At 59.9% G+C, this 56,521-nt stretch carries 55 protein-coding genes and 1 pseudogene (2 of these 56 cut by a window edge); 22 read left to right on the forward strand and 34 right to left on the reverse strand.

What is annotated here, in order from left to right:
- The 15 genes from ybgF to BLV67_RS22495 form a co-directional block, all read right to left on the reverse strand.
- On the reverse strand, positions 1–381 hold the 5' end (the start) of the coding sequence (ybgF, locus tag BLV67_RS22425; protein ID WP_065930444.1) for a tol-pal system protein YbgF. It extends 453 nt beyond the left edge of the window; 381 of the gene's 834 nt are visible here — the first part of the coding sequence; it begins with the start codon at positions 379–381; its stop codon lies off the left edge, out of view.
- Between the two features lie 6 nt (positions 382–387).
- Complete coding sequence (pal, locus tag BLV67_RS22430) at positions 388–888, reverse strand: peptidoglycan-associated lipoprotein Pal (RefSeq protein WP_003209827.1); 501 nt, start codon at positions 886–888, stop codon at positions 388–390.
- Between the two features lie 55 nt (positions 889–943).
- Positions 944–2,224: a Tol-Pal system beta propeller repeat protein TolB gene (gene tolB / locus BLV67_RS22435; RefSeq protein WP_032865998.1), complete on the reverse strand. Its 1,281-nt coding sequence runs from the start codon at positions 2,222–2,224 to the stop codon at positions 944–946.
- A gap of 17 nt (positions 2,225–2,241) precedes the next feature.
- A complete protein-coding gene (gene tolA, locus BLV67_RS22440) occupies positions 2,242–3,315 on the reverse strand; it encodes a cell envelope integrity protein TolA (RefSeq protein WP_056858573.1) in 1,074 nt (357 codons plus the stop codon).
- Positions 3,315–3,767, reverse strand: coding sequence for a protein TolR (tolR, locus tag BLV67_RS22445; protein ID WP_161630238.1), 453 nt, complete (start codon positions 3,765–3,767; stop codon positions 3,315–3,317). The genes tolA and tolR overlap by 1 nt, the downstream gene beginning before the upstream one ends.
- Before the next feature lie 23 nt (positions 3,768–3,790).
- Positions 3,791–4,486, reverse strand: coding sequence for a protein TolQ (gene tolQ / locus BLV67_RS22450; protein WP_003209819.1), 696 nt, complete (start codon positions 4,484–4,486; stop codon positions 3,791–3,793).
- 1 nt (position 4,487) lies between these two features.
- A complete protein-coding gene (gene ybgC, locus BLV67_RS22455) occupies positions 4,488–4,943 on the reverse strand; it encodes a tol-pal system-associated acyl-CoA thioesterase (protein WP_065930443.1) in 456 nt (151 codons plus the stop codon).
- A 139-nt stretch (positions 4,944–5,082) separates the two neighbouring features.
- Positions 5,083–6,141: a Holliday junction branch migration DNA helicase RuvB gene (ruvB, locus tag BLV67_RS22460; protein WP_017139814.1), complete on the reverse strand. Its 1,059-nt coding sequence runs from the start codon at positions 6,139–6,141 to the stop codon at positions 5,083–5,085.
- A complete protein-coding gene (gene ruvA / locus BLV67_RS22465) occupies positions 6,142–6,753 on the reverse strand; it encodes a Holliday junction branch migration protein RuvA (RefSeq protein WP_056858571.1) in 612 nt (203 codons plus the stop codon). It abuts the gene before it with no gap.
- 67 nt (positions 6,754–6,820) lie between these two features.
- A complete protein-coding gene (gene ruvC, locus BLV67_RS22470; protein WP_024077147.1) occupies positions 6,821–7,345 on the reverse strand; it encodes a crossover junction endodeoxyribonuclease RuvC in 525 nt (174 codons plus the stop codon).
- Between the two features lie 158 nt (positions 7,346–7,503).
- Positions 7,504–8,250, reverse strand: a complete 747-nt coding sequence (locus BLV67_RS22475) for a YebC/PmpR family DNA-binding transcriptional regulator (protein WP_069788151.1) — start codon at positions 8,248–8,250, stop codon at positions 7,504–7,506.
- Between the two features lie 137 nt (positions 8,251–8,387).
- Positions 8,388–10,163, reverse strand: coding sequence for an aspartate--tRNA ligase (gene aspS, locus BLV67_RS22480; protein ID WP_056858570.1), 1,776 nt, complete (start codon positions 10,161–10,163; stop codon positions 8,388–8,390).
- A 107-nt stretch (positions 10,164–10,270) separates the two neighbouring features.
- A complete protein-coding gene (locus tag BLV67_RS22485; RefSeq protein ID WP_017139808.1) occupies positions 10,271–10,492 on the reverse strand; it encodes an FmdB family zinc ribbon protein in 222 nt (73 codons plus the stop codon).
- 167 nt (positions 10,493–10,659) lie between these two features.
- A complete protein-coding gene (locus tag BLV67_RS22490) occupies positions 10,660–11,001 on the reverse strand; it encodes a ribbon-helix-helix domain-containing protein (protein WP_058422738.1) in 342 nt (113 codons plus the stop codon).
- Between the two features lie 181 nt (positions 11,002–11,182).
- Positions 11,183–11,656: a Dps family protein gene (locus tag BLV67_RS22495; protein WP_003193874.1), complete on the reverse strand. Its 474-nt coding sequence runs from the start codon at positions 11,654–11,656 to the stop codon at positions 11,183–11,185.
- Between the two features lie 412 nt (positions 11,657–12,068).
- On the opposite strand from BLV67_RS22495, the gene BLV67_RS33510 reads away from it, so the two are divergent.
- The gene (locus BLV67_RS33510; protein WP_003193875.1) at positions 12,069–12,671 is read left to right on the forward strand and encodes a cold-shock protein; all 603 of its coding nucleotides are present in this window, start codon (positions 12,069–12,071) and stop codon (positions 12,669–12,671) included.
- Positions 12,672–12,755: 84 nt separating this feature from the next.
- On the opposite strand, the gene BLV67_RS22505 is transcribed toward BLV67_RS33510, so the two are convergent.
- Positions 12,756–12,962 (reverse strand): SlyX family protein, encoded by a 207-nt coding sequence (locus BLV67_RS22505; RefSeq protein ID WP_017139805.1) that lies wholly within the window; start codon positions 12,960–12,962, stop codon positions 12,756–12,758.
- Positions 12,963–12,965: 3 nt separating this feature from the next.
- On the reverse strand, positions 12,966–13,391 hold the full coding sequence (locus BLV67_RS22510; RefSeq protein ID WP_065930441.1) for an HIT domain-containing protein: 426 nt from the start codon (positions 13,389–13,391) through the stop codon (positions 12,966–12,968).
- A 741-nt stretch (positions 13,392–14,132) separates the two neighbouring features.
- Between BLV67_RS22510 and BLV67_RS22515 the strand changes: the two genes are divergently transcribed.
- Positions 14,133–15,404, forward strand: coding sequence for an OprD family porin (locus BLV67_RS22515; protein ID WP_069788152.1), 1,272 nt, complete (start codon positions 14,133–14,135; stop codon positions 15,402–15,404).
- A gap of 191 nt (positions 15,405–15,595) precedes the next feature.
- Here BLV67_RS22515 and BLV67_RS22520 read toward each other — a convergent pair whose 3' ends face one another.
- Together BLV67_RS22520 and BLV67_RS22525 are read right to left on the reverse strand one after the other, a co-directional pair.
- Entirely contained in the window at positions 15,596–16,438 is an 843-nt protein-coding gene (locus BLV67_RS22520) for a mechanosensitive ion channel family protein (RefSeq protein WP_056858566.1), read from the reverse strand.
- Positions 16,439–16,574: 136 nt separating this feature from the next.
- Positions 16,575–17,060, reverse strand: a complete 486-nt coding sequence (locus BLV67_RS22525; RefSeq protein ID WP_003209785.1) for a YajQ family cyclic di-GMP-binding protein — start codon at positions 17,058–17,060, stop codon at positions 16,575–16,577.
- Between the two features lie 123 nt (positions 17,061–17,183).
- On the opposite strand from BLV67_RS22525, the gene BLV67_RS22530 reads away from it, so the two are divergent.
- The 3 genes from BLV67_RS22530 to BLV67_RS22540 are packed head-to-tail and all read left to right on the forward strand — an operon-like array spanning position 17,184 to position 20,765.
- Positions 17,184–18,101, forward strand: coding sequence for a putative 2-dehydropantoate 2-reductase (locus tag BLV67_RS22530; RefSeq protein WP_065930440.1), 918 nt, complete (start codon positions 17,184–17,186; stop codon positions 18,099–18,101).
- A gap of 46 nt (positions 18,102–18,147) precedes the next feature.
- Positions 18,148–20,184, forward strand: coding sequence for a sensor histidine kinase (locus BLV67_RS22535; RefSeq protein WP_065930439.1), 2,037 nt, complete (start codon positions 18,148–18,150; stop codon positions 20,182–20,184).
- Positions 20,185–20,186: 2 nt separating this feature from the next.
- Positions 20,187–20,765, forward strand: a complete 579-nt coding sequence (locus BLV67_RS22540) for a cob(I)yrinic acid a,c-diamide adenosyltransferase (protein ID WP_069788153.1) — start codon at positions 20,187–20,189, stop codon at positions 20,763–20,765.
- Positions 20,766–20,873: 108 nt separating this feature from the next.
- On the opposite strand, the gene BLV67_RS22550 is transcribed toward BLV67_RS22540, so the two are convergent.
- The 3 genes from BLV67_RS22550 to secA all read right to left on the reverse strand — a co-directional run bounded on the left by BLV67_RS22550 (position 20,874) and on the right by secA (position 25,915).
- The gene (locus BLV67_RS22550) at positions 20,874–21,818 is read right to left on the reverse strand and encodes a Nudix family hydrolase (protein WP_069788192.1); all 945 of its coding nucleotides are present in this window, start codon (positions 21,816–21,818) and stop codon (positions 20,874–20,876) included.
- A 19-nt stretch (positions 21,819–21,837) separates the two neighbouring features.
- On the reverse strand, positions 21,838–23,055 hold the full coding sequence (argJ, locus tag BLV67_RS22555) for a bifunctional glutamate N-acetyltransferase/amino-acid acetyltransferase ArgJ (RefSeq protein WP_017139797.1): 1,218 nt from the start codon (positions 23,053–23,055) through the stop codon (positions 21,838–21,840).
- Between the two features lie 124 nt (positions 23,056–23,179).
- Positions 23,180–25,915, reverse strand: coding sequence for a preprotein translocase subunit SecA (gene secA / locus BLV67_RS22560; RefSeq protein WP_017139796.1), 2,736 nt, complete (start codon positions 25,913–25,915; stop codon positions 23,180–23,182).
- 305 nt (positions 25,916–26,220) lie between these two features.
- On the opposite strand from secA, the gene BLV67_RS22565 reads away from it, so the two are divergent.
- Positions 26,221–26,676: a DUF721 domain-containing protein gene (locus tag BLV67_RS22565; RefSeq protein ID WP_056858560.1), complete on the forward strand. Its 456-nt coding sequence runs from the start codon at positions 26,221–26,223 to the stop codon at positions 26,674–26,676.
- A gap of 4 nt (positions 26,677–26,680) precedes the next feature.
- On the opposite strand, the gene BLV67_RS22570 is transcribed toward BLV67_RS22565, so the two are convergent.
- Entirely contained in the window at positions 26,681–28,159 is a 1,479-nt protein-coding gene (locus tag BLV67_RS22570) for a helicase HerA-like domain-containing protein (protein ID WP_069788154.1), read from the reverse strand.
- A gap of 204 nt (positions 28,160–28,363) precedes the next feature.
- Here BLV67_RS22570 and BLV67_RS33735 point away from each other — a divergent pair.
- A pseudogene (locus tag BLV67_RS33735) lies at positions 28,364–29,395 on the forward strand (HAMP domain-containing protein); the annotation flags it as partial.
- Between the two features lie 93 nt (positions 29,396–29,488).
- A complete protein-coding gene (locus BLV67_RS33740; RefSeq protein WP_370589484.1) occupies positions 29,489–30,253 on the forward strand; it encodes a methyl-accepting chemotaxis protein in 765 nt (254 codons plus the stop codon).
- Positions 30,254–30,289: 36 nt separating this feature from the next.
- On the opposite strand, the gene BLV67_RS33015 is transcribed toward BLV67_RS33740, so the two are convergent.
- Together BLV67_RS33015 and purU are read right to left on the reverse strand one after the other, a co-directional pair.
- Positions 30,290–30,460 (reverse strand): hypothetical protein, encoded by a 171-nt coding sequence (locus BLV67_RS33015; RefSeq protein WP_163005457.1) that lies wholly within the window; start codon positions 30,458–30,460, stop codon positions 30,290–30,292.
- Between the two features lie 86 nt (positions 30,461–30,546).
- Positions 30,547–31,395: a formyltetrahydrofolate deformylase gene (gene purU / locus BLV67_RS22580; protein ID WP_017139791.1), complete on the reverse strand. Its 849-nt coding sequence runs from the start codon at positions 31,393–31,395 to the stop codon at positions 30,547–30,549.
- A 347-nt stretch (positions 31,396–31,742) separates the two neighbouring features.
- Between purU and mvaT the strand changes: the two genes are divergently transcribed.
- On the forward strand, positions 31,743–32,117 hold the full coding sequence (mvaT, locus tag BLV67_RS22585; protein ID WP_005790963.1) for a histone-like nucleoid-structuring protein MvaT: 375 nt from the start codon (positions 31,743–31,745) through the stop codon (positions 32,115–32,117).
- Between the two features lie 90 nt (positions 32,118–32,207).
- Here the strand turns inward: mvaT and sbcB are convergent, their stop codons facing one another.
- On the reverse strand, positions 32,208–33,635 hold the full coding sequence (gene sbcB, locus BLV67_RS22590) for an exodeoxyribonuclease I (RefSeq protein WP_065930434.1): 1,428 nt from the start codon (positions 33,633–33,635) through the stop codon (positions 32,208–32,210).
- A gap of 165 nt (positions 33,636–33,800) precedes the next feature.
- On the opposite strand from sbcB, the gene BLV67_RS22595 reads away from it, so the two are divergent.
- The 6 genes from BLV67_RS22595 to BLV67_RS22620 are packed head-to-tail and all read left to right on the forward strand — an operon-like array spanning position 33,801 to position 40,468.
- Positions 33,801–34,493 (forward strand): RDD family protein, encoded by a 693-nt coding sequence (locus BLV67_RS22595; protein ID WP_065930433.1) that lies wholly within the window; start codon positions 33,801–33,803, stop codon positions 34,491–34,493.
- Positions 34,490–35,470 (forward strand): stage II sporulation protein M, encoded by a 981-nt coding sequence (locus tag BLV67_RS22600; protein WP_069788156.1) that lies wholly within the window; start codon positions 34,490–34,492, stop codon positions 35,468–35,470. The genes BLV67_RS22595 and BLV67_RS22600 overlap by 4 nt, the downstream gene beginning before the upstream one ends.
- The gene (locus BLV67_RS22605) at positions 35,457–36,983 is read left to right on the forward strand and encodes a DUF4129 domain-containing protein (RefSeq protein ID WP_069788193.1); all 1,527 of its coding nucleotides are present in this window, start codon (positions 35,457–35,459) and stop codon (positions 36,981–36,983) included. The genes BLV67_RS22600 and BLV67_RS22605 overlap by 14 nt, the downstream gene beginning before the upstream one ends.
- Positions 36,980–38,137 (forward strand): DUF4350 domain-containing protein, encoded by a 1,158-nt coding sequence (locus BLV67_RS22610; RefSeq protein ID WP_069788157.1) that lies wholly within the window; start codon positions 36,980–36,982, stop codon positions 38,135–38,137. The genes BLV67_RS22605 and BLV67_RS22610 overlap by 4 nt, the downstream gene beginning before the upstream one ends.
- Entirely contained in the window at positions 38,134–39,129 is a 996-nt protein-coding gene (locus BLV67_RS22615; protein ID WP_069788158.1) for an AAA family ATPase, read from the forward strand. The genes BLV67_RS22610 and BLV67_RS22615 overlap by 4 nt, the downstream gene beginning before the upstream one ends.
- Positions 39,130–39,136: 7 nt before the next feature.
- Positions 39,137–40,468, forward strand: coding sequence for a DUF58 domain-containing protein (locus BLV67_RS22620; protein WP_069788159.1), 1,332 nt, complete (start codon positions 39,137–39,139; stop codon positions 40,466–40,468).
- Positions 40,469–40,530: 62 nt separating this feature from the next.
- On the opposite strand, the gene BLV67_RS22625 is transcribed toward BLV67_RS22620, so the two are convergent.
- Entirely contained in the window at positions 40,531–40,890 is a 360-nt protein-coding gene (locus tag BLV67_RS22625) for a PilZ domain-containing protein (RefSeq protein WP_065930487.1), read from the reverse strand.
- A 225-nt stretch (positions 40,891–41,115) separates the two neighbouring features.
- Positions 41,116–41,490, reverse strand: coding sequence for a tetratricopeptide repeat protein (locus tag BLV67_RS22630; RefSeq protein WP_056858550.1), 375 nt, complete (start codon positions 41,488–41,490; stop codon positions 41,116–41,118).
- A 175-nt stretch (positions 41,491–41,665) separates the two neighbouring features.
- Here BLV67_RS22630 and pyk point away from each other — a divergent pair, with 175 nt between their 5' ends.
- A complete protein-coding gene (gene pyk / locus BLV67_RS22635; RefSeq protein WP_065930427.1) occupies positions 41,666–43,117 on the forward strand; it encodes a pyruvate kinase in 1,452 nt (483 codons plus the stop codon).
- Between the two features lie 161 nt (positions 43,118–43,278).
- Here pyk and BLV67_RS22640 read toward each other — a convergent pair whose 3' ends face one another.
- Both BLV67_RS22640 and BLV67_RS22645 read right to left on the reverse strand, forming a co-directional pair.
- Entirely contained in the window at positions 43,279–44,028 is a 750-nt protein-coding gene (locus BLV67_RS22640; protein ID WP_065930426.1) for an enoyl-CoA hydratase-related protein, read from the reverse strand.
- 30 nt (positions 44,029–44,058) lie between these two features.
- Complete coding sequence (locus BLV67_RS22645; RefSeq protein WP_065930425.1) at positions 44,059–44,991, reverse strand: iron-sulfur-binding ferredoxin reductase; 933 nt, start codon at positions 44,989–44,991, stop codon at positions 44,059–44,061.
- A gap of 217 nt (positions 44,992–45,208) precedes the next feature.
- On the opposite strand from BLV67_RS22645, the gene BLV67_RS22650 reads away from it, so the two are divergent.
- The 4 genes from BLV67_RS22650 (at position 45,209) to BLV67_RS22665 (ending at position 51,574) form a co-directional block, all read left to right on the forward strand.
- A complete protein-coding gene (locus tag BLV67_RS22650) occupies positions 45,209–46,732 on the forward strand; it encodes a fumarate hydratase (RefSeq protein WP_010208051.1) in 1,524 nt (507 codons plus the stop codon).
- A 236-nt stretch (positions 46,733–46,968) separates the two neighbouring features.
- Positions 46,969–48,735: an ATP-binding protein gene (locus tag BLV67_RS22655; protein WP_069788160.1), complete on the forward strand. Its 1,767-nt coding sequence runs from the start codon at positions 46,969–46,971 to the stop codon at positions 48,733–48,735.
- On the forward strand, positions 48,729–50,054 hold the full coding sequence (locus BLV67_RS22660; protein WP_069788161.1) for a sigma-54-dependent transcriptional regulator: 1,326 nt from the start codon (positions 48,729–48,731) through the stop codon (positions 50,052–50,054). Before BLV67_RS22655 ends, BLV67_RS22660 begins: the two co-directional genes overlap by 7 nt.
- A 200-nt stretch (positions 50,055–50,254) precedes the next feature.
- Complete coding sequence (locus tag BLV67_RS22665; protein WP_069788162.1) at positions 50,255–51,574, forward strand: MFS transporter; 1,320 nt, start codon at positions 50,255–50,257, stop codon at positions 51,572–51,574.
- Between the two features lie 116 nt (positions 51,575–51,690).
- Here the strand turns inward: BLV67_RS22665 and BLV67_RS22670 are convergent, their stop codons facing one another.
- Positions 51,691–52,446 (reverse strand): COG4705 family protein, encoded by a 756-nt coding sequence (locus tag BLV67_RS22670; RefSeq protein WP_069788163.1) that lies wholly within the window; start codon positions 52,444–52,446, stop codon positions 51,691–51,693.
- A gap of 191 nt (positions 52,447–52,637) precedes the next feature.
- Here BLV67_RS22670 and BLV67_RS22675 point away from each other — a divergent pair, with 191 nt between their 5' ends.
- Entirely contained in the window at positions 52,638–53,258 is a 621-nt protein-coding gene (locus tag BLV67_RS22675) for a flavin reductase family protein (protein ID WP_069788194.1), read from the forward strand.
- A 97-nt stretch (positions 53,259–53,355) separates the two neighbouring features.
- Here the strand turns inward: BLV67_RS22675 and BLV67_RS22680 are convergent, their stop codons facing one another.
- Both BLV67_RS22680 and BLV67_RS22685 read right to left on the reverse strand, forming a co-directional pair.
- Positions 53,356–53,637 carry a hypothetical protein gene (locus BLV67_RS22680; protein WP_056858655.1) on the reverse strand — a complete coding sequence of 94 codons (282 nt, stop codon included), beginning with the start codon at positions 53,635–53,637 and terminating at the stop codon, positions 53,356–53,358.
- Positions 53,638–53,645: 8 nt separating this feature from the next.
- The gene (locus BLV67_RS22685) at positions 53,646–53,987 is read right to left on the reverse strand and encodes an antibiotic biosynthesis monooxygenase family protein (RefSeq protein WP_065930419.1); all 342 of its coding nucleotides are present in this window, start codon (positions 53,985–53,987) and stop codon (positions 53,646–53,648) included.
- 328 nt (positions 53,988–54,315) lie between these two features.
- Between BLV67_RS22685 and BLV67_RS22690 the strand changes: the two genes are divergently transcribed.
- Positions 54,316–55,245 (forward strand): AraC family transcriptional regulator, encoded by a 930-nt coding sequence (locus BLV67_RS22690; RefSeq protein WP_065930418.1) that lies wholly within the window; start codon positions 54,316–54,318, stop codon positions 55,243–55,245.
- Between the two features lie 138 nt (positions 55,246–55,383).
- Here the strand turns inward: BLV67_RS22690 and BLV67_RS22695 are convergent, their stop codons facing one another.
- A protein-coding gene (locus BLV67_RS22695) for an ATP-binding protein (RefSeq protein WP_201024761.1) crosses the window boundary here: on the reverse strand, positions 55,384–56,521 show its 3' portion. The gene runs 290 nt beyond the window's last position; the window shows 1,138 of its 1,428 coding nt (coding positions 291–1,428); the start codon falls outside the window, past its right edge; it ends in the stop codon at positions 55,384–55,386.

Below are 56,521 nucleotides of genomic sequence, written 5' to 3' on the forward strand. Positions count from 1 at the left end.
CGCGCCACCGGTAGAAGAATTATCAGGAGTTGCGGCAGGTGTTACGCCGGCTCCAATGCGTCGATCAAGATCCTGGTAACGCTCCAGGCCTTCTTGCTTCAGCTGGTTCACCTGGTTCTGCAAGATCTCAATGGTGCCTTGTTGCTGCGACAATTGATCCTGCATACGTTGCAGCTGGTTGAACAGTTCGCCCTGTGCCGAGGGAGCGGCAGTTGCCGGTCCCCCAGCATAGGCGCCGTTCGTGCCATAACCCGCTGGCGGATAACTGCTCCCGCTATTGTTATAGCCAGAGTTGCTATCTTCCACAGGAACCGCAGCCCACACCGCAAGCGGTGCGAGGCTGAGAGCCAATACAGTTAGAGCACGACGGCACGTTCGCATGACGAATTACTTACGCAGTTCGACGCGACGGTTTTGAGCCCAGGACTGCTCGTCGTGGCCAGTAGCAACTGGACGCTCTTTACCGTAGGAAACCAGTTCCAGTTGGCCTGGAGCAACACCTTGCAGTACCAGGTAGCGTTGAACGGCTTTCGCACGACGCTCGCCCAGTGCCATGTTGTACTCGCGAGTACCACGTTCGTCAGTGTTACCTTCCAGAACAACGCGAGCGCCGTTAGCTTTCAGGTCCTTCGCGTGAACGTCCAGAGCGCGCATGGCTTCTGGCTTCAGGTCAGAACTGTCGTATTCGAAGTAGAAAGTGGTGATAGCGCGCAGAGCAGCTTCTTCGCTCAGGGAGCCGTCAACTGCACCAGTGTTAGCGCCGTAACCAGCGTTTGGATCAACAGCTGCGCCTTCACCGGCATTGTCGCCGCCTTTAGACGAGCAACCAACGGCTACGGACAGAGCCAGAGCCAGAGCAGCAAACTTACCAAACTTCAGCATTTCCATCGTGAAACTCCTAATGAACCCCAGTGTGTTAAGCAATTCTTTTTGTAGCGCCGCGTCAGTTCAGGTAAGGGGACCAGGACGGTTCTCTGACTTCGCCTTGTGCGGTAGGAAGCGGGAGCCTTACGCGTCCATTAATGGACACGAGCATCAAGACTCCCCGGCCCTGCTGGCGGGTGGCGTAGATTACCATGGTGCCGTTGGGCGCAACAGTGGCTGACTCATCAAGGTTGGTATCTGTGAGGATTTTTACCGTTCCACGCTGCAAATCCTGGGCCGCAACCCGGAAATTAGTGAAACCATCCTGACGGTGAATCATCACCAACGTCTTTTCATCGGCCGAAAGCTTAGGATTGGCATTGTAGTTACCAATAAAGGTCACGCGTTCTGCGCCACCGCCACCTACGCTTGTTTTGTAGATTTGAGGCTTGCCGCCGCGATCGGAGGTGAAGTAGATGGTCGAACCATCCTTACCCCAGAACGGTTCGGTATTGATACCCGGGCCACTGGTTACACGGCTGATCTGGCGCGAAGCCATGTTCATCACGTAAATATCCGGGTTGCCATCTTTGGACAGCACGAAGGCCAGGCGCGAACCATCCGGTGACCACGCAGGGGCACCATTGAGGCCTTCAAAGTTGGTGATTTGCTCACGACGACCGGTGTCGATGTGCTGCACGAAAATGCGCGGGCGGCGCTGTTCGAACGACACGTAGGCAATACGCTTGCCGTCCGGCGCAAAACGCGGCGACAGGATTGGCTCACGGGACTGCAGCAAGGTCACGGCGCGGGCGCCGTCGTAGTCCGAACGCTGCAGGGTGTAACGCGTGTTGTCTACGGAGAAACGCTCAGCCGTTACATAAAGCAGACGTGTCGAGAACGCCCCCTTGATACCGGTGAGTTTTTCAAACGACTGGTCCGAGATGTAATGCGCCATGTCCCGCAGTTGTTCGGCGGTGCCCGATACGCTGCCGGTCAGGACCTGCTGCTCGGTGGCCACGTTGAACAACGTGTACTGGATTTGCAGGCGACCGCCGGCCGGCGTAATGCTGCCGACCATCAGGTACTGGGCGCCTACGGCTTTCCAGTCACGGAAGATGACTTCGCTGGCCTGGGTCGGCTGGCTGATCATGTTGCCTTTTGGAATCGGCGCGTAGTAGCCGGAGTTGCGCAGGTCGTCGCTGACGATCTGGGCCATGTCGTCCGGCAGCACGCTGCCGCCCTGCCAGCCAAACGGTACTACCGCGATCGGGGTGGCCCGATCGCTACCGCTGGTGACCAGGATGTTCTTTTCATCCGCCGCCGCTATCCCTGCCATACAGCAAATAACGACAAGCATTCCTCGAAGAAGGTTTCTCACAAGGCTAGATCCTCAGGTGTGAATGTCATCTTGAATGAACGATAGGGAGCGAAGTCGCTTGGTTTCATTCCCTGCATCTCGGTCAACCGGCCAATGTTCTTGACCGCTGCAACCGCCGAACTGTCGAACGAACCGTCACCACTGGACTTGGCCACGCTGACCGAAGTCACCGTACCGTCCGGCAACATGCCGATCTGCAGCACTACTGTCATGCCTTTACGTGCCGAAGGTGGACGTGTCCAACCTTCCGCTGCCCGTGCCCGAATCAGGTCGTCGAAACTGCCTGCGACTTCATCGCCACGTTCATCGGCCAAGGCTTGCTGACGCTGCGGCGTGTCGGAGAGCAAATCTGCCAAGGCCTGGGCCTTTTTCTCTTCGGCGGATTTACGCGCTGCTTCCTGGGCCTTTTTCTTGCTGGCGTCGGCGGCAGCTTTCTTCTTCGCGTCGTCGGCGACTTTCTTCTTCGCCTCGTCTGCTTCAGCTTTTTTCTTGGCGTCTTCGGCGGCTTTCTTCTTCGCGTCTTCGACTATCTTCTTCTTGGCCTCTTCAGCGGCCTTTTTCTTGGCCTCTTCTTCGGCAGCTTTTTTGGCTTCTTCTTCAGATTTCTTCTTGGCTATATCAGCCAATTGTTTCTCTTCAGCCTTTTTAGCTTCGGCAGCTTTATCGGCTTTCTTGGCTTCATCCGCCTTTTTGGCCTCGTCAGCTTTCTTGGCTTCGTCAGCCTTTTTCGATTCCTCGGCCTTTTGAGCCGCCTCTTCTTTCTTTTGTTCCGCAGCAGCCTTCACCGCTTCCTGCTCGACCTTCTTCTGTTCCATCTGCTCGACTTCGGTCTGGCGCGCAGCCGACTTCTGGGCTTCACCCGCAATCTTCTGATTGGTCTGGGTGGTGGCCTGACTTTTCGATTTCAGCTGATACAGGGTCGCCTGCACGATCGGCTTGGCTGGCGGCAGGTCCGGGGTCATGGCAAAGCTGACGAACAGCATGCCGAACACCAGGACGTGCAGGGCAATTGCCCAGACGCTAGGCCAGAAGTAGCTTTCCGAGGCGGACGGCTCTCGCTGTTGCTGCATCAGGGCGCCTCGGTAATCAAGCCAACGTTACCCACGCCGGCCTTCTGCAGCCCGCCCATGGCGCCCATGACGGAGCCATAGTCGACCACTTTGTCGCCGCGAATGAACACTTGCGTGTGCTTGCCGCCTTCGTTGCCGGACCGGATGATCTTGGTCACGGCGTCCGTCATCTGCGGCAAGGTCATGGCCTTGTCCTGCTGTTTCTGGGTGTCGACTTCGCTGCCAAGGTTCCAGTAATAGGTCTTGTCAGCCTTGATCGAAATGGTCAGGACCTGAGTGTTGTTGTCTTGCGGCAAGGCTTCGCTGGAAACCTTGGGCAGATCAACCTTCACGCCCTGATTGAGCATCGGCGCGGTCACCATGAAGATAACCAGCAGCACCAGCATCACGTCGATGTAAGGCACTACGTTCATCTCGGCGACCGGCTTGCGCTTTTTGCGAGCTCGAGCGATTAAAGCCATTGGAAATTACCTGCTTATTCTTCGCTGGTGTGCACTTTACGGTGCAGGATCGCCTGGAATTCATCGGCGAAGGTGTAGTAACGGCTGATCAAGGTTTCGCCACGGGCGGCAAAACGGTTGTAGGCAATTACTGCGGGAATAGCGGCGAACAGGCCGATCGCGGTGGCGATCAAAGCCTCGGCGATACCCGGGGCCACGGTGGCCAGGGTGGCTTGTTGCGCCTGGGCCAGGCCACGGAAGGAGTTCATGATGCCCCACACGGTACCGAACAGGCCGATGTACGGGCTCACGGAACCGACGGTAGCGAGGAACGGCAAGCTTTGCTCAAGCTTCTCTTCTTCACGGGAGATCGCGACGCGCATGGCGCGGGCCACGCCTTCCATGACCGCTTCGGGGTCAACACCCGGTTGCTGGCGCAGGCGCGAGAATTCCTTGAAACCGGCGCGGAAGATCTGCTCTACGCCCGAATCCGGGTCCGGGTTGCTACCGGCCTGGCGGTACAGCTTGGACAGGTCGATACCCGACCAGAAGCGCTCCTCGAAGCTCTCCAGGGCACGTCGACCGGCACGCAGCAGGTTGCTGCGCTGAAAAATCATGACCCAAGAGGTAACCGATGCGGCTACCAGGACCAGCATCACCAGTTGAACCACAACACTGGCATTGCTGACCAGGCTCCACATGGAGGAATGGTCGACGACGGTAGGTTCCACGCTAAATCTCCTGCTTTGATTGTTTACCCGCGCCGCTTACGTGGGCAAAGGCCGCACGTAGAGCTTCGGGAATGGCCCGGGGTTTCAAACTATTGGTGCGCACACAGGCCACCAGGAACTGCCCCTCACAGAGCAGCGTTGCATCCGTTGCCCGCCTGACCTGCTGTTTAAAGCGCAGGCTGACACGGTTCAATTCGATAACTTCAGCGCTGACCAGCAATTCGTCGTCCAGTCGCGCCGGTGCGTGGTAGCGCGCCTCGCTGGAATGCACGACGAATAACAGGTCCTCCCCTGCCAGCTGGGATTGGGCAAAGCCCAGCTCCCGTAGCCGCTCGGTTCGAGCCCGCTCCATGAACTTGAGGTAGTTGACGTAATAAACGATGCCGCCGGCATCGGTGTCCTCGTAATAAACGCGACAGCGATGTGCGAACGACTGATCCCCGTTTTGCGCGCGCATACTCTAGTGCTTACTCCTCAGGTTGCCAATCCGGCTGGGCAACTGTTTTTGCATTCTATTCAGCATTTCTAACGACTGAATGACGACACCAGCCACTAGGACAGCACAAACTTCAGATAAATCGTCTGGCGTGGCGTTATTAATCGTCCACTGCATCAAGGAATTCGTCTACTACAGGCATCTCGCCCAATCGTGACGGAATGTTTAACCCAAAATGCAAATAGGCGTGGCGCGTGACCACGCGGCCCCTTGGCGTACGCATGATGTAACCCTGCTGGATCAGGTACGGCTCCAGCACATCCTCAATGGTATGGCGCTCCTCACTGATGGCCGCTGCCAGGCTGTCCACTCCGACCGGGCCGCCATCGAACTTCTCGATCATGGTCAAGAGTAGACGTCGATCCTGGTGATCGAAGCCGTGCTCGTCCACATCCAGCAGGTTCAACGCCAAATCCGCCACGGCCTTGGTGATATGCCCCTTGGCCCGTACTTCGGCAAAATCGCGCACACGACGCAGCAAGCGGTTGGCGATACGCGGCGTGCCACGGGCGCGGCGGGCGATTTCAAACGCGCCTTCCGGGTCCAGCGGCAACCCCAGGATGCCCGCCGAACGGCTGACAATGGTCGCAAGATCCGCAGTGCTATAGAACTCTAGACGTTGAACAATGCCGAAACGGTCTCGCAACGGGTTGGTCAGCATCCCGGCGCGCGTGGTGGCGCCGACCAGCGTGAACGGCGGCAGGTCGAGCTTGATCGAGCGCGCTGCCGGGCCTTCGCCGATCATGATGTCGAGCTGAAAGTCTTCCATGGCCGGGTACAGCACTTCCTCGACGATCGGCGACAGCCGGTGAATCTCGTCGATAAACAGCACGTCGTGGGGCTCAAGGTTGGTCAGCAGTGCGGCCAGGTCGCCCGGACGCTCCAGCACCGGGCCGGAGGTGGACTTGATCGACACGCCCATCTCCTGGGCGATGATCATGGCCAGGGTGGTCTTGCCCAAGCCCGGCGGGCCGAAGATCAACGTGTGATCAAGGGACTCGTTGCGCCCACGCGCAGCCTGGATAAACAGCTCCATCTGCTCGCGCACGGTCGGCTGGCCGATGTAGTCGGCAAGGCTGACGGGGCGGATGGCGCGGTCCTGGACTTCTTCTCGGTCGCGCGGGCCGGTGGCCGCGATCAGACGATCAGCTTCAATCACTTAAATCATTCCCTTCAGGGCTCGGCGGATCATGTCTTCGCTGCTCAGGTTCTTGTCCTTGATGGCCGATACGGCTTTGCTGGCTTCCTGGGGCTTGTAGCCCAGGGAAATCAGCGCGCTCACCGCATCGCTTTCGGCACTGGCGACCTGGCCGGCCGGCATGTCCGGCTGGTTCGGTACCAGGGCAAACATGTTCGGCACCACTTCCCAGGCCTTGAAACGGTCCTTGAGTTCGACCAGCAGGCGCTCGGCGGTTTTCTTGCCGACACCGGGCACCTTGGTCAACGCTGATGTGTCCTGGGCCGAAACCGCGCGTACCAGTTCGTCCACTTCCAGGCTCGACATCAACGCCAACGCCAACTTGGGCCCCACGCCATTGAGGCGAATCAGCTCACGAAAGAAGTCGCGGTCGCGCTTGCCAATGAAACCATAGAGCAATTGCGCGTCTTCGCGCACCACCAAATGCGTGTGCAATGTTATCGGCTCGCCAATCGACGGCAGGCGATACAGGGTGGTCATGGGCACTTCCAGCTCATACCCCAACCCATTTACATCCAGAATCAGGTGCGGCGGCTGTTTCTCAGCCAGGGTGCCGCGCAAGCGTCCAATCACGGTTCAGATCCTTAAAGCTTGGGGTCAGAACGCGGCCTGACCGGAAATTACGATTGCGCTGATGCTATCAGAGACGCAGCCGCCCGCCACGACTGCGTGCGGTGCCCAAGCCATGCGGCAAGAGGCTGGAACGCGTGTGCGCATGGCAAATGGCGATGGCCAGGGCGTCGGAGGCGTCGATTTGCGGCTTTGAGGTGAGCTTGAGCATGTGCATGACCATCATCTGCACCTGCTCTTTATTCGCCGCGCCGGTGCCGACCACGGCCTGTTTGACCTGGGTCGCGGTGTATTCGGCGATTTCCATGCCCTCCTCCGCACCGGCCACAATAGCAGCGCCACGGGCCTGGCCGAGCTTTAAGGCAGAATCGGCGTTTTTGGCCATAAAGACCTTTTCGATACCCATGGTGACCGGCCCGTAGGTCTGGATCACTTCACGCACGCCGCGGTACACAATCTGCAGGCGCTCGGCCAACTCGCCCGCGCCGGTACGGATGCAGCCCGAAGCGACATAGACGCAGCCACGCGGGGTGTGTTGCACCACGCCAAAACCGGTGATGCGCGAACCGGGGTCGATACCTAGGATTAAAGTCATAACGCCTGCGGGTTGGGTAAACACATTTTCTTAAACAGAGAAGATCCAATGTGGGAGCGGGCTTGCTCGCGAAAGCGATCTGTCAGTCCGTATATGAGTTGACTGAAACACCGCTTTCGCGAGCAAGCCCGCTCCCACATTTTGATCTACATCATCCCTCAGACTAGCTGTGCTGCCACTTCTTCCGGGATGTCGGCATTCGAGTAGACGTTCTGCACATCATCCAGGTCTTCGAGCATGTCCAGCATCTTCAGCACTTTCTGCGCGCCGTCCAGGTCCAGTTCGGCGCTGGTGGTCGGCAGCATCACGATTTCTGCGTCGGTGCCTTTCAAACCAGCCGCTTCCAGGGCGTTACGCACGGCGTAGAAGCCCGCGAACGAGGTGAACACATCGATGGAACCGTCTTCATTGGTCACCACATCGTCGGCATCTGCCTCCATGGCCGCTTCCATCAAAGCGTCTTCATCGGTGCCGGGGGCGAACGTGATCTGCCCCTTGCGCTCGAACAGGTAAGCCACCGAGCCGTCGGTGCCCAGGTTGCCGCCGCATTTGCTGAAAGCATGACGCACGGCGGCCGCGGTGCGGTTGCGGTTGTCGGTCATGCACTCGACCATCACCGCCACGCCGCCTGGGCCGTAGCCTTCGTAGCTCAGCTCGACCATGTCGTCGGTATCGGCAGCGCCGGCACCACGGGCCACGGCGCGATCAATGATGTCGCGGCTCATGTTGGCGCCCAAAGCCTTGTCCAGCGCCAGGCGCAGACGTGGGTTGGAACCTGGGTCACCACCGCCTTGGCGGGCGGCGACGGTCAGTTCGCGAATCCACTTGGTGAAGATTTTGCCTTTCTTGGCATCCTGACGCTCTTTGCGGTGCTTGATGTTCGCCCACTTGGAATGGCCAGCCATAACACAACTCCGAAAATTCTCTAGAAACCTTATCAATCCCGCCCCAGGCAGGAATTCCCTCTTTTAAACGCAAAGGCGCATCCGAAGATGCGCCTTTTTGACTGCGTACAACTTTATCGCGCTTTCACGCCGCAGCCTTACTCAGCCTTCGGCGTCTCGCGCAGACGGATGTGCAGTTCGCGCAACGCCTTGGCATCCACCACGCCCGGTGCCTGGGTCATGACGTCCGCAGCACTCTGGGTTTTCGGGAAGGCGATCACTTCACGGATCGACTGGGCGCCGGTCATCAGCATCACCAGACGGTCCAGGCCGAACGCCAAGCCACCGTGCGGCGGCGCGCCGTACTTCAGAGCGTCGAGCAGGAAGCCGAACTTCTCTTCCTGTTCCGCTTCGTTGATGCCCAACAGGCGGAACACCGCTTGCTGCATCTCTTTGCGGTGGATACGGATCGAACCGCCACCCAACTCGGTGCCGTTGAGCACCATGTCGTAGGCACGCGACAGCGCGCCGGCCGGGTTGGCTTCCAACTCTTCAGGCGAGCACTTCGGCGCGGTGAACGGGTGGTGCAAGGCGCTGAAGCTGCCGTCGTCGTTCTCTTCGAACATCGGGAAGTCGACGACCCACATCGGCGCCCACTTGCAGGTCAGCAGGTCCAGGTCGTGGCCGAGCTTGATGCGCAACGCGCCCAGGGCTTCGCTGACGATCTTGGCCTTGTCGGCACCGAAGAACACGATGTCGCCATCGACAGCACCGACGCGGTCCAGGATCGCGTTCAGGTTGTCCAGCGGGATGTTTTTCACGATCGGCGATTGCAGGCCGTCAACGCCATTGGCGCGCTCGTTGACCTTGATGTACGCCAGGCCCTTGGCACCGTAGATGCCGACGAACTTGGTGTAATCGTCGATCTGCTTGCGCGGCATGCTCGCGCCGCCAGGCACGCGCAGGGCGGCGATGCGGCATTTCGGGTCGTTGGCCGGGCCGCTGAACACCTTGAAGTCGACTTCCTTGAGCTGGTCGGCCACGTCCACCAGTTCCAGCGGGATACGCAGGTCCGGCTTGTCGGAACCGTAGCGGCGCATGGCTTCTTCGAAGGTCATGTGCGGGAATTCGCCGAATTCCAGGTCCAGCACTTCCTTGAACAGGTTGCGGATCATTTGCTCGGTCAGGCCCATGATCTCTTTTTCATCGAGGAAGCTGGTCTCGATGTCGATCTGGGTGAATTCCGGCTGGCGGTCAGCGCGCAGGTCTTCATCGCGGAAGCACTTGGCGATCTGGTAGTAGCGGTCGAAGCCGGCGACCATCAGCAGTTGCTTGAACAGCTGCGGCGATTGCGGCAATGCGAAGAAGGAACCGGCGTGGGTACGGCTCGGCACCAGGTAGTCACGCGCACCTTCCGGGGTGGCCCGGGTCAGGATCGGCGTTTCGACGTCGAGGAAGCCGTTTTCGTCGAGGAAGCGGCGAATGCTGGTGGTCATGCGCGAACGCAGGCGCAGCTTCTCGGCCATTTCCGGACGACGCAGGTCCAGGAAGCGGTAGCGCAGGCGGGTTTCTTCGCCCACGTCGGAGTATTCATTGAGTGGGAACGGCGGGGTTTCCGACTCGTTCAGCACTTCCAGTTCATAACCCAGCACTTCGATGGCGCCGGAGGCCATGTTGGCGTTTACAGCACCGGCCGGGCGCAGGCGCACCTTGCCGGTGATTTTAACGACGTATTCGCTGCGCACGCGGTCGGCGGCGGCGAAGCTCTCGGCGCGGTCCGGGTCGAACACCACTTGGGCCAGACCATCACGATCACGGATATCGAGGAAGATCACCCCGCCGTGGTCGCGGCGACGGTGAACCCATCCGCAAAGGGTGATTTCCTGACCATCCAGGGTCTCGTTCAGTTGGCCGCAATAGTGGCTGCGCATCATGGTAGTGGTTTCACTTCTCGTAATTCGAAATTCGGTGGAGGCTCGCCTCGTCACCGTACAGTTAAGCAGGGGACGGATAATGCAGGAGCCTGCGCGTAGAGTTCAACTCAGTCTGCTTTGTCGCCGCCCGCCAGATTCTTCTTGGCGCCGGTCTTGAAGTCGGTCTCATACCAGCCGCCGCCGCTCAGGCGGAAGCCCGGCATGGACAACATCTTCTTCAGCTCAGGTGCCTGGCAGGCAGGGCAATCGACCAGCGGCGCGGCGCTGATCTTCTGAATGGCTTCCAACTGATGACCACAGGAAGCACATTGATAATCGTACATGGGCATGGAGATGTCTCGGCGATCAGATCGTAACTGCGCCACGCCCACCCTGTGGATAAGCCGGGGCGCGCAGCAAAGCGCGGGATTATATCTGGTAAATCGACACAGCGCAGCCGGCTTTCTGCCCGAAGCCTGGCCCGCCTTGACGGTGGGCCCGCTTCGCAACCGGCGGATTAATCCAGGCCCGTGGCGCTGACACGATCTTTTAATACGTGGACCACGCACACCACCCGCACCAACCCGCTGAAGTTCTTCACTCCCCCGTAACGCAAATGCACTTCCCGATCGACATACGACAGCAACGCGCTGACTGAACAGGCATTGATCCTGGCTATCTCCGTGAGGATATTCCAATAGATCTGCTCAAGACGCAGGCAGGTGGAAAACCCATTGAGCCTGACCGACCGGGACAATGGCTTGGCCAGTCCCATGTCGAACCCTTTGGCAAAGGGGTCGACCTTTATCTTGTGAAAACCGGCGGTTTCCATCACTCCATTACCCACTCCGCGTGACATACACCTGACACTCCATTGCCAAACAGCAGCCCATGGGTTTCTCCCATTGGGCAGTGGGCCTATAAAACAGCAGGGCGAGAGGAGCAGCCAGAAGACGCGGATTGGAAAGTTGTAGGACAACGCCAGGAAATGCGGAGAAACAAGCGAGCGGCGCCAGGAAGGCGCCGCTCAGGGGGTGCTTTTATTGGTTTTCAAGCAAGGAACGCAGCATCCACGCGGTTTTCTCGTGAACCTGCATGCGCTGGGTCAACAGGTCGGCGGTCGGCTCGTCGCTGACCTTGTCGAGCAATGGGAAAATACCGCGCGCGGTGCGGGTGACGGCTTCCTGGCCGGCCACCAGTTGCTTGATCATCTCTTCGGCGCTGGGCACGCCCTCTTCTTCCTTGATCGAAGACAGCCGGGCATAGATCGAATAGGCTCCCGGTGCCGGGAAGCCCAGGGCACGGATACGCTCGGCAATGGAGTCCACCGCCAGTGCGAGTTCGTTGTACTGCTCCTCGAACATCAAGTGCAGCGTACGAAACATGGGGCCCGTGACGTTCCAGTGGAAGTTGTGGGTTTTCAAATACAGTACATAGGTATCGGACAGCAGCCGTGAAAGCCCATCGACGATGGATTTACGGTCTTCTTCACTGATACCAATATCGATTGCCATGTTTTTCCCCTTCAATTGACGAACATTCATTGATCAGGTGCAGGACCACTCTAGCAAGAGTGCCGGCGGTGTGCAGCCCGGCACCGGCCGGGTGAGATGCGGCAAATTGCCCCGCTCGGCCGACAAAGCCTTTGCACAGCGAGAAAGCCTCTAAATGTCGCGCAAAACAGCCGCACCCGTCTAGGACAAGTGTTTTACGCAGAAATGCTATTGCCCTTGCAACGCCCCGAAATGCTTGATTTGAGTAGGCACAGCCTTTGCTGTTAAATAGGCGGCGTGTGGTTACCGTTCATTTCTGCGGGACACCACATAGGCTGATACCCGCGCACGTGCCCAACGCCTCCCATTGTTCAGAAGCGAACCGTGCCAGTCAGCTCTTCCTTGTGATCCGTCTTAACGTGAGTTAATCAAAATGTTGAAAATCGTCCACCTCCTGACGGGCGTTGCAGCTTTGCTGCTGTCCTTTATTCCGAGTCTGCAGCCTGAAAGCCTGCCGTACCTGGAACAACATGACGCCCTGTACCTGGCCTTGTTCGGCCTTCTTAACCTGACGCTCGCACCGGTAATCCCTTACTGGAACAAAGGCACGCGTCATCAACTGCAAAACCTGGTCAGCGCGCTGCTGGTACTGACCGTTGTCGTGCAAACCCTCACCCTCCTGGCACCTATGCCTGAAGTGGGCGGCCACCCGGCCATCCTGCTCAGCCTGGTGATTGCTGTGGTCGCCATCGTTCTTCACCTGGCCATCAGCTTCTACCGTTCGTCGCCTGCTGCGGCGTCGCAAAACTACGACATGACCAACCGGGATACCGGGACCGTCAAGTGGTTCAACACGTCCAAAGGCTTCGGCTTTATTTCCCGCGATTCGGGCGACGATATCTTCGTCCACTTCCGGGCTATCCGTGGCGAAGGCCATCGCGTCCTGGTCGAAGGCCAGCGCGTGGAGTTCTCCGTCATGAACCGCGACAAAGGCCTGCAAGCCGAAGACGTGATTGCGGCCCTGCCGCGTCGCTGATTCCTACCCGCAGCGCATAAAAAACCGCGATCCGGCTGAGCCGGATCGCGGTTTTTTTATGTGCGGCCATTAATGCCGTGGCTATCAATAATGTGGCGGTGGTGCTTCTTCTTCGGAGGTCTCGAACTGCCCGCCCATTTCTTCCTGGCGCTTGAGCAGCGCCGTCATCTGCATCTGCAGGCGTTCAACCGCACGCTGCTGGGTGACCAGAATGTCATTGAGGGTCTCGATGGTATCGTCCTGGAACGCCAGGCGACTTTCCAGATCGGTAACGCGGTCTTGCAGGTCCATGATTCAGTCCTGGGTAAAGATGAAGTCGGCAGGTAACAACCCGCGCAATTGGCCGCGAATCGCCGCCACTTGCTCATCGGTATAAGGCCGTGCCGGGTGTTTGCCCCAGACCGGTGCCGGCCAGGCCGCATCGTCACGCTTGCGCACAATGACATGCACGTGCAACTGGCTGACCACATTCCCCAGCGCACCGATGTTCATTTTGTCGGCGGCCAGCCCTTCATTGAGCAACTGCGCCAGGGTGGTCGTCTCTTGCCACAACCGGTGTTGATCGGCGACATCCAGTTGAAACACTTCGCTGATACCGTCGAGGCGTGGCACCAGGATGAACCACGGGTAGTTGGCGTCGTTGGACAGCAGCAGGCGGCAGAGCGGAAAGTCTCCAATGGCCAGTGTGTCTTGTTGCAGGCGTTGGTCTAAGGCGAACACGCGGCACTCCGTTCGGCAGGTCAATTTCAGGTGCTCAGCATACCTTCGAATGCCCAAGGCTTCACGGCGAATGCGGGAGCGTTGAGGCCACTGAGCGAAAAAAGCACGCACCCTTTCGAGGCAGGCAAATATTTGAGCTACGCTAAATCGGGCCTCAGCGGGATGCACCAAAATGACCCACCCGTGCCTCAAAGGGATCCGCCAATTACCCACTCAAGGGGTGAACCGGTAACGCTTTGCCCTGGCACAGTTTTTTTGTACCTCCCAAAAGGTGTTTCAGCGGGGCGTCAAGCCCAAACCAAACGACGTAAGAAGCCCGTGCTTATGCGGTTTTTACACGGCCGTAACGTTTTTCACGAAAAAATGACATTCGGTTACCGCTTTGTGCACGCTTGTTGCATTCACACCCGTATCGTCGGCAACGGCACCCGTTTGGATACGGGTGTTACGCGATAAGAACAGTAGCGTTCAGGTGCATTTCAAGGATGAGTTCAAACTTCGCAAGGGGTAGGAATACCGCACTTTAGTTGTCAGCCTGGTGACACTCAGGCTGTGAATTTGCGACAGGGAAATAGCAATTTACGACAGCCTCGTAAAGAAGCTGAAAGGATAGATGAGTAAGTATCGTCAATAGGGTCTGCGTGATATAACTTTGCGCCGACACAAAAAAGAAAGAGCCGCCCAGATAAAAATACAGGTGGGACGGCAGTACTCTTCCTAAAACCAAAGGAGCAAATCACGATGCGCGTGATGAAGTGGAGCATGATCGCCCTGGCTGTATCAGCAGGCACCTCGCAGTTCGCAATGGCGTCCGCCCAGGACGACTCCAAGGGCTTTGTTGAAGACAGCACGTTCAGCATCAATACCCGTTTGCTGAACTTTCGTCGGGACTTCCGTAATAACGATACCGGCAAGAGCTACACCAATGAAACCGGCCTGGGCTTCAACGGTCTGTTCCAGTCCGGCTACACCCAAGGCACCATCGGTGTCGGTGTTGACGTGATCGGCCTGCTGGGCGTGAAACTGGACAGCGGCAAGGGTCGCTCGGGCACTGGCCTGTTCCCTACCGGTGCCGACGGTCGCTCGCAAGACGACTACTCCAAAGGCGGCGGCGCGGTTAAATTCCGCATCTCCGACACTGTGCTTAAAGTCGGCGACCAGTACACCACCGCGCCGGTATTCGCTTCCGACGACAGCCGCTTGCTGCCAGAGCTGCCGCAAGGTATCTCGATCACCAGCAACGAGATCAAGGGCCTGAAACTCGAAGGCGGTCACTTCACCTCGAGCGTGGCACAAGCACAGACATACCGTGACAGCCTGGGCCTGACCAAAACCGACTTTATCGGTGGTGTCTACGCCCTGACGCCGGAAGTCAGCGCCAGCCTCTACTACGCGAAGACCGAAGACTACTGGAAGAAAACCTACGCCAACCTGAACTGGACTCACGCGCTGAGCAACGATCAGTCCCTGGCCGTTGACTTCAACATCTACAGCACCAAAAGCGATGGCGCCGGCCTGCAGCGCGCAGAAAAAGACAACACCACCAAACTGGATAACCGTGCGTACAGCTTGCAAGGCGCGTACACCATCCAGGCTCACACGTTCACCCTGGCCTACCAGAAAGTCAGCGGTGACGGTGACTACGGCTACGGCGTAGACGGCGGCGGCACGATTTTCCTGGCCAACTCCATCGCCCGTTCCGACTTCAACGCTGAAGACGAAAAATCCTGGCAAGCTCGCTACGACCTGAACATGGCCACTTTCGGCGTGCCAGGCCTGAGCTTCATGACTCGTTATGTCAGCGGCAGCGGCGCCAACACCGGCACCACTTCGAACGGCAAAGAGTGGGAACGCGACATAGAAGCCAAGTACGTGGTTCAGAGCGGCCCGGCAAAAGACCTGAGCCTGCGCGTTCGTCAAGCGACCTATCGTTCGTCTGATGGCGTGTACTACGGTTCGGCGTCGATCGACGAACTGCGTCTGATCGCGCAATACCCGCTGAACATCTTGTAATTAGCGGTTTAATTACAACGATGACTTAAGGCGTAAGCCTTAACTAAAAAGCCGCTCCCCTGTTTTGCAAGGGAGCGGCTTTTTTATTTCAGATTTATTACACAAGAAAAATAACTAGCAAGCTAAGTAACTATGTTGGCCGTACCCATCGAACTTGACCTATCGGCCAAGTTCGACAACCTGCCGCTTAGTTATTTGGCAAGCGGTTCTTGCATCACGCGAATAACTCGCTGCGGAAACGGAATATCAATACCCGCCCCTTTCAAACGATCACGCGCCAGTTCATTGAGCATAAACACTACATCCCAATAATCCGGGGTATTTGTCCAGCAACGCAGAGAAACAGTGATCGAACTGTCACCCAGGGTCGACACCACGGCCGCAGGCGCCGGGTCAGCCAGTACGCGTGGGTCTTTGGCCAGCTCCAGCAGCACTTCACGGGCTTTCTGCAGGTCGGCCTCGTAGTCGACACCCACATCAAACACCACTTTGCGGGTCGGCTGACGGTTGGTGTTGGTGATGATGCCGTTGGACAGGATGCCGTTGGGCACGATCACAGTCTTGTTGTCGCCGGTACGCAGCACGGTGTGGAAGATCTGGATGCTGTCGACTGTCCCGGAGGTGCCCTGGGCTTCGATCCAGTCACCAATGCGGAATGGGCGGAACAGCAGAATCAGCACGCCACCGGCGAAGTTCGCCAGGCTGCCCTGCAACGCCAAACCGATGGCCAGGGTAGCGGCACCGATCGCGGCGACAAACGAGGTGGTGGCCACGCCGATCATCGAGGCCACGCTGACAACCAGCATGACTTTCAGCGCAATGTTCGCAAGGCTGGTGATGAAATGCTGCAACGCCAGGTCTGCGTTACGGATGGCCAGCAAGCGCCCCACGCGGTGGGTCAATACGTTGATCAGCCACCAGCCGATGGCCAGGGTGATTACCGCCAGCAACACGCGGCTGCCGTATTCCATGATCATGGGGATCCAGGACTGCGAGGTCTTGATCAGGTGATCCATTTCAGCGTTTAAATCCATCTATCTTCTCCTGTTGCGCGGATGTGCGGCTTAATTGACTGCCTTAAAACGCAAATGAGCCCCGAAGGGCTCAAGTGTAGGCACTGTTTCCGGGGCGTGGGACGTTAAAAACGCTCACAGGTTCCCCAATGTGCCATCAGTCGCGGAAGTTATTGAACTGCAGCGGCATGTCGAAGGTCTTGGCGCGCAGGGCGGCGATGGCTTCTTGCAGGTCGTCCCGCTTCTTGCCGGTGATACGCACCTGCTCACCCTGAATGGCGGCCTGGACTTTCAACTTGGCGTCTTTGACGTGAGCGACGATCTTCTTCGCCAACTCCTTGTCGATACCTTCCTTGAGCACGGCTTCCTGCTTCATCAGCTTGCCGGAGGCGTAGGCGTCCTTGATTTCAAGGCACTGTGCGTCGATCTTGCGCTTGACCAACGACAGCTTGAGGATCTCGATCATCGCTTCCAGCTGGAAATCGGCTTCAGCGGTCAGGTTGACGGTCAGTTCCTTTTCCTTGAACTCGAAGCTGCCCTTGCCCTTCAAGTCATAGCGACGGTCCAGTTCCTTGACGGCGTTTTCGACGGCGTTGGTGACTTCGTGTTTGTCCAGTTCGGATACCACGTCGAACGAAGGCATGTCATTTCTCCAATATAAGGGGCGGGCTCAGTAAAGATGGAGCGCGCCCAAGCTAAAATGCCGAGGCATTATAGCGGTTCTTTCGCACCATTCATCGCAGGCGACCCTACGGAGCACAAACTGATGTCGACCACCTGGCATATTCTCGGCGCCGGCAGCCTGGGCACCCTCTGGGCCACGCGATTGTCGCGCGCAGGCCTGCCTGTGCGGCTGATAGTGCGCGACGCCGCGCGCCTGGCCAGCTATCACAAGGCGGGCGGCCTGACCCTGGTGGAACACGGCATAGAAAATACTTACCCGGTGATCGGCGAAACACCCGACAGCCCCGAGCCGATTCATCGCCTGCTGGTAGCGTGCAAAGCCTACGATGCCCAAAGTGCCATCGCACAGCTGCAACACCGGTTGGTACCGGACGCTGAATTGGTCCTGCTGCAAAACGGCCTTGGCAGCCAGGATGCGGTGGCCGCGCAATTGCCCCAGGCCCGCTGTCTCTTTGCCTCCAGCACTGAAGGCGCGTTTCGTGACGGCGATTGGCGCGTGGTCTTCGCCGGCCACGGCTTCACCTGGCTGGGGGACGCGCGCCGCCCCACTCCCCCGCTTTGGCTGGACGACCTGCACGCCGCCGGCATTCCCCATGAGTGGAGCACCGACATCCTGACGCGTTTGTGGCGCAAGCTGGCGCTCAATTGCGCCATCAACCCGTTAACGGTGCTTTACCAGTGCCGCAATGGCGGCCTGCAAGCCCACCAATGCGAAGTCGCGACCTTGTGCGCCGAACTGAGCGAGTTGCTTGAATGCTGCGGCCAACCCGCCGCCGCCCAAGACCTGCACACTGAAGTGGAACGGGTGATCCAGGCCACCGCGGCCAATTATTCGTCCATGTATCAGGACGTGGCCGCCAGCCGCCGCACCGAAATCAGCTACCTGCTCGGTTATGCGTGCCAGGCCGCAGCGCGCCATCAATTGGGACTGCCGCATCTGCAACAGTTGCAGGCGCGTCTGGTCGACTACTTGCACACACGCGGATTGGCCAGCGACTGAGGCACGCGCTACCCTGCCTACCTGTCTATTACCTGGAAAAAACCTGATGCCACTGCGCCAGCGTCTTGAAAACCTACCGGTAGGGCAGAAACTGCTGGCCGCCCTGCTGGTGCTGTTGACCACGGTATTGCTGGTGGCCAACCTGACGTTTATCAGCGCCGCCTATTGGATCTCTCAGGAAAGCATGGCGCCCCAGGCGTTGCAGGCCATCGGTCGATTGGTGTCCAACCCGTCGCTGGCCGCCGAAGCCCTTGAATCCCCGACCAAGGCCGACGCCCTGCTCAATGAGCTGACCAGCTATTCGCCCTTGCGCGCCGCTGCGCTGTACGACGGCGAAGGCACCTTGCTGGCGCAGATGCAGCACGGCAACCGCCTGCACCTGCCGGAAAACTACCGGCATATCGAAGCCTGGCGCCTTACCGAGTTTCGCAGCAACCAGGTCATCACCCTGCCCCGCACCGGCCAGCCATCCGGGCATTTGCTGTTGGTGGCCAGCAGTGAGTTGCCGGTGGCGTTCTATACCGGCACATTGACCGCCAGCCTCGGCATCCTGATTTTCAGCGTATTGCTGTGGCTGGTCATCGCCCGCCAGATCAAGCGCCTGATCACCCGCCCGATCCATGAGCTGGAAGAACTGTCACGCCAGGTGACGCGCGAAGAAAACTACGCCCTGCGTGCCGGGCGCGGCAACCATGATGAAATCGGCAGCCTGGCCGAAGCCTTCAACACCATGTTGTCGCGCATCGAAGCCCGCGAGCAGCAGCTCAAGCGTGCGCGGGACGACTCTCAGGCCGCCTACGACCAAGCCCAGGGCCTGGCCGAAGAAACACGCCACACCAACCGCAAGCTGGAACTGGAAGTGCAGGTGCGCAGCAAGATCGAGAAAAAGCTCACCGGTTTCCAGAACTACCTCAACAGCATCATCGACTCGATGCCGTCGGCGCTGATCGCCCTGGATGAACAGCTTTACGTCACCCAATGGAACCAGGAAGCCACGGCACTTTCCGGCACGCGCCTGGATGAAGCGCTGAACCAGCCGATCTTCCTCGCCTTCCAGCCGCTCAAACCGTACCTGCCGCAGATAAAAGCCACGGTGGAGCAGCACACGGTGGAGCGCATTGAGCGTGTCACCTGGATCAAGGATGACGAACCCAAGCATTACGCCCTGACCTTCTACCCGTTGATGGGCGGTGCCGGGCGCGGCGTGGTGATCCGTATCGACGACATCACCCAGCGTTTGTCCCTGGAAGAAATGATGGTGCAGTCGGAAAAAATGCTCTCCGTGGGCGGCCTGGCTGCGGGCATGGCCCATGAAATCAACAACCCGCTGGGGGCGATCCTGCATAACGTGCAGAACATCCGCCGGCGCCTGTCTCCCGACCTGCCGAAGAACCTGGAACACGCCGAACAGGCCGGAATCGAGCTGGAGACGGTCAACCATTACCTGCAAAGCCGCGAAGTCCCGCAATTGCTTGATGGCATCCAGCAAGCCGGCGCGCGGGCGGCGAAAATCGTCACCCATATGCTCAGTTTCAGCCGCCGCAGCAACCGCCAGATGGCGCCGTGCGATTTGCCCGCACTGATCGACCAGGCCGTGGAAATTGCCGGTAACGACTTCGACCTGACCATCGGCTTCGACTTCAAGGGCCAGGCGATCATCCGCCAGTTCGACCCCCAACTGGGCCCGGTGCCGGGCACCGCCAACGAGCTGGAACAGGTGCTGCTCAACCTGCTGAAAAACGCCGCGCAAGCCATTCACCTGCGTGAAGACGACAGCGAGCCGGGGCGCATCATCCTGCGCACCCGCCTCAACCCGCCGTGGGCGGAAATCCAGGTGGAAGACAACGGCATCGGCATGAGCGAAAACGTGCGCAAACGCACCTTTGAGCCGTTCTTTACCACCAAGGAAATCGGCCAAGGCACCGGGCTTGGGCTGTCGGTGTCGTACTTCATCATCACCAACAACCATAAAGGCCAGATGGAAGTGCATTCCACCCTCGGCCAAGGCACCTGTTTTACCCTGCGCCTGCCGTTGGCCGGCAGCCAGATGCCACCCTATGAACTGACTCAACTGGAGCAATGACCATGGGCTTTCGCCTGTCGAAGATCTACACCCGCACCGGCGACCAGGGCGAGACGGGCCTGGGTGACGGCCGTCGCGTACCCAAGGACCACCCTCGCGTGGAGGCGATTGGCGAGGTGGATACGCTCAACAGCCAACTGGGCTTGCTGCTGGCCAACCTTGAAGAACAGAGCGGCAAGCACCCGCAGCTCAACGAGATCATCGAGGTGCTTACGCCGTGCCAGCACCGCTTGTTCGATTTGGGCGGTGAGTTGGCGATGCCCGTGTACAAAGCGTTGAATGCCGCAGAAGTCGACCGGCTGGAAGCGGCGATTGACCGTTGGAACGAGGAAGTCGGGCCGCTGGAGAACTTCATCTTGCCCGGCGGTTCGGCGCTGATTGCCCAGGCCCATGTGTGCCGGAGCCTGGCGCGCAGTGCCGAGCGGCGGTGTCACCAGTTGAATGCGATGGAGCCGTTGGAAGGCGTGGGGCTTGCGTACATCAATCGGTTGTCGGATGTGTTGTTTGTGGCGGCGCGGGTGATTGCCAAGCGCCAGGGTGTAGCGGAAGTGTTGTGGCAGGCGGCGGCGAAGCCCCACTAAGATCGTTCCCACGCTCTGCGTGGGAATGCAGCCCTGGACGCTCCGCGTCCCAAAGCGTGACGCGGAGCGTCACAATAGGCATTCCCACGCGGAGCGTGGGAACGATCATCATGCCTCAGGCCAATACGCGCGAATGCCTGCCACGCCTTGAGCCCCGGCTGCCCAAGCCTGTTCCCGCTCGTCCGGCCCAACCCCGCCCAACAGAAACACCGGCTTGCTGAACCCACGGATCAACTCTACCGCCTGTTCCCAACCCAAAGGCTGGGCATCGGGATGAGTCTGGGTCGGCTGCACCGGCGACAGCGTGACAAAATCCACGTCCATCATCTCTGCCAGTGCCAGCTCCTCAGCGTTGTGGCAAGAAGCCGCCAACCATCGATCCTTCGGCAGCGGTCGGCCTTTGCTCGCATACTTACGCAGTTGCGCCGAGGTCATGTGCCAGCCGGCGGCAGGGAAATCCCCCAGCCATTCGAACGGCCCTTTAAGCATCAGTTGCGCCTTGCCGGCACACAAGCCCACCGCGTCCACCGCCAGGTCACGGTATTTAGGGTCGTAACCGTTGGGCGCACGCAGTTGAATCAGCTTGATGCCACCGGCAATGGCTTTTTGAATGCCCCGCAGCAGGGTCGGCGTTTCCAACTCGCCCGGGGTGATCAGGTAGTCAGCGGGCAAACGGGCAGCGGCAACAATCGGTGCATTCGCCGCCGGAAACTCATAGTTGAGCAAGTCCCGTGGCACCACCCATTCCAGTGGTTGCCCTTCTGCACCGTGGGGCTCGCCGGTAAAAGCCGAGACTTCCCAGACATCCAGCAACACCTGCTTGTCCGGGTAGTCATGCTGCACCTTGATCAACGGGCGCGCCGTGGTCACCAGGATGCCCAGTTCTTCCTGCAATTCGCGGGACAACGCGGCAACGACCGATTCATCCGCCTCTACCTTGCCGCCGGGAAACTCCCAGAGGCCGCCTTGATGCTGGGTGTCGGCACGGCGTGCCAGCAGGATCCTGCCGTCAACGCCACGGATCACCGCTGCTGCTACATGCACTCGTTTCACCACGCGTTCCTCTTGACTGTCAGGTGCGGTATTCCGCGTTGATCTTCACGTACTCGTGGGACAGGTCGGTGGTCCAGATGGTTTCGCTGCACTCGCCGCGACCCAGCTCGATGCGGATGGTGATTTCTTCCTGCTGCATCACCGCCGAGCCCTGGGCTTCGGTGTAGGTTTCGGCGCGGGCGCCACGGCTGGCAATGCACACGTCGCCGAGGAAGACGTCGATCTTGCTGACGTCCAGGTCCGGCACACCGGCACGGCCGACGGCGGCGAGGATGCGGCCCCAGTTCGGGTCGGAAGCAAACAGTGCAGTCTTGATCAGCGGCGAGTGGGCCACGGTGTAACCGACATCCAGGCATTCCTGGTGATTAGCGCCGCCGTTGACTTCAACAGTAACAAACTTGGTTGCGCCTTCACCGTCACGCACGATGGCCTGAGCCACGTCCATGCACACCTCGAACACCGCCTGCTTCAGCGCGGCGAACAGCGCGCCCTCGGTAGAGGTGATTTCCGGCAGGTTGGCCTGGCCGGTGGCGATCAGCATGCAGCAGTCGTTGGTCGAGGTATCGCCATCGATGGTGATGCGGTTGAACGACTTGTTGGCACCGTCGAGCATCAGGCGCTGCAGCACGTCGCGAGAGACTTTGGCGTCGGTGGCGATGTAGCCGAGCATGGTGGCCATGTTCGGGCGGATCATGCCCGCGCCCTTGCTGATGCCGGTCACGGTGACGGTCACGCCGTCGTGTACAAACTGGCGGCTCGCGCCTTTTGGCAGAGTGTCGGTGGTCATGATGCCGGTGGCCGCAGCTGCCCAGTTATCCACAGACAGGTCATCCAGTGCGGCTTGCAGCGCGCCTTCGATTTTTTCCACCGGCAGCGGCTCACCGATCACGCCGGTGGAGTATGGCAGCACTTGGCTGGCATCGACGCCGGTCAACTGGGCCAGCTTGGCGCAGGTGCGCGCAGCGGCAACCAGGCCTGGCTCGCCGGTACCGGCGTTGGCATTGCCAGTGTTGGTCAGCAGGTAACGGATCGAACCTGCCACGCGTTGCTTGGCCAGGATGACCGGTGCGGCGCAAAACGCGTTGAGCGTGAACACGCCCGCAACCGTCGAGCCTTCGGCACAGCGCATCACCACTACATCTTTGCGCCCCGGGCGCTTGATGCCGGCCGAAGCGATACCGAGTTCAAAACCGGCGACCGGGTGCAAAGTGGGCAAAGGACCAAGACCAACAGCCATGAATGCGCTCCTTAAAGAATAGGTGATGTCTGTACCGTCGCGATCAACGGTGAAATTAATGGCAAAACGCCGCGACGGCAAAGGCCGGTCGCGGCGCAGGGTGTTGCAGCGTCAGGCAAAAATCTTAGTTGATTTCGCCGTGGCAGTGTTTGAACTTCTTGCCCGAACCGCACCAGCACAGCTCGTTGCGGCCCAGCTTCTGGTCATTGCGGACCGGGGCTTGAGCCAAGGCCACATCGACCTCTTCGCCCAAGGCTTCCGGCGCTTCCAGACCCGGTGCTTCGTCATGCTGGAACTGCATGCGCGCAGCCAGTGCCTCGGCTTCCTGACGCAGGCGGGCTTCTTCCTCGATCGGGTCTTCGCGACGCACCTGAACGTGGGAGAGCACGCGAATCGAATCGCGCTTGATCGAATCCAGCAGCTCGGAGAACAGCGTGAACGACTCGCGCTTGTACTCCTGCTTCGGGTTCTTCTGGGCGTAGCCACGCAGGTGGATACCGTGACGCAGGTGGTCCATGGTCGACAGGTGGTCTTTCCACAGGTCGTCCAGCACGCGCAGTACGATTTGTTTCTCGAAGGTGCGCAGTGCTTCGGCACTCGCCTGCTCTTCTTTCTCGTTGTACGCGGCCAGAAGCTCGGTCATCAGCTTCTCGCGCAGGGTTTCTTCGTACAGGTGGTCGTCTTCGTCCAGCCACTGTTGAACCGGCAAGTCCACACCGAAGTCGCTCTTCAACGCGGCTTCCAGGCCGGCAACATCCCACTGCTCAGGCAGGGACTGTGGCGGAATGTGTGCGCTGACGGTGGCGTTGAGCACGTCCTGACGGAAGTCAGCGATGGTTTCGCCAATGTTGTCGGCGGCCAGCAACGTGTTACGCATGTGATAGATCACTTTACGCTGTTCGTTGTTGACGTCATCGAACTCAAGCAGTTGCTTACGAATGTCGAAGTTGCGCCCTTCAACCTTGCGCTGGGCCTTCTCGATGGCGTTGGTCACCATACGGTGCTCGATCGCTTCACCGGACTGCATGCCCAGGGCTTTCATAAAGTTCTTCACCCGATCCGAGGCGAAGATACGCATCAGGCTGTCTTCCAGCGACAGATAGAAGCGGCTCGAACCGGCGTCACCCTGACGGCCGGCACGACCACGCAACTGGTTGTCGATACGGCGCGATTCGTGACGCTCGGAGGCGATTACCTGCAAACCACCGGATTCCAGCACCGCCTGATGGCGTTTCTGCCAGTCAGCCTTGATCTGGGCGATTTGCTCAGGGCTTGGGTTTTCCAGTGCTGCAACTTCCACTTCCCAGTTACCGCCCAACAGGATGTCGGTACCACGACCGGCCATGTTGGTGGCGATGGTGAGTGCGCCAGGGCGACCGGCCTGGGCGATGATCTCGGCTTCTTTTTCGTGGAACTTGGCGTTGAGGACCTTGTGCTCGATGCCTTCCTTGTTGAGCAGGTTGGACACGTGCTCGGAAGTTTCGATGGTGGCAGTACCCACCAGAATCGGACGACCCTGGGCCATGCCGTCCTTGATGTCATTGATGATTGCCGCGTACTTCTCTTCGGCCGTCAGGAACACCAGGTCGTTGAAATCTTTACGCGCCAGCGGCTTGTTCGGTGGAATCACCATCACGGCCAGGTTGTAGATCTGGTGGAACTCGAACGCTTCGGTGTCGGCTGTACCGGTCATGCCGGACAGTTTGTTGTACAGACGGAAGTAGTTCTGGAAGGTGGTGGAGGCCAACGTCTGGCTTTCGGCCTGGATGTTGAGCATTTCCTTGGCTTCGATGGCCTGGTGCAAGCCTTCGGACAGACGGCGACCCGGCATGGTACGGCCGGTGTGTTCGTCAACCAGTACGACCTGGCCGTCCTGGACGATGTATTCGACGTTGCGATGGAACAGCTTGTGGGCGCGCAGGCCGGCATACACGTGGGTCAACAGGCCCAGGTTGTGCGCCGAGTAGAGGCTTTCGCCTTCGGCCAGCTCGCCGATCTGGGTCAGCATCTCTTCGACAAACTGGTGGCCGGCTTCGTTGAGTTCGACCTGGCGGGTCTTCTCGTCAATGGTGAAGTGACCTTCTTTGGTCACCACGCCTTCCACTTCCTCAACGTGCTGCACCAGGCGCGGGATCAACTTGTTGATCTCGGTGTACAGGCGCGAGCTGTCTTCGGCCTGGCCGGAGATGATCAGCGGGGTACGTGCTTCGTCGATGAGGATGGAGTCGACTTCGTCGATCACGGCAAAGTTGAGTTCGCGCTGGAATTTTTCTTCCATGCTGAACGCCATGTTGTCGCGCAGGTAGTCGAAACCGAATTCGTTGTTGGTGCCGTAGGTGATGTCACACGCATAGGCGGCGCGCTTTTCTTCCGGCGGCTGGAACGGCGTGACTACGCCGACGGTCAGGCCGAGGTATTCATACAGCGGGCGCATCCAGTTGGCGTCCCGGCGGGCCAGGTAGTCGTTCACCGTCACAACGTGCACGCCCTTGCCGGACAGCGCGTTGAGGTAAACGCCCAGGGTTGCCACCAGGGTCTTGCCTTCACCGGTACGCATTTCGGCAATCATGCCTTCATGCAAGGTCATGCCGCCGATCAATTGCACGTCGAAGTGGCGCATGCCCATGACACGCTTACCGGCTTCACGGGCGACCGCAAAGGCTTCAGGCAACAGCTTGTCGAGGGTTTCACCTTTGGCTATGCGGGCCTTGAACTCTTGGGTCTTGGCGCGCAATTGCTCGTCCGACAGGGCAACCATCTGCTCTTCGAAGGCATTGACCAGCTGCACCGTCTTGAGCATGCGTTTGACTTCGCGCTCATTCTTGCTTCCAAAAAGTTTCTTTAACAAAGGCGCAAACATATCGGCAGGTTCTTCCACACATAGGGATGGAGGGCGCACCGTGAGTGGCCCGAGCAGCCCTCACGGCCGCATGCGAACGCGCATTCTACCCGGAATCGTGGGTGAGGAAAGTGGCGTTATTCCCCGATGCTGGCATGGCGCTGTGAGAGGGCTTGTTTAAAATAAGGGCTTTTGCTGGAACTTCAACCCATCAAGCGCAGAAGTTACCTATTGATTTCACTCGCTTTGCCCTGCTATCGCTTTGCCTGGGGCCGCACAGGCGCTTTCTGCTAAGATGGCGGCTCTGTTACTTAAGGTGTCTAAACATGGCGTTTCGCCCACTTACAGCCCGCGCGCCCAGCGTGTTGCTCCGCGAAGCCAAACCGTTGAAAGCCATCTTCGGCCACGCGCAACGCTTGGGCCATTTGCAACGCCTTGTAGAAAGCCAGCTGCAACCTGCCGCCCGCGAACATTGTCATGTGGCGTCGTGGCGCGAAGGCAATTTACTGTTAATTGTCACCGACGGGCATTGGGCCACCCGCCTGCGCTACCAGCAAAAACGCTTGCAGCGGCAATTAATGGCATTTGATGAGTTTGCCAGTCTGACCCGCATCCAGTTCAAGGTGCAGCCGCCCACCGTGCAGCAAGGCGCAGTGGGCCACACCATGGACCTGTCGCAGAATGCGGCCGAAACCATTCAAGCCACGGCCGACGGCATCAGCGATCCGGGCCTGCGCGCAGCGTTGGAGCGGTTGGCCGCCCACGCCAGGCCCAAGCCCTGAACCGCTACTTGCGTTTACTGCCGCCCAGCAACGAGCCCAATAACCCGCGCACCAACTGCCGTCCCATTTGATTGGCCGCCTGCTGCATGGCGGATTTGAGCGCCTTGCCCGCGGTAGTCCCCAGGAACGCCCCGGCCTTGTCGGTAAAGCTCGGCTCTTCGCCGGACGGCTTGGCCTCCTCGGTCGGGCCAAGCTCCTTGCGCGCCATCAGCACTTCATAGGCCGACTCACGGTCAATCGGCTTGTCGTAGCGCCCCAATAAAGGCGAACTGGCGATGATCGCAGCGCGTTCAGCCTCGGAAAGCGGCCCGATCCGCGATTGCGGCGGCGCCACCAGCACGCGCTGGACCACTTCCGGCGTGCCCTTTTCCTGCAACGCCCCCACCAGCGCCTCACCGGTGCCCAACTCGGTGAGCACCGACAAGGTATCGAACGCCGGGTTGGGGCGAAAACCGTCCGCCACCGCACGCAGGGATTTCTGCTCTTTGGTGGTGAACGCCCGCAAGCCATGCTGGATACGCAGGCCCAGTTGCGCCAATACCGTGTCAGGCAAATCCCCCGGGGATTGAGTGACAAAGTACACACCCACGCCCTTGGAACGGATCAATCGCACCACTTGCTCCAGGCGATCCTGCAATGCCTTGGGCGTATCGGCGAACAATAAATGCGCCTCGTCGAAAAACAGCGCCAGCAACGGTTTATCGGCATCGCCACGCTCCGGCAGTTGTTCGAACAACTCGGCCAACAGCCACAGCAGGAAGGTCGCATAGACCTTGGGCGCCTCATGCACCAAGCGGCTCGCGTCCAGCAGGTGAATGCGCCCGCGACCATCGCCGGCAGGCTGCAAGATATCTTCAAGTTGCAGGGCCGGCTCGCCGAACAAGGCTTCGGCGCCCTGCTGCTCGAGCACCGCCAAACGCCGCAACAGCGCCTGGCTGGAACCGGTGGTCATCAGCGCCGCATCGTCGCCCAGCAGTTGCGGGTGATAACGCAAGTGGTTGAGCAACGCCTTGAGGTCTTTGAGGTCCAGCAGCAACAGGCCTTCGCGGTCGGCCACCTTGAAAGTCGCATAGAGCGCCGATTGCTGGCTGTCGGTGAGTTCCAGCAGGCTGCCAAGCAGCAACGGCCCCATTTCGCTGATGGTGGTGCGAAGCGGATGACCGGACTGCCCGTGGATATCCCACAGCGTTACCGGATAAGCCTTCGCCGTGTAATTAAGGAAAGGCATGCCCGCAATGCGCTCGGCCACCTTGCCTTGCGGGTTGGCCGCAGCGCCAAGGCCGCACAAGTCCCCCTTGATATCAGCGGCAAACACGGCCACACCCGCGTCGCTGAAGGCTTCCGCCAAGCGCTGCAACGTGACGGTTTTACCTGTACCGGTGGCGCCGGCAATCAACCCGTGACGGTTGGCCAGGCGCATGGCCTGAGCGATGGGCTGGCCGTCCAGGCCGGCGCCGATAAGGAGTTGCGAGGAATCAGGCATTTCGTCACCTTTGGTTAATCTTTAGTGCCGTCAGGTCGATACAGACAGAGGTAAGACCTACAAAGTCTAAAAATAGGTCAGATAGTTCTCACAGGGACCACCGGAATTATCACACGCAGTATCACACCTTTTTTGACGCTGTCATTTTGCGCGTCCCACGAGGACGCGCTTCGGATATTAAGACCTTAGCGGACCCTACAAGCCATGAATAAAAACCTGCGCTTCAGCCACAAAATCCTGCTTGCAGCCTCCCTTATCGTCATCGCCGCTTTTGCACTGTTTACCCTCTACAACGACTACCTGCAACGCAACGCGATTCGCGACGACCTCGATAATTACCTGCATGAAATGGGTGATGTCACCGCCAGCAACATTCAAACCTGGCTCACCGGGCGGATTGCCCTGGTCGAAAATGCCGCACAGAACATCGCCATAAACCCTGAACCCGCCGTGGTTGCCGGCCTGCTCGAACAGAAAACCCTGACTTCCTCGTTCATGGCCACCTACGTGGGTGACAGCAAAGGCGCCTTCACCATCCGCCCCGACACCAAAATGCCAGACGGTTTCGACCCACGGGTGCGCCCTTGGTACAAAGGCGCCCAAAGCAGCAACGGCTCAACCCTCACCGAACCTTACATCGACGCGGCGACCGGCCAGTTGATCATTTCCGTGGCCACCCCCAGCGCCAGGGCCGGGCAAAGCATCGGTGTGGTCGGCGGCGACCTGAGCCTGCAAACCCTGGTGGATAACATCGGCGCGCTGAACTTCGGCGGCATGGGCTACGCGTTCCTGGTCAGCGCTGACGGCAAAGTGCTGGTGCACCCGGACAAGAACCTGGTGATGAAGACGCTGGCCGACATGTACCCGAAAAACACCCCGAAAATCAGTGGTGATTTCAGCGAAGTCGAAGCCAATGGCAAAGACAACATCGTGACCTTCACCCCCATCAAAGGCCTGCCGTCGGTGAACTGGTACCTGGGTATTTCGGTGGATAAAGATAAATCCTTCGCCATGCTCAGCAAATTTCGCACCTCGGCCGTTATCGCCACGATCATTGCGGTCGTGATCATCATCGCGCTGCTCGGCATGCTGATCCGAGTGCTGCTGCAACCCCTGCACGTGATGACCCGCGCCATGCAGGACATCGCCGATGGCGAAGGTGACCTGACCCGCCGCCTGAACATCCAGAATCACGACGAGTTCGGCACGCTGGGTAACGCATTCAATCGCTTCGTGGAGCGCATTCATACCTCGATTCGCGAAGTGTCCTCGGCCACCGAGCAGGTCAATGAAGTGGCCCTGCGAGTGGTCAGCGCCTCCAACTCGTCGATGGTCAACTCTGACGAGCAGGCCAACCGCACCAACAGCGTGGCTGCGGCTATCAACGAACTGGGCGCGGCTGCGCAAGAAATCGCACGTAACGCCGCCCAGGCGTCCCATCAGGCCAGCGATGCCCGGCACCTGGCCGAAGATGGCCAGCAAGTGGTCGAGCGTAATATCAAGGCAATGAACCAACTGTCCGAGATGATCAGCGCCTCCAGCAGCAATATCGAAGCGCTCAACAGCAAGACCGTGAACATCGGGCAAATTCTGGAAGTGATCACCAGCATCTCCCAGCAAACCAACCTGCTGGCGCTGAACGCCGCGATCGAAGCGGCACGTGCAGGTGAAGCCGGTCGCGGGTTTGCGGTGGTGGCCGATGAGGTGCGCAACCTGGCGCACCGCACTCAGGAATCGGCGCAACAAGTGCAAAAGATGATTGAAGAGTTGCAGGTCGGCGCCCGGGATTCGGTCAGCACCATGAGTGAAAGCCAGCGCCATAGCCTGGAGAGCGTCGAGATCGCCAACCTGGCCGGTGAGCGTCTCAACAGCGTGACCCAACGCATTGGCGAGATCGACGGCATGAACCAGTCTGTGGCCACCGCCACCGAGGAACAGACGTCGGTGGTGGAGTCGATCAACATGGACATCACCGAGATCAACACCCTCAACCAGGAAGGTGTGGAAAACCTGCAATCGACCCTGCGCGCCTGTACCGACCTGGAACAACAGGCCGCACGTTTGAAACAGCTGGTGGGCAGCTTCCGGATCTGATCCAAAGGCCCGCCGAGCGTTTAAGGCGGCGGGCCGCTAGGCTTGCTCGGGATCGGTTTTAGCGTGTTCCTGGCGCCACAACTCGGCGGCACCGGGAAACTCGGTGCCGTCCTCAGGGTTAAGCTCATCTGGATCAAAACGGCTCAAACAGCCCTCGCCCAGCGTCGCAGGCGCTTTGGAGGTGGCTTTATCGAGTGGGTCGCTCATCACTTACTCCTCAACCACAGACAAATAAAAAGGGCCTGGGACGATTAAACGCCCAGGCCCTTTTGTCTTCAACTTAAACGCGGCTATCAGAACACCACAGTCTTGTTACCGTGAACCAACACCCGATCTTCCAAGTGGTAACGCAGGCCACGGGCCAGCACCATCTTCTCGACGTCACGGCCGAAACGCACCATGTCTTCAATGCTGTCGCTGTGGCTGACGCGCACGACGTCCTGCTCGATGATCGGGCCGGCGTCGAGTTCCTCGGTGACATAGTGGCACGTTGCACCAATCAACTTCACACCGCGCAGGGAGGCCTGGTGATACGGCTTGGCCCCCACAAACGATGGCAGGAAGCTGTGGTGAATGTTGATCACTCGGCCTGCGTACTCACTGCACAATTCCGGCGGCAGGATTTGCATGTAGCGCGCCAGCACGACCACATCGGCTTCGTGCTGCTTTACCAGGCGGGAGACTTCAGCGAATGCCGGCTCCTTGTCCTGCGGGTTGACCGGTACGTGGTAGTACGGGATGCCATGCCATTCGACCATGCTGCGCAGGTCATCATGATTGGAAATCACACAGGCTATCTCACAGTCGAGTTCATCGCTGTGCCAGCGGTGCAGGAGGTCGGCCAGGCAGTGGGACTCGCGGCTGGCCATCAGTACGACACGCTTTTTCTGCTCCGTGTCAGTGATGTGCCAGGTCATCGAAAACTCTTCGGCGATCGGCGCAAACGCCTCGCGAAATGCTTCGAGACCAAAGGGCAGCGTGTCCGCACGTATCTCATGACGCATGAAAAACCAACCGCTGAGATCGTCCGAGTGATGGCTCGCCTCGGTGATCCAGCCGTTGTGGGAGGCCAGAAAGTTACTGACTTTGGCAACGATGCCAACCCGGTCCGGGCAAGCAATCACCAGCCGAAAAGTGCGCATTAGGGGGAAACTCCAGAACTTCGCAAAGGCCGCCATTCTAGCGATTACGCAGAAAAACTGCAGTACTCCTTGCACCTTATTCTGCCGCCCGGCCCTGGCGACACCCCTTAATAGCGTAAGGTTTTACCGCCACTATATGAAGGCCCGCCCTCAGGCTTAGACAGTTAGGCAAAACAAACAGAATTATCTTTACACCTGCCACCTATTAATTAACTCGATTGCATAGCATTGCCACAAACATTCAACGTAATTTACATAAATGCCTTCTTAAATGTTTACTTGGGGAAATTGCCTGACTATTATTAGGCCACTCACTGTCAATCAGCGCTCTACATAAGGTAGTCAACATGTCCCTGATCAACGAATACCGCGCCACCGAAGAAGCTATCAAAGAACTGCAAGCCCGCTTGAAGAACCTGTCCCAAGACGACAAGCTGCAAACCGAGCTGGAATTCGAAGGCAAACTGCGCACCCTGATGGGTGAGTACTCCAAATCCCTGCGTGACATCATCGCGCTGTTGGATCCGGAATCTAAAGTTAAAGCACCACGTGGCGCTGTGAAAACTACCGGCACCAAGCGTGCCCGCAAGGTCAAGCAGTACAAAAACCCGCACAACGGCGAAGTGATTGAAACCAAAGGTGGCAACCACAAGACTCTGAAAGAGTGGAAAGCCAAGTGGGGCGGCGACGTGGTTGAAGGTTGGGCTACCCTGCTGGGCTAAGCCTGATCGGGCTCAGGCCTGATATGCTACACATTAAAAACGCCAGCTTGCTGGCGTTTTTTATTGTCCGAATACTCTGCAAGTACCTGACTACAGGCCCAGGCGAGCGGCTAAAGAGTCGGCATACTCCTGCCACTCATCGAGCACCTGGCGCTGAAACGCTGTAGCACTAACAGCCAACTCCTCACGTGCCTGCTTAAATGCCAACAGGGTATTGGGTGCGCCCCACTCCGCGCTCGACAAACGTTGCTGACAGAAAAGTTTCCAGCGTTGTTGCTCATCGTTGTCCAAGGTGTCAGGAAAGTTACGTGCGCGGTAACGGAATAATAATTCCGGCAATCGATGATCATCGAAAGGCCACTGCTGACGTGCCAACTGCGCTGGTTCTGCCACGCGGACTTGTTCGCATAACCGTCGGTCACGGTCACCGATAAAACCGTCATAGAGCTGCTGCTCCGGGTCTGTGCTCGGCGCAAAGTCTTCCTCGGCATAAATGGCTGCCAACTTGTCGCGCCAAACTTCCTGTGCGTCAGTTAGTCGCAGCACCCGTGCCTGGCACACGTCCATATCGAAGTTCAAGCGTTCGCGATCCTGTGCGCGCAGCACACTCAATGGCGCGACCACTGGGCAGCGGTTGATATGCAACAACTTGAGCGGCACGGGCAATTCCCCTTGCGCCAAATCATCACGACGCGTGTAGAGCCGCTGGCGCAAGGTGTCGGCGTCGAGGTCGAGCAAACCCTGCGGGTCGAGGCCAAGGTCACAGACAATCAACGCATTGCGATTGCGCGGGTGCCAGGCCAGAGGCAGTACCACGCTCAGGTAATGACGCTCGGCGGAGAAACGCCCGGAAATGTGCACCATGGGCTGCAACAGGCGGACCTGATCCATCACTCGCTGCTTGCTGCGCAGTTGAAACAACCAGTCATACAACTTTGGCTGCTTGTCGCGGATCAGCCGCGCCAGGGCGATGGTGGCTCGCACGTCCGACAGGGCATCGTGAGCCTGGCCATGATCGATGCCATTGGCTTGGGTCAAACGCTCCAGCTTGAGGGTGACACGCCCGTCCTGCTGGGGCCACTCAATGCCTTCGGGGCGCAGTGCGTAAGCCGTGCGCACCACATCGATCAAGTCCCAACGACTGTTGCCGCCCTGCCACTCACGGGCATAGGGGTCAAAAAAGTTGCGGTACAGGCTGTAACGCGTCATTTCATCGTCAAAGCGCAAAGTGTTGTAACCGGCGCCACAGGTTCCAGGCGCGGCCAACTCAGCGTGCACGCGGGTCATGAAGTCGGCTTCGGCCAGGCCTTTTTCCGCCAGAATGCCGGGGGTGATACCGGTGATGGCGCAGGCAGCCGGATGCGGCAGGATATCGTCGCTTGGCTGGCAATACAGGTTGACCGGCGGGCCGACCTCGTTGAGCTCGAGGTCGGTACGAATACCGGCGACCTGCAACGGGCGATCGCTGCGCGGGTTGATGCCGGTGGTTTCATAGTCGTACCAGAAAATGGTGGTCACGGGCTGTTCCTGTGCTGAAGATCGACAAAGTCTAGGCGCAGCAAGGCACTCGGGGCCAGCGATAGATAGCTGTACAAACATCCAGCAAAACCTTGAAGGGTTGCTTCCACCGTCGACACTGCTAGCATCCGTGTCTTCAAGCCGCCCGCACTGCCAAGGATCGCGATGCCATCAGTTCCATTGGATACCCACTACCCGATCGAGACGCCCGAGGGCATAGACTTGCCCTTGCGCCCGGCCGGCCTGATGCCACGCGCACTGGCTTTTGCTTTCGACCTGGGTGTGCGCGGCCTGATCATGGGTATCCTGCTCGTGCCACTGGCGCTGCTCGGCAATATCGGTATTGGCCTGGGCTCGCTGCTGCTGTTCCTGATCAGTTGGTGGTACATGGTGCTGTTCGAAGTCCTCAACCAGGGCTGCTCTCCGGGCAAGCAGGTCATGGGCTTGCGCGTCATTCAGGACGACGGCACACCCATTGGCTGGCCGGCCTCACTCATCCGCAACCTGCTGCGCTTTGTCGACATGCTGCCTTTGGGCTACTTCCTCGGCGCCATCAGTTGCCTGCAACACCCTCACTTCAAACGGCTCGGCGACCTTGCTGCGGGCACGCTGGTGGTCTACCGCGAGCAGCCACTGGCGCGCCCCAAGGTGCCTCAAGCCACCGCCCTGCGCCTGCCCTTCACGCTGGAGCTGAGCGAACAACGCGCCATATTGGGTTTCGCCGAACGCCAAGGTGAGTTGTCCGCCGATCGGGTGCACGAACTGGCGGCCATCCTGGCAACGCCGTTACACGTATCGCCAGCGCGTGCGGTAGAACAACTCAATGGCGTGGCCCGCGGCCTGGTGGGGCCAACATGAAGCAGAGCCTGTTCGAAAGCCGCCATCAGCCGCAGTGGCAAGCCTTCACCGCACAACTCATCCGGTTGGAGCAAGGCAAGGCCAAGGCCGGCGATATGTCCGACTTCCCCCATCATTATCGGCGCCTGTGCCAGCACCTCGCCCTGGCCCAGGAGCGTGGCTACAGCAGCTACCTGATAGACCCCCTGCAACAACTGGCACTGCGCGGCCACCAGCAGTTATATCGCCATCGCAGCCAATTGGGCGCGAATGCAGTGGGCTTTATCCTGGCGGGTTTCCCGCGCCTGGTGCGCGAACAATGGCGTTTCGTGTTGATCGCCGGCGTGCTGTTCTTCGGCAGCCTGGTGGGTGTTGCGTTGCTGGTCTACCTGTTTCCAGACCTGATCTACAGCATCGTTAGCCCTGCGCAGGTGGCCGAGATGCACAGCATGTATGACCCGGATGCCGGTCACCTCGGGCGTGCTGCCGACCGCGCGTCCAGTGAGGACTGGATGATGTTTGGCTACTACGTGATGCACAACATCGGGATTGCCTTCCAGACCTTTGCCGCCGGTTTGCTGTTGGGCCTGGGCAGCGTGTTCTTTCTGATTTTCAATGGCCTGATCATCGGCGCGATCTCCGGCCATCTCACCGAGATCGGCTATGGCCAGACCTTCTGGTCGTTTGTCATCGGCCACGGCGCTTTCGAACTTACCGCCATCGCCCTGGCCGGGGCGGCAGGCTTGCAATTGGGCTGGGCGGTGATTGCTCCCGGGCACCTGACACGCGGCGAATCCCTGCGGCTGGCGGCACGCATAAGCGTGCAAATGCTCTGCGGCGTCATGCTATTGCTGCTGATCGCGGCGTTTATTGAAGCCTATTGGTCTTCCTCCACCACGATCGCGCCCTGGATCAAATACTCAACGGGCTCCGGGCTGTGGCTGTTGGTTGCCGCCTACCTCACGCTTGCCGGACGCACTCGCCATGCGCCTGAGTGAGGCCAGTGTAGTGATTCGTCCCCGTACTTCCTGGGAAGCCATGGACCTGGGTGTATTGATGGCGCAGGAACATCGACTGCTGTTGATGAGCAGTTGGGCAATAGTGACGTTGCCGATATTCAGCTTGCTGACCCTGCTGCTGTGGAAATACCCGTCCACGGCCATGTTCATGTTCTGGTGGTTAAAACCGGCCTTTGATCGCTTGCCGCTGTACATCCTCTCCAAGACCTTGTTTGGCGAGACTCCCAGCCTCAAGCAGGCCGTGCGCCAGTGGCCGCGCCTGCTCAAAGGCCAACTGCTGGCCAGCCTGACCTGGAGGCGACTGAGCCTGAGCCGCAGCTTTGTCATGCCGGTGAGTCAACTCGAAGGCCTGGACGGCAATGCCCGTCAAATACGCCTGGGGGTGCTGCTGCAACGCAATGCTGGCGCTGCACGCTGGCTTACCACCCTTGGCGTGCATATGGAAATCGGCCTGTGGTTCGGTTGCATGGCACTGTTCTACCTGTTTATCCCGCAGCAACTGGAACTCGATTGGGACTGGCAACGGTTGGCACTGGCAAGCGGCTCGGAAGGGTTGTGGCTGGAGCATTTGAGTAACGCCTTCTACGCCCTGATTCTGGTGTTCTGGGAGCCCATCTATGTCGCTTGCGGTTTCAGCCTGTACCTCAACCGCCGCACCGTGCTGGAAGCCTGGGACCTTGAACTGGTATTCCGCCGGTTACGCCAACGCCTGAGCAGCGTCGCGACGTTGCTGCTGGTGGCTGGGCTGATGCTCGTGCCATTCGGCCGCCCCGTCATGGCGGACGAGCCCGGACCGGCCAAACAAGTCACCACCCAGGCCGCCAGCCAATCGATCAAGGCGCTGCTGGACAGCCCCCCGTTCAAGCACCCGGAAACCGTCACTCGCTACCGTTTTGGCGACGAAAAAAACGCCGCGCAACACAAGGTAAAGGGTGACGGTAAACTTCCGGCCTGGCTTCAGGCGCTGCTGGACAGCTTCAACCGCAACTCCTTCAAAAACGCTGCCCTCGGCCTGGAGGTACTGCTCTGGGGCCTGCTGGCGACTGGCCTCGCGCTAGTTGTCTGGCGCTATCGGGAGTGGCTGCACGCCTTTGTCAGTCGACGCGGGCCGGCCAAAGCCAAAATCGCCAAAGCGGCCCCAGCACAATTGTTCGGCCTGGCGTTGGGCAGCGAGACCTTGCCTGACGACATTGCCAGCACCGCCGAACAGCTGTGGCCCACCCACCCCAGGGAAGCCCTCGGCCTGCTGTATCGCGGCCTGCTCAACCGACTGCTGCACGACTTCAACCTGCCCCTCAAAAGCGCCGACACCGAAGGCCAGGTCCTGGAGCGCATCCACTCACTGCAACAACCGCAACTGCTGGCCTTCAGTGAAGCACTGACACACCACTGGCAAAACCTCGCTTATGGCCACCGCCTTCCACCGGCGTTGGTACACCAGCAGCTGTGCCGCGATTGGCGCACCCTGTTCAATACGGGAGCCGCCCAATGAAGCGCCCCCTGTTGTGGGTCGGCCTGCTGCTGGCCTGCCTGTTGGGAGCCGGTGGCCTTTACGTTTGGCACAAGGCGATTCCCTACGACGAAATAGTCGATCGCGGCCCATCGCCACAAGCCATCGCCAACCCCTACCTTGCGGCCGAATACTTCCTGCGCCGGCAGGGCCTGGCCGTGGAACACGCCAACAGCCTTGAACACCTGGCCGACCAGCCAGCCAAGGGGCGTAGCCTGGTATTGCTGGGCGAGCGCAGCAACATGACCCCACGCCAGGCGGAGCAACTGCTGGACTGGGCAAAATCCGGTGGCCATCTGCTGCTGGTTGCCGAAGCGCTTTGGGATGAGGAAACCGGTAAAAGCGGCGACTTGCTGCTGGACCGGCTGGACGTCCACCAGACACTCGGCGAGGGCTTTGACGAGCCTGCTTCCCCACGCAAAAAGAAAGCACCGGACCTGACCAAACTCTACGTCGACAATGAGACCGCCCCGGCCTATTTCAGCTTCGATACCGACTTCAACCTCACCGACCCCAGGCACCTGGCGCAGTTCTCCGCCAACAGCGGCAAGTCCAGCCATTTGATGCAACGCAACTTCGGCCAAGGCACCGTAACGGTGGTAACCGACAGCGACCTGTGGAAAACCCCAGGCATCGGCAAACACGATAACGCCTGGCTGTTGTGGTATCTCAACCGGGGTACGGATGTAACGCTGCTGTTCAACAGCGACGTGGACGACCTGCTTACCCTGTTGATGCGCAATTTCCCCCAGGCACTGGTGGCGCTCTGCGCACTGATTGCCCTGGCACTCTGGCACGCCGGCATGCGCCAGGGGCCGACCCGGGCGCCCGCCCCAAAGGCCCGTCGCCAGTTACAGGAACACGTGAAGGCCAGCGCCGACTTCCTGCTGCGCCGCAGTGGCCAAGGCACGCTGCTGCACGCCTTGCAGCGTGATATCCAGCGGGCGGCACGACGGCGCCACCCAGGCTTTGAACACCTCGACAGCGACGCACAGTGGCAGGTCCTCGAACGCCTGACGCGCCAACCCTCCCACGTCATCCGCCAGGCCCTCGGCCCACTCCCGGCAAAACGGCTCACCAGCGCCGATTTCAGCCGTCAGGTGGCGAGCCTGCAAACCCTCAGGAATGCCCTATGAGTGAATTTCCCACGGCCACCGCCCCGACTGTCGAGAGCCTACAAAAGGCCAGCCAACAGGCACAGGCTCTGCGTGTTGAACTGCGTAAGGCGGTGATTGGCCAGGACCAGGTGATCGACGACGTGCTCACCGCATTGATCGCCGGTGGTCACATACTGCTCGAAGGTGTGCCAGGGCTCGGCAAAACCTTGTTGGTTCGCGCGCTGGCACGCTGTTTTGGTGGCGACTTTGCCCGTATCCAGTTCACCCCGGACCTGATGCCCAGCGATGTCACCGGCCACGCCGTGTACGACCTGCACAGTGAGCAGTTCAAGCTGCGCAAGGGGCCGCTGTTCACCCACCTGTTGCTGGCCGATGAAATCAATCGCGCCCCCGCCAAGACCCAGGCCGCCCTGCTTGAAGCCATGCAGGAACGCCAAGTCACCCTGGAGGGCGAAGCGCTGCCCATTGGCCAACCGTTCATGGTGCTGGCGACCCAGAACCCCATCGAACAGGAAGGCACGTACCCCCTGCCCGAGGCCGAGCTGGACCGGTTCATGCTCAAAGTGCGCATGGACTACCCCGATGCGCAGCAGGAGCTGGAGATGGTCCGCGAAGTCACCCGCTCCTCCAGGGCCGACATGCTGGATGTGCAGCCACTGCGCACGGTGCTGCAGGCAGAGGACGTGTTGCAGTTGCAGCAAATTGCCAGCGAACTGCCGCTGGATGAGCAAGTACTCGACTACGCCGTGCGCCTGGCCCGCGCCACGCGCAGTTGGCCAGGGCTGACTATCGGTGCAGGCCCGCGTGCCTCCATCGCCCTGGTTCGCGGCGCCCGCGCCAGGGCCTTGCTGCGCGGTGGCGAGTTCGTCACCCCGGACGATATCAAGGGTTGCGCCTTGGCGGTGCTGCGCCATCGCGTGCGCATCGCCCCCGAATTGGACATTGACGGGTTGGAAGTGGATCAGGTGCTCAAGCAACTGCTGGAGCAGATTCCGGCACCTCGGCAATGACCCGGCCATGAAGCCAACTCGTCTGCTGCTGATCTGGCTTGGCGTCCTACTGGGTTTGAACACCCTGTTGGGCGCGGCTACGGCGCTCCAGCTCAACGTACCCGACACGCTGCATAAAGTGGCGTGGGGCCTTCTGCTGGCGCTGTTTCTATTGGCACTGCTGGACGCCCTGCGCCTGCGGCGTCTTCCATGCCCACAGGTGCAACGGCAGATGCCGGGTAGCCTGGCCTTGGGCCGTTGGGGTGAAGTACGCCTGACCCTTGAACATGACTTGCCGCAGCCGCTGACCGTGCAGGTATTCGACCACGCGCCTGACGGCCTGAGCGTGGAGAATATGCCGCAGCCCATCGAACTTCTGCCGGGCCAGCGAAGCGAACTGGGCTATCGATTGCGGCCCTTGCGGCGTGGGCACTTCAGTTTCAGTCGCTGTGAGATTCACCTACCCAGCCCTTTCGGGTTGTGGTCTGCGAGGCGCTTTGTTGCAGCCCCGGATACAACGCGGGTCTACCCTGACTTCGCCCGTTTGTACGGCGCACAACTGCTGGGCGTGGAAAGTTGGTTGAGCCAATTGGGGGTTCGCCAGCGCCAACGCCGGGGGTTGGGGCTGGAGTTTCATCAATTGCGTGAGTTTCGCGAGGGTGACAGCCTGCGCCAGATCGACTGGAAAGCCACCGCGCGCCAGCGCACGCCCATCGCCCGGGAATATCAGGACGAGCGCGACCAGCAGATTGTGCTCATGCTCGATTGTGGTCGGCGCATGCGCAGCCAGGACGCCGAACTCGCTCACTTCGACCACGCCCTTAATGCTTGCCTGCTGCTCAGTTACGTTGCCTTGCGCCAAGGCGATGCTGTCGGGCTGAGCACCTTTGCCTGCGACCAGCCGCGCTACCTGGCGCCCGTCAAAGGCAGCGGCCAACTGAACCTGTTGCTCAATGCTGTTTACGACCTCGACACCACCCGCCGTACTGCCGACTATGCGGCCGCCGCCAGCCAATTAATGGCCCGGCAGAAACGTCGGGCATTAGTAATCGTGGTGACCAATCTTCGCGATGAAGATGATGAGGAGTTACTCGCAGCGGTCAAGCGCATCAGCCGGCAACACCGGGTGCTGGTCGCCAGCCTGCGCGAAGACGTACTCGACCAACTGCGCCAGGCCCCCGTGCAAACCTTGCCTGAAGCGCTGGCCTACAGCGGGACTGTCGACTATCTCAATAAAAGAAACGATCTGCATGAGCGCTTGAGCGCCCACGGTTTGTCGGTGCTGGATACGCTCCCCTCGGGGCTGGGGGCCGCCTTGGTGACGCGTTATCTGAGCTGGAAAAAGGCCGGTGTTTTATGACTCAAGCACACGACCACACGCTCGGCTAACCCCATCCGAGCCGGGTCGACAACGCGCAATGCCTAGACGGAAGCCTGCAGAGGATCAAAGCTGAAGTAATGACACAGGGCACTGATCAATTGCCCGTATGCCTCAGGCGCTTCGACCACGCGAAATCCTGAGTCATAGTGCTGCGGATTGACATCTTCGTGGCTCCACAAGCACATCGCCGTGAGGTCAATGGCCTGGAACTCACCGTCTGCCATGGGGATTTTCAAACGCAGTTCAAATGCTACATCAACCATCATGGGTAATTGGCTGATCAACATCAGCCCATCTTCGGACACGTTCCCCAAGTAGCCAATAGGCTTATCCGTAAGCCGGTTGAAGACTTTCAAGAAACCAGACAACTGATGCCGCTCAATCCTTCGGTCGGTAAACATGATGAAATCGCCATCCATTGGCCATATCAGTGGCCGCGCCAGTTATTCGGAACGAACACGGAATGTTCGCTCTCCCTGGAAATTGGTGCGAATCCAGCGTGCGCTTGATCGCCCTACTGCTGCCAATCCCAAGCAATCCATTCGTTTGAACATAAACTGTACAAACGAACACTCAAAGAATAGCTTAAGACTGGCGACGGGCCAGCTATGGAATGATAAATATCATCAAAGTGATGCGGGCCGTGGCTGCGCGACACTCGCGCCGGAGTAATGGCCCAGTTGCTGCAGGGTGTCGAGCCGGGCACGGGCGCGGTAGGCATACTCGCTGGCCGGGTATTGATTGATGATGAACTGGTAGGTCTGCACCGCATCAACAAACAGCTTCTGACGCTCCAGACATTGCCCGCGCAGCATCGAAACTTCCGGTTGCACATACCGACGGGTTCGGCTCTCGCGGTCCACCTGGGACAATTCCAGGGTCACGCGCGCGCAATCACCCACCCCATAGGCGCGGTAAGCGTTGTTCAAATGATGGTCCATGGACCAGCGGGTACAGCCGACAACACTGACGGCCAGGGCAGCAATGAGCAAAATTCGCATGGGGGTTCTCCTGTCTTGTGCAGTGTATCGACCCCGCGCCGAAAATCTTCAAGGGTGTTCATCTATTCAATTGGAGCTAAAACAAGCGAATCTTCGATAAGTAGTGCAAACGAACAATGACTACAACCAAAGAGCATAGTAGCCTTCCTCAGCGCTTGAACTCAGGAGTCTGTGCATGTCCGTCCGTCGTACCAAAATCGTCGCCACCCTTGGCCCGGCCAGTAACTCGCCGGAAGTCCTCGAACAGCTGATTCTGGCTGGTTTGGACGTTGCCCGTCTGAACTTCTCCCACGGCACCCCGGACGAGCACAAGGCTCGCGCCAAGCTGGTGCGTGACCTGGCCGCCAAGCACGGCCGCTTCGTGGCACTGCTGGGTGACCTGCAAGGCCCGAAAATCCGTATCGCCAAATTCGCCAACAAGCGCATCGAGCTGAAGATCGGTGACAAGTTCACCTTTTCCACCAGCCATTCGCTGACCGAAGGCAACCAGGAAGTCGTGGGTATCGACTACCCGGATCTGGTCAAGGACTGCGGCGTCGGCGACGAACTGCTGCTGGATGACGGCCGTGTGGTCATGCGCGTCGACACCGCCACCTCGACAGAGCTGAACTGCACCGTGATCATCGGTGGCCCGCTGTCCGATCACAAAGGCATCAACCGTCGCGGCGGTGGCCTGACGGCGCCGGCCCTGACCGAAAAAGACAAGGCTGACATCAAGCTCGCCGCCGAAATGGAAGTGGACTACCTCGCCGTGTCCTTCCCGCGCGACGCTGCCGACATGGAATACGCCCGCAAGCTGCGCGACGAAGCCGGCGGTACTGCCTGGCTGGTGGCCAAGATCGAACGCGCCGAAGCCGTGGCCGATGACGAAACCCTCGACGCCCTGATCAACGCTTCCGACGCTGTGATGGTTGCCCGTGGCGACCTGGGCGTGGAAATCGGTGATGCCGAGCTGATCGGTATCCAGAAGAAGATCATTCTGCACGCACGCCGCCACAACAAGGCCGTGATCGTGGCGACCCAGATGATGGAGTCGATGATCCAGAACCCGATGCCGACCCGTGCCGAAGTGTCCGACGTGGCCAACGCCGTGCTCGACTACACCGATGCGGTGATGCTCTCGGCTGAAAGTGCTGCCGGCCCTTACCCGCTGGAAGCTGTGCAGGCCATGGCGCGTATCTGCGTCGGTGCCGAAAAGCACCCGACCAGCAAGACCTCCAGCCACCGTATCGGCAAAGTGTTCGAAAGCTGCGACCAGAGCATCGCACTGGCTGCCATGTACACCGCCAACCACTTCCCGGGCGTGAAAGCGATCATTGCCCTGACCGAAAGTGGCTACACCCCGCTGATCATGTCGCGTATCCGTTCCTCGGTGCCGATCTACGCGTTCACCCCACACCGCGAAGCCCAGGCCCGCGCGGCGATGTTCCGTGGCGTGTACACCATTCCGTTCGATCCGGCTTCGCTGGCACCGAACGAAGTGAGCCAGAAGGCGATCGACGAGCTGGTCAAGCGTGGCGTCGTAGAGAAAGGCGACTGGGTCATCCTGACCAAGGGCGACAGCTACCACACCACCGGTGGTACCAATGGCATGAAGATCCTGCACGTGGGCGACCCGCAGTTCTGAGTGACACGCTGAAAAACAAAAGCCCCGCCATGTGAATGGCGGGGCTTTTTGTATTTAAAGGCCTGGAGATCTGTTGAATCAAAGGGCCTCATCGCAGGCAAGCCAGCTCCCACAGTTGACCGCATTCCAATGTGGGAGCTGGCTTGCCTGCGATGGCGTCATCAGCGCCGGGTGATAAACCCCGACAACGCCGCAATCGCCTCAGGCGACTTCAAGCGCTGCACAAACAACGCTCCCTCGTCCTCAATCACCTGCCGCAACTGTTCACGGTCGACACTTTTCATCAGCTGCTTGCTGACCTGCACCGCGCCCGGCGCCAGGGTTTCAAAGCGCTGCGCAACTTCCCGCGCCTTGGCCAGCGCCGCTTCGCCACTACCCATCGCCTCAGTCGCAATCCCCCACGCGGCCGCTTGCTCGCCGGTAAAACCTTCGCCCAACAGCAACAGTTCAGCCGCTTTCGCATGCCCCAGCAGCCGAGGCAGGATCAGGCTGGAGCCAAATTCCGGGCACAGCCCCAGGTTGACGAACGGCATGCGCAAACGCGCATCGCGGCTGATATAGACGAGATCGCAATGCAGCAACAGGGTCGTGCCGATACCGACCGCCGCACCCGCTACCGCCGCGATCACCGGCTTGCGGCAGTTGAGCAGGCTTTGCATGAAGTGAAACGGCGGGCTGTCCAGATCACTGGGCGGCTGTTCGAGGAAGTCGGCGATGTCGTTGCCGGCGGTAAAACACTCATGGCTGCCCTGGATCAGCACCGCTCGGATACCTGAGTCCGCATCAGCCTGCTCCAGCGCCTCGGCCAGTTGGGTGTACATGGCGCGGGTCAGGGCATTTTTCTTGTCGGGGCGATTGAGCTGCAGGGTCAGCAGCCCGCCTTCGCGTTGCAGCAGGATGGCGTCGGTCATGGCGAATCTCGCGGCTGGAAAAATCAGCGCTCAACCACGCGGCAGGAACACATCGGCCAGCAGTTGATTGCGCGGCAATCCCGCCAGGAACAGGCGTTTGGAAAACGCCTCGACATTGGCAGGGTGCCCGCAGAGTAAGGCCAGAGTTTGCCGCGAAACAAGCCGCAGTTGCGCCAATGCCTGGGCCGACTCAGCCGCCGTCCACAGCTCCACAGTCAGGTTCGCGTGCTGCGCAGCCAATTGCGCCAAGGGCTCGGCCAGATAATGCCCATCGGCATCATGGGCCAGGTGAATCACGCGGATGGCGCCTTGGTGATCCTGGCGCAGCGCCTCGCGCAGCACGCCCCATAACGGCCCAAGCCCCGTGCCGGATGCCAGCAGCCACAACGGCCGCGATTGCCAGTCAGGATCATATTGCAGCGCCCCGCCCCGCAACTCACCGAGCCGCAGGCCGTCGCCCACCTGAAGTTGCCGGGCAATATCGCTGAATTCACCGGGCAGACGGCAATCGAGATGAAACTCCAAAAACGGGTCTTCCTGCGGCAAGCTGGCCAACGAATACGGGCGCGCCACCTGCCCCGCCCACAGCACCAGATGCTGCCCGGCCCGATAACGCAGGCCACGTTCGGGTTGCAGGCGCAGGCGCAGTACCTCGGGGTTCAACCAGTCGACGCCCACCACATGCGCGGGCAAGCCATCGCGCAGCGGGTCAAATGCTTCAACCTGTAAATCTGCGACAACCTCACATTGGCAGGCCAGACGCCAACCGTCCTGACGTTGCGCCGGGCTCAGGGCATCGGGCTGCTTATCCACAACCTCACCCTGGCAACGCACCAGGCACGCATGGCAACTGCCCGCCCGGCAACTGTAGGGCACAGCCACCCCCGCCTGATTCAAGGCATCCAGCAGGTTGCTGCCGGTGGCTACCGACCAGTGGCGTTCGCCGACGTGCAATTCAGGCATATAAAGGCTCAATCAGAAGGGACCCGCACAGGGAATCATGCCTGCGACAGTTTGACCATAGTCGGGTGTATCGGCCACCGCGTCGGGTTATACTGCCGCGCCTTTTTAGCGTCGCGCCTTGCACCACTGTGGCGTGCCTTGGAAAGGTGGTTTCAGCCGACCGATGCAACACTGAAGCCACCTTTATTGAATGTTCCCTTATAGAGGAGCGCGACTCATGACCGTGATCAAGCAAGACGACCTGATTCAGAGCGTTGCCGACGCCCTGCAATTCATTTCCTACTACCACCCCGTTGACTTCATCCAGGCCATGCACGAAGCCTACCTGCGCGAGGAATCGCCGGCAGCCCGTGACTCCATCGCTCAGATCCTGATCAACTCGCGCATGTGTGCCACCGGCCATCGCCCGATCTGCCAGGACACCGGCATCGTGACCGTGTTCGTGCGCGTGGGCATGGATGTACGTTGGGACGGCGCCACCATGGGCCTGGACGACATGATCAACGAAGGCGTGCGTCGCGCCTACAACCTGCCGGAAAACGTCCTGCGCGCTTCCATCCTGGCCGACCCGGCCGGTGCGCGTAAAAACACCAAGGACAACACCCCGGCGGTGATCCACTACTCCATCGTCCCGGGTAACACCGTGGAAGTGGACGTGGCGGCCAAAGGCGGCGGCTCCGAGAACAAGTCGAAAATGGCCATGCTCAACCCGTCCGACTCGATCGTCGACTGGGTACTCAAGACCGTTCCGACCATGGGCGCCGGCTGGTGCCCACCGGGCATGCTCGGCATCGGCATCGGCGGCACCGCCGAGAAAGCTGCGGTGATGGCCAAGGAAGTGTTGATGGAGTCCATCGACATCCACGAGCTGAAAAAGCGCGGCCCGCAGAACCGTATCGAAGAGATGCGTCTGGAGCTGTTCGAGAAGGTCAACCAACTGGGCATCGGCGCCCAGGGCCTGGGTGGCCTGACCACCGTGCTCGACGTGAAAATCATGGACTACCCGACCCACGCAGCCTCGCTGCCGGTGTGCATGATCCCCAACTGCGCCGCCACCCGTCACGCGCACTTTGTGCTCGACGGTTCGGGCCCGGCGTCGCTGGAAGCGCCACCGCTCGATGCCTACCCGGAAATCGTCTGGGAAGCCGGCCCGTCGGCCCGTCGCGTCAACCTCGACACCCTGACCCCGGAAGAAGTACAAAGCTGGAAGCCGGGCGAAACCGTGTTGCTCAACGGCAAGATGCTCACCGGTCGCGACGCGGCGCACAAGCGCATGGTCGAGATGCTCAACAAGGGCGAAACCCTGCCGGTGGACCTCAAGGGTCGCTTCATCTACTACGTCGGCCCGGTTGATCCGGTGCGCGAAGAAGTGGTTGGCCCGGCTGGCCCGACCACGGCCACGCGGATGGACAAGTTCACCCGTCAGATCCTCGAGCAAACCGGTCTGCTCGGCATGATCGGCAAATCCGAGCGCGGCCCGACTGCGATCGAAGCGATCAAGGACCACAAAGCCGTGTACCTGATGGCCGTGGGCGGCGCTGCTTACCTGGTGGCGCAAGCCATCAAGAAGTCGCGCGTTGTTGCCTTCGCCGAGTTGGGCATGGAAGCGATCTACGAGTTCGACGTCAAAGACATGCCGGTCACCGTTGCGGTGGACAGCAAGGGCGAGTCCGTACACATCACCGGTCCTGCCATCTGGCAGAAAAAGATCAGTGAAAGCCTGGCGGTAGAAGTGCAGTAAGCACTTCCCCGCAAGGATGAAGGCGACTGTGGCTAATGGCCCAGTCGCCTTTTTTATTGTGTACACAGTCATGTGGGAGCGGGCTTGCTCGCGAAAGCGGTGGGTCAGTCAATTTAACTGTCACTGATACACCGCATTCGCGAGCAAGCCCGCTCCCACACAAGCCGCGCTCACCACAAAATACAGTCCTACTCATGCTATGGTGCTTGCCCCTTACCGCGCCTGTTCATCACCGTATGATCGTGATCCCTCGCCCCCTGCGACTGACTTTCTACTCGCTGTTGATCATCGCCGGCGCCGTGCTGGCCGCCGCCTTGGCCACCCGTCATGCCGAACGTCAGGCCTTGGTGGATGACGCCGCTCGCGCCAATCAGCAATTGGCGCTGTATGCCAATTCGCTGCACACCCTGATCGAACGTTACCGCGCCCTGCCCGCCGTACTGGCGCTGGATTCAGAAATGATCAGCGCCCTCAAAGCCCCGCTGGACACCGCTACCCAGGACTTGCTCAACCGCAAGCTGGAGCGCATCAACGGTGCCGCACAGTCTTCCACCCTGGAACTGATGGACCGTAACGGCCTGGCCGTGGCCGCCAGTAACTGGAACCTGCCCAGCAGCTATGTCGGGCACAACTACGCGTTTCGTCCGTATTTCAGCCAGACCAAAAGCCAGGGCACCGGGCGTTTTTATGCGGTGGGGGTGACCACCGGCATTCCGGGTTATTTCCTCTCCAGCGCCGTGGTCGATGAACACGAGCAGTTCCTCGGCGCCATGGTGGTGAAGCTGGAGTTCCCCGAACTTGAGCGCGAATGGGCCCAAGGCAACGACCTGCTGCTGGTCAGCGATGCGCGGGGCATCGTGTTTATCGCCAACCAGCCGGGCTGGCGTTACCGTAACTTGCGCCCCTTGTCGGCCAATGACCTTGCCGAACTCAAGGCGACTCGCCAATACGACAAGAAACAGCTGCAGCCGCTGGACACTCAGACGCTGCAGCGCTTTGACGAAAACAGCCACTTGATGCGGGTCAACGGCCCCGACGGCAACGCCCATTACATCTGGGAATCCCTGCCGCTGAAAGCCGAAGGCTGGACCTTGCACCTGCTGCGCAAACCGCAGTTCGCCTTTGAAGACCAACGCAACGCCGGCCTTGCCGCCGCCGGTTCATGGCTGGCACTGGTGTTTCTGCTGCTGTTCCTGAACCAACGCTGGCGCCTGGCCCGCTTGCGCCAACGCAGCCGCGAAGAGCTTGAACAGCTTGTCGAAGAGCGCACCCAGGCGCTGCGCACCGCGCAGGACGGCCTGGTGCAGTCGGCCAAGCTGGCGGCCCTGGGGCAAATGTCCGCCGCCCTCGCCCATGAAATCAACCAGCCGCTGACCGCCCAACGCATGCAGTTGGCGACCTTGCGCCTGCTGCTCGATCACGGCCGCGTGGACGATGCCTATAAGGCACTGACGCCGCTGGACGACATGCTCACACGCATGGCGGCGCTCACCGGCCACCTCAAGACCTTCGCGCGCAAGAGCCCCAGCGGCCTGCGTGAGCGGCTGGATTTGGCCACGGTGGTCGACCAATCCTTGCACCTGCTCGACGCCCGTCTGCGCGATGAAAGCATTGGTGTGGTGCTGGACCTTAGCCGCCCTGCCTGGGTGCGTGGTGACGCGATCCGCCTGGAGCAAGTGCTGATCAACCTGCTACGCAATGCGCTGGACGCCATGGCCGACAAACCGCGCAAACGCCTGGAAATCCGCCTGCACGCCGACCAGCAGCTGTGGCAACTGACCGTCAGCGACAGCGGCGGCGGGATAGCCGAAGCGCATCTGAACAGCGTGTTCGATCCATTTTTCACCACCAAACCGGTGGGCGACGGGCTTGGCTTGGGGTTGGCCGTGTCCTATGCCATCGTGCATGAACTGGGCGGGCGCCTGCTCGCCGGCAACCGTGGCGACGGCGCGGTATTTACCCTGACCCTGCCTATCGCGCTGGAGACACCCGACCTATGTTGAACGCAGTGATTGTGGTGGATGACGAGGCGAGTATTCGCTCCGCCGTCGAACAGTGGTTGAGCCTGTCGGGGTTTGAAGTGCAGTTGTTCAGTCGCGCCGAAGAATGCCTGGCACATCTGCCCAAGGACTTTCCTGGCGTCATTTTGAGCGACGTGCGCATGCCCGGCCTCAGCGGCCTGGAGCTGCTGGCCGAAGTGCAGCGGCGTGACGCCGACTTGCCGGTGATCTTGCTCACCGGGCATGGCGACGTGCCGATGGCCGTGGAAGCCATGCGTGACGGTGCCTACGACTTTCTGGAAAAGCCCTTCAGCCCGGACGCACTGCTCAACAGCCTGCGCCGCGCCTTGGACAAACGCGGGCTGATCCTGGAGAACCGTCGCCTGCATCAACAGGCCGACCATCGGGCGCAGCTGGAGTCGAGCCTGCTCGGCGTGTCCCGTGGTTTACAGACCCTGCGCCGCCAAGTGCTGGACCTGGCCAGCCTGCCGGTCAATGTGCTGATCCGTGGCGAAACCGGCAGCGGCAAGGAACTGGTCGCGCGCTGTTTGCATGACTTTGGCCCACGGGCCAAAAAGCCCTTTGTCGCGCTCAACTGCGCGGCCATCCCCGAGCAGCTGTTTGAAGCCGAGCTGTTCGGCCACGAAAGCGGCGCGTTCACCGGCGCCCAGGGCAAACGCATCGGCAAGCTGGAATATGCCCACGGCGGCACGCTGTTCCTGGATGAAATCGAAAGCATGCCGCTGGCCCAGCAGGTCAAATTGTTGCGGGTGTTGCAGGAACAGAAACTGGAGCGACTGGGCTCCAACCAAAGTATCCATGTGGACTTGCGCATCATTGCCGCCACCAAGCCCGACCTGCTCGAAGAGGCCCGCGCCGGGCGTTTTCGCGAAGACCTGGCGTACCGCTTGAACGTCGCGCAACTGCGCCTGCCGCCGTTGCGCGAGCGGCGTGAGGATATTCCGCTGCTGTTCGACCACTTTGCCCAAAGCGCCGCCGAGCGCCTGGGCCGCAGCGCCGAACCGTTGAGCGGTGCGCAACTGGGGCGCCTGCTCAGCCATGACTGGCCGGGCAATGTGCGCGAGCTGGCCAACGTCGCCGAACGCCAGGTGCTGGGCCTGAGTGAACCGGAGCCGGAAGGCGTCGAGGCCGGGCAATCCCTGGCGGCGCAGCAGGAGGCGTTCGAGGCGCATTGTCTCAAGGCTGCGTTGACGCGGCACAAAGGCGATATCAAGGCGGTGTTGGCCGAGCTGCAACTGCCGCGCCGTACCTTGAATGAAAAGATGCAGCGGCATGGGTTGGTGCGGGAGATGTTTCTGTAGCTGTTTTCGAAGACGCCATCGCAGGCAGCCATAAGCGGATTTCCGCTCACCACCGCAAAACCATCAGCAACTTTCCGCTCAAAAAAATCCTGTAACCCTTCTATTCCGGGCCTTCATCTGTTTGGCACAGCTCCTGCTATAGCCCAAACCAGGCTGCGTTCGCGCCGCTCCATAAAAACAACTAGATGAAGGATCCTTCAATGGATAACTCCAACGCCCTGCCTCTGGGGTCGGCGGCTGCGCCGGCTAAAGAGCGCACCACTTCCAGCCGCATCAAATCGATCTTCAGTGGCTCCGTCGGCAACATGGTCGAGTGGTACGACTGGTACGTCTACGCGGCCTTCTCGCTGTATTTCGCCAAGACGTTCTTCCCTGCCGGTTCTTCCACCGCCCAGTTGATGAACACCGCCGCCATCTTTGCCGTGGGCTTTATCATGCGCCCGATCGGTGGCTGGCTGATGGGGCTTTACGCTGACTACAAGGGTCGCAAGGCGGCCTTGATGGCCTCGGTATTGCTGATGTGCTTCGGCTCGCTGCTGATCGCGCTGACGCCGGGCTACGACACCATCGGCATCGGCGCGCCGATCCTGCTGGTGTTTGCACGCTTGCTGCAGGGCCTGTCGGTGGGTGGCGAGTACGGGACCTCGGCCACTTACCTGAGTGAGATGGCGACCAAGGAGCGTCGCGGTTTCTTCTCCAGCTTCCAGTACGTGACCCTGATCTCCGGCCAGCTCATCGCCCTGGCGGTATTGATCGTGTTGCAACAAACCCTGACCACCGAGCAGCTGTATGCCTGGGGCTGGCGCATCCCGTTCGCCATCGGCGCGCTGTGCGCAGTGGTCGCGTTGTTCCTGCGTCGCGGCATGGAAGAGACCGAGTCGTTCACCAAAAAGGAAAAAGCCAAGGAAAGCGCGATGCGCACCTTGATGCGTCACCCCAAGGAAGTGATGACGGTGGTCGGCCTGACCATGGGCGGCACCCTGGCCTTCTACACCTACACCACCTACATGCAGAAATACCTGGTGAACACGGTGGGCATGAGCATCTCCGACTCCACCACCATTTCGGCCGCCACCCTGTTCCTGTTCATGTGCCTGCAACCGCTGGTGGGCGGGCTGTCGGACAAGGTGGGCCGCCGACCGATCCTGATCGCCTTCGGCATCCTCGGCACGCTGTTCACCGTGCCGATCCTCACCACCCTGCACACCATCCAAAGCTGGTGGGGCGCGTTCTTCCTGATCATGGCGGCGCTGATCATCGTCAGTGGCTATACCTCGATCAACGCGGTGGTGAAAGCTGAACTGTTCCCGACCGAGATCCGCGCGCTGGGCGTGGGCCTGCCGTATGCGCTGACCGTGTCGATCTTCGGCGGTACGGCTGAAGTGATTGCGCTGTGGTTCAAGAATATCGGCATGGAGACGGGTTACTACTGGTATGTGACCGCGTGTATCGCGGTGTCGCTGGTGGTTTACGTGACCATGAAAGACACCCGTAAACACTCGCGTATCACCACGGATTAAAGATTTAACGCGGTAAAAAATGTGGGAGCTGGCTTGCCTGCGATAACGGTCTATCAGTCTTGGATTCATTGACTGACATACCGCCATCGCGGGCAAGCCCGCTCCCACATTTTGTTTCAGGAGGCGTCCGCTATTGCGCTGCGTCCATACCGACGCTGCGCGTACGCCGCCCCGGCAATCATCACCACCAGCACCGCCGCCAGCACCGCCGATGAGCCGATGGTGCCGAAATCCAGCCCGCCTTTTTCGTGAGGTTTGGTGAGGAAGTCGCCCAAGGTCGCGCCAAACGGGCGGGTCAGTACAAATGCCACCCAGAACAGCAGCACTGACGATATCTGTGTGAAGTATTTGAGTGCGACCACCACCGCAATCGCCGAGCCGATCAGCAAGGCGCCGCCGCCAAAGCCCAAGCCCGAGTCGTCCGCCAGGAAGTCGCCCAACGCAGTGCCCAAGGTGTTGGAGAACAGAATCGCCATCCAGTAAAACAGCTCGCCCCTGAAGGTCTGCACCTTATTCACGTTCAGCGAATCACCACTGACGTGCCACATCGCGAAGATGATCAGCAAGATTGCAATCAGGATCATGGAGCCGGTGGCATAACCAAGGCCCAAGGTGCGGTCCATAAAGTCCGACATCGTGGTGCCGGCCGTGCTGGTGGACAGGATCACGATCCAGTACAGCACCGGGTTGTAGGTTTTCGACCAGAGCTGTGTCAGCAGGGTGACGAGAAACACGCTGATCAGGATCATCGAGCTGATGGCGTAGCCGACGTTAAGGGTCATCGAGAGCAAATCCCCGGCGGTTTCGCCCAGGGTCGTTGCGCAGATTTTCATGACCCAGAACGCCAGGGTGATCTGAGGAAGTTTGTTCATGTGCGAGAAGGCTCCGAAGCTCAGTCTTTCAATCGGCCGACTTAAAGGGGGCCGACCTGGCGCGCAGACTGAACGCGGGGCTGTGAAAAATAGGTGGGCAATCAATGAAAATTCCATACGCGCGATGGAAATTCATCGCCCTGGATTGCACTATGACGGCCTCCCCCAACGCGCAGCAGGAACCCTGGCCCATGTCCGACGATATCCACTTCTACGAACCCGCCAACGGCCACGGCCTGCCCCATGATCCGTTCAATGCCATCGTAGGGCCACGGCCGATTGGCTGGATTTCGTCACACGACGCCGCTGGCCGCCTGAACCTGGCGCCCTACAGTTTCTTTAACGCGTTCAACTACATTCCGCCGATCATTGGGTTTTCCAGTGTCGGGCGCAAAGACAGCCTGAACAACATCGAACAGACCGGTGAGTTCGTGTGGAACCTGGCAACCCGCCCGCTGGCCGAGCAGATGAACCAGAGTTGCGCGGCCGTCTCGCCGGACGTGAATGAATTCGAGTTATCCGGCCTGACGCCGGTGGCCTCGAAAATCGTCGCGGTGCCACGGGTAGGCGAAAGCCCGGTGTCGTTTGAATGCAAGGTGACGCAGATCATTCAACTGCAGCGCGCCGACAAGGCGTTGGTGCCGAGTTGGCTGGTGCTCGGTGAAGTGGTTGCCGTGCACATTGCCAAGTGGCTGCTCAAGGATGGGGTTTACGACACGGCAGCCGCGGAGCCGATTTTGCGTGGCGGTGGCCCGGCGGATTATTTCCAGCTGGGGTCGGAGGCGTTGTTCAAGATGTATCGCCCGCGCTGACCCGATACTGCCCAACAAACACAACAGAACCCTGTGGGAGCCGGGCTTGCCCGGCTCCCACATTTGATCTTTGTTGAGCGATATAAAGTGTTCGGCTTCAGCTTGCGGCTGTTGCCCAAGTCAGCTGACCGTCTTCGTCCACATCAACCAGACATTCAAGTTGCAGCGTCGCTGCATCGTCGGCGTCGGAGGCGGTCTTGAAGGTCTGGCCAGCCAGGATCTTGTGAAACTGCGGGGCGCCCATGCCATCGAGTGCCTTGACGGCGACGGCGGCGCTGTAGCCACCCTCTTCTTCACGCACTAATGCAGAAACGGCTTCGTGATGGGCAAATTGTTTACGTGCCATGTTGCAGGTCCCGGCCAATGGAAAGTCGGCCATTCTAACCGCTAACCGGCCAGTTGCAGGTACTCACCGTAGGCATGGGCGGCGGATGCGTCGGTGAAGGTCTGGAAGTCCATGCTGCGCACGACCATGTCGTTCAACAGCTCGGTAAAGATCATCAAGGCAGGGGAACTGAAGTAGGCGCTCATCGCCTGCTCGCTGCTCCAGAAGCCCGAGACCAGCCATACATCGGGATCGACCTGGGAATGCTGCAACGAGAATTGCAGGCAACCCTGAGCCTGACGGCCCGGTTCGATCAAACTGCTCAAGCGTGCACCGAGTTCGGTGCTGCACCCGGTACGGGCACGGATAAAGGCCATATGGCTCGCGGGAATGGGGGTGGACATGTTCGACTCTCCCGTTGAGAAGTGATGCTCGGCAAGCACTGTGAGGGCGTGTTGCCACAGGATCAAAGATAGCGGCGCGAAGGCGGGCGCAGTTAGTCGATTCCTGCAGGCTTATTGCACAATCCTGCGAGAAGCGTAGATAAGACGTCTGGCCCCCGGGATTTATTCCACGCCCATACTCAGTGTTTCAGGCAGATGACAGGCTCCCCACTTGCCCGATTCACGACATATCGCAGGATCAGGCAAGGATTGAGCAGAATCGACGTAACACCTTTTGAAATGCCGCCGCTAAGCTGATCCCATCAAAGCAGTCAGTAGAGGACACCCCATGTCGTCGCCCGAAACCAAGCCAATGCCCCTCGATGCCGAGATGGAAAAACAACGCGCCGAGCTGGCCAGCATTGTTCACCGTCACACCTGGGAAGATGGCTCCTACGGCACGGCAATCACCTCGCTGTATCTGAACCGCCACAACACGCCCCGCGACTTCATGCCGGTGCTGGTGGAACCCGCCTTGTGCATCCTGGCCAGTGGCAGCAAGGAAGTGCGCCTGGCCGACGAAATCTTTGCCTACGACCCGCTCAATTATCTGGTGTTTTCGGTGGCGATGCCGGTCGCCGGGCGGATCATCGACGCCACACCGCAAGACCCCAACCTGTCGGTGCGCATCAATATCGACCCGGCCCAGCTCACCGCGCTGATCGCCGAGGCGGGCCCGATGGGCGTGCCGTCGCGGCCGACATCCCGTGGCATGTACGTTGACCGCATCGACAACCAGTTGCTCGACGCCGTGCTGCGCCTGACGCGGCTGCTGGACACGCCAAAAGACATCGCCATGCTCGCGCCCCTTATCAATCGCGAGATCCTTTATCGCTTGCTACGTGGCCCACAGGGTTACCGGCTGTATGAAATCGCCGTGGCCAACAGTCAGAGCCATCGCGTGAGCCAGGCGATCAAGTGGTTGAACGGCAACTTCGAACAACCGCTGCGCATTGATGACCTGGCCAAGGAAGTGAACCTCAGTGTTTCGACCTTGCACCATCGTTTCAAGGCGATTACGGCGATGAGTCCGCTGCAATACCAGAAGCAACTGCGGCTGCAGGAAGCACGGCGATTGATGATTGCCGAAGGGCTGGAGGCGTCGGCGGCGGGGTATCGGGTGGGGTATGAAAGCCCGTCGCAGTTCAGCCGGGAATACAGCCGGTTGTTCGGGGCGCCGCCGCTGCGGGATTTGGCCCGGCTGCGCCAAAGTATCTGACTCAACCGGGATCAAAATGTGGGATTGGGCTTGTGTGGGAGCTGACTTGCCGGCGATGCAGGTACCCTGTTCTTTCAGTCAGACCGCGGTGATGCTATCGCAGGCAAGCCAGCTCCCACAGTTGATCGGTGGTGTTAGTCAGTCCAGGGTTCGCGGCAGTTGTAAGGTCACCCGCAAACCGCCTTCGCGCAAATTCTGCAAACTCACTTCCCCGCCATGGCTGTGGGCAATGTTGCGCGCGATGCCCAGGCCCAAGCCGTAACCCTGCTGCTGCCCGGCCAGTCGGAAGTGCGGCTCAAACACTTGCTCCAAACGCTGCTCCGGCACGCCGGGGCCTTCGTCATCCACATGCAGGATGAACTCCACGCCATCGTCCTCGATATGCAAATGCGCGTTCTGCCCGTACTTCAGGGCATTGTCGATCAGGTTGCCGATGCAGCGCTTGAGCGCCAGCGGTTTGCCCGGATAAGGGGTCAGCGCCCGGCCGTGCTGGGTGATGCGACCATTACCGTTCGGCGCCAGGTACGGCTCCACCAGGCAATCGAGCACGTGATTGAGGTCGACCGGCTCGATGTTTTCGTGGATGTCGGTGTCTTTGACGCACTGCAACGCGCCCTTGACCAGCAACTCCAACTCATCCAGGTCGCGGCCGAATTTGGCTTGCAGGTTTTCGTCTTCCAGCAACTCCACGCGCAGGCGCAGGCGCGTGATCGGCGTGCGCAAATCGTGGGAAATCGCGCTGAACAGTTGGCTGCGCTCGGTGAGGTAGCGGCTGATGCGTTCGCGCATGGCATTAAACGCACGGCCCACTTCCACCACTTCGCTGCCACCGCCTTCGGCCACCGGCTCCACGTCGGCGCCCAGGGACATGTCCCGCGCTGCCCGCGCCAGGCGCTTGAGCGGCCGGCTTTGCCAGTGCACCAACAGGCCGATAAACAGCAGCAGGAAACCGCTGGTCAGCACGATAAACCACACTTGCTGCGACGGCAGGCCTTGCTCTTCCAAACTGGTGTAGGGCTCGGGCAGCAGCGAGGCGATGTACAACCATTCGCCGGGTGCCAGCTGGATTTGTGTGACCAGCACCGGCGGGTTCACCGGCTCCAGGGTCAGGGCGTAATGCGCCCAGGAACGCGGCAGCTCATCAAGCTTGAGGCCCGCGTTGAAAATACGCAGGTCCTCGGCGCTGACGAATTCCACCGAGATAAGCACGTCGCTGCCCAGGGTTTGGCGCAGCACTTCGTCCACGGCTTGCAGCACCGCCTGCTTGCGCGGGGTC

Source organism: Pseudomonas salomonii (genome assembly GCF_900107155.1).
GTDB lineage: Bacteria > Pseudomonadota > Gammaproteobacteria > Pseudomonadales > Pseudomonadaceae > Aquipseudomonas > Aquipseudomonas salomonii.

Bases quoted from the DNA above. Each gene is read 5' to 3' on its own strand.
- aspS (WP_056858570.1), bottom strand. From the start codon at position 10,163: ATGATGCGCAGCCACTATTGCGGCCAACTGAACGAGACCCTGGATGGT.
- pyk (WP_065930427.1), top strand. From the start codon at position 41,666: ATGTCCGTCCGTCGTACCAAAATCGTCGCCACCCTTGGCCCGGCCAGT.
- BLV67_RS22595 (WP_065930433.1), top strand. From the start codon at position 33,801: ATGCCATCAGTTCCATTGGATACCCACTACCCGATCGAGACGCCCGAG.
- BLV67_RS22630 (WP_056858550.1), bottom strand. From the start codon at position 41,490: ATGCGAATTTTGCTCATTGCTGCCCTGGCCGTCAGTGTTGTCGGCTGT.
- BLV67_RS33740 (WP_370589484.1), top strand. From the start codon at position 29,489: ATGGTCAACTCTGACGAGCAGGCCAACCGCACCAACAGCGTGGCTGCG.
- secA (WP_017139796.1), bottom strand. From the start codon at position 25,915: ATGTTTGCGCCTTTGTTAAAGAAACTTTTTGGAAGCAAGAATGAGCGC.
- BLV67_RS22600 (WP_069788156.1), top strand. From the start codon at position 34,490: ATGAAGCAGAGCCTGTTCGAAAGCCGCCATCAGCCGCAGTGGCAAGCC.
- pal (WP_003209827.1), bottom strand. From the start codon at position 888: ATGGAAATGCTGAAGTTTGGTAAGTTTGCTGCTCTGGCTCTGGCTCTG.
- BLV67_RS22495 (WP_003193874.1), bottom strand. From the start codon at position 11,656: ATGGCAATCGATATTGGTATCAGTGAAGAAGACCGTAAATCCATCGTC.
- BLV67_RS22565 (WP_056858560.1), top strand. From the start codon at position 26,221: ATGGCGTTTCGCCCACTTACAGCCCGCGCGCCCAGCGTGTTGCTCCGC.
- BLV67_RS22685 (WP_065930419.1), bottom strand. From the start codon at position 53,987: ATGTCCACCCCCATTCCCGCGAGCCATATGGCCTTTATCCGTGCCCGT.
- BLV67_RS22675 (WP_069788194.1), top strand. From the start codon at position 52,638: ATGTCCGACGATATCCACTTCTACGAACCCGCCAACGGCCACGGCCTG.
- BLV67_RS22520 (WP_056858566.1), bottom strand. From the start codon at position 16,438: ATGGATTTAAACGCTGAAATGGATCACCTGATCAAGACCTCGCAGTCC.
- BLV67_RS33015 (WP_163005457.1), bottom strand. From the start codon at position 30,460: ATGAGCGACCCACTCGATAAAGCCACCTCCAAAGCGCCTGCGACGCTG.
- BLV67_RS22475 (WP_069788151.1), bottom strand. From the start codon at position 8,250: ATGGCTGGCCATTCCAAGTGGGCGAACATCAAGCACCGCAAAGAGCGT.
- BLV67_RS22540 (WP_069788153.1), top strand. From the start codon at position 20,187: ATGGGCTTTCGCCTGTCGAAGATCTACACCCGCACCGGCGACCAGGGC.
- ruvC (WP_024077147.1), bottom strand. From the start codon at position 7,345: ATGACTTTAATCCTAGGTATCGACCCCGGTTCGCGCATCACCGGTTTT.
- ybgC (WP_065930443.1), bottom strand. From the start codon at position 4,943: ATGCGCGCGCAAAACGGGGATCAGTCGTTCGCACATCGCTGTCGCGTT.
- BLV67_RS22485 (WP_017139808.1), bottom strand. From the start codon at position 10,492: ATGCCCATGTACGATTATCAATGTGCTTCCTGTGGTCATCAGTTGGAA.
- BLV67_RS22615 (WP_069788158.1), top strand. From the start codon at position 38,134: ATGAGTGAATTTCCCACGGCCACCGCCCCGACTGTCGAGAGCCTACAA.
- BLV67_RS22680 (WP_056858655.1), bottom strand. From the start codon at position 53,637: ATGGCCGACTTTCCATTGGCCGGGACCTGCAACATGGCACGTAAACAA.
- BLV67_RS22690 (WP_065930418.1), top strand. From the start codon at position 54,316: ATGTCGTCGCCCGAAACCAAGCCAATGCCCCTCGATGCCGAGATGGAA.
- BLV67_RS22670 (WP_069788163.1), bottom strand. From the start codon at position 52,446: ATGAACAAACTTCCTCAGATCACCCTGGCGTTCTGGGTCATGAAAATC.
- purU (WP_017139791.1), bottom strand. From the start codon at position 31,395: ATGCGCACTTTTCGGCTGGTGATTGCTTGCCCGGACCGGGTTGGCATC.
- BLV67_RS22625 (WP_065930487.1), bottom strand. From the start codon at position 40,890: ATGTTTACCGACCGAAGGATTGAGCGGCATCAGTTGTCTGGTTTCTTG.
- BLV67_RS22660 (WP_069788161.1), top strand. From the start codon at position 48,729: ATGTTGAACGCAGTGATTGTGGTGGATGACGAGGCGAGTATTCGCTCC.
- BLV67_RS22515 (WP_069788152.1), top strand. From the start codon at position 14,133: ATGCGCGTGATGAAGTGGAGCATGATCGCCCTGGCTGTATCAGCAGGC.
- BLV67_RS22490 (WP_058422738.1), bottom strand. From the start codon at position 11,001: ATGTCACGCGGAGTGGGTAATGGAGTGATGGAAACCGCCGGTTTTCAC.
- BLV67_RS22650 (WP_010208051.1), top strand. From the start codon at position 45,209: ATGACCGTGATCAAGCAAGACGACCTGATTCAGAGCGTTGCCGACGCC.
- BLV67_RS22505 (WP_017139805.1), bottom strand. From the start codon at position 12,962: ATGGACCTGCAAGACCGCGTTACCGATCTGGAAAGTCGCCTGGCGTTC.
- BLV67_RS22645 (WP_065930425.1), bottom strand. From the start codon at position 44,991: ATGCCTGAATTGCACGTCGGCGAACGCCACTGGTCGGTAGCCACCGGC.
- argJ (WP_017139797.1), bottom strand. From the start codon at position 23,055: ATGGCTGTTGGTCTTGGTCCTTTGCCCACTTTGCACCCGGTCGCCGGT.
- BLV67_RS22620 (WP_069788159.1), top strand. From the start codon at position 39,137: ATGAAGCCAACTCGTCTGCTGCTGATCTGGCTTGGCGTCCTACTGGGT.
- BLV67_RS22665 (WP_069788162.1), top strand. From the start codon at position 50,255: ATGGATAACTCCAACGCCCTGCCTCTGGGGTCGGCGGCTGCGCCGGCT.
- BLV67_RS22605 (WP_069788193.1), top strand. From the start codon at position 35,457: ATGCGCCTGAGTGAGGCCAGTGTAGTGATTCGTCCCCGTACTTCCTGG.
- BLV67_RS22530 (WP_065930440.1), top strand. From the start codon at position 17,184: ATGTCGACCACCTGGCATATTCTCGGCGCCGGCAGCCTGGGCACCCTC.
- tolA (WP_056858573.1), bottom strand. From the start codon at position 3,315: ATGCAGCAACAGCGAGAGCCGTCCGCCTCGGAAAGCTACTTCTGGCCT.
- mvaT (WP_005790963.1), top strand. From the start codon at position 31,743: ATGTCCCTGATCAACGAATACCGCGCCACCGAAGAAGCTATCAAAGAA.
- tolB (WP_032865998.1), bottom strand. From the start codon at position 2,224: ATGCTTGTCGTTATTTGCTGTATGGCAGGGATAGCGGCGGCGGATGAA.
- BLV67_RS22610 (WP_069788157.1), top strand. From the start codon at position 36,980: ATGAAGCGCCCCCTGTTGTGGGTCGGCCTGCTGCTGGCCTGCCTGTTG.
- BLV67_RS22535 (WP_065930439.1), top strand. From the start codon at position 18,148: ATGCCACTGCGCCAGCGTCTTGAAAACCTACCGGTAGGGCAGAAACTG.
- BLV67_RS22640 (WP_065930426.1), bottom strand. From the start codon at position 44,028: ATGACCGACGCCATCCTGCTGCAACGCGAAGGCGGGCTGCTGACCCTG.
- BLV67_RS33510 (WP_003193875.1), top strand. From the start codon at position 12,069: ATGTTGAAAATCGTCCACCTCCTGACGGGCGTTGCAGCTTTGCTGCTG.
- BLV67_RS22525 (WP_003209785.1), bottom strand. From the start codon at position 17,060: ATGCCTTCGTTCGACGTGGTATCCGAACTGGACAAACACGAAGTCACC.
- BLV67_RS22570 (WP_069788154.1), bottom strand. From the start codon at position 28,159: ATGCCTGATTCCTCGCAACTCCTTATCGGCGCCGGCCTGGACGGCCAG.
- BLV67_RS22655 (WP_069788160.1), top strand. From the start codon at position 46,969: ATGATCGTGATCCCTCGCCCCCTGCGACTGACTTTCTACTCGCTGTTG.